Raw genomic sequence first — 57489 nt, forward strand, 5'->3', positions numbered from 1 at the left:
ATACGACTTTTCTGCCTGTCTGGTGGGCTCGGAGTTGTTTATAAGAGACAGCCGCGGCGGCGCGCCTCCGCGCCAGCTCGGTCGCCTGCCGCTGAAGGTCGTCGCCCTGAACAACCTCTCCAGACCTCTTCACGAAGGGAGAGCGCCCCATGGAGGCGTTCACCACGCACACGGGTCGGGCGGTGCCGCTGCGGCGCAGCGACGTCGACACCGACCAGATCATCCCCAGTGACTGGCTCAAGCGGATCGAGCGGACCGGCTTCGGTGCCGGCCTGTTCTCCGAGTGGCGCGCGGACCCGTCGTTCGTGCTCAACGACCCGGCGCACGCCGGCGCGACGGTCCTGCTCGCCGGGCCGAACTTCGGCTCCGGCTCCTCGCGGGAGCACGCCGTGTGGGCGCTGCAGGACTATGGCTTCCGTGCCGTCATCTCGCCGAAGTTCGCCGACATCTTCCGCGGCAACTCGCTGGGCAACGGCCTGCTGACGGTCGTCCTGCCCGCCGAGACGGTCGAGACGCTCACCGCCGCGGTGGAGGCCGACCCGACGGTGGAGATCACCGTCGACCTCGGCGCCCGCGAGGTCCGCGGCGCCGGGGTGGTCGCCTCGTTCGAGCTCGACGACTTCACCCGCTGGCGCCTCATGGAGGGCCTCGACGACGTCGGCCTGACCCTGCGGCACGCCGACGCGATCGGCGCGTTCGAGGGCGACCGGCCGTCCTGGCTGCCGACCACGGCCCAGCCGGCCTGAGTCGCCGCTGGCTGTCCGGGTGGCCGTGAGCCACCCGGGCAGCCGGCGGCCACGTCGGCCGCCAACCCAGCCGTGAGACCGGCGACGGACAGGAGCTACCCCGGTCTTCCGGACCGACCGTCGACAGGGTCCGTCGGGCGCGGAGCGTCCGACAGGCGGAGCGCCGAAGGGCGCTCCGCGCCCGGTTCCGGCGACCGCCGCACGCCGACGCGATCGGCGCGTTCGAGGGCGACCGGCCGTCCTGGCTGCCGACCACGGCCCAGCCGGCCTGAGTCGCCGCTGGCTGTCCGGGTGGCCGTGAGCCACCCGGGCCGGCTGACGGCCGCGTCCGGCCGCCAACCCGGCAACGGAACCGGTGACGGGAGCGTCGAAAGGCGCCGGTTTGCGGCGACCGGGGGCCCGCCCGGGTGGGCCGACTTCGTCGGACCTATGGCCCGCAAGGACAGGGCGATGCCACTCTGGTGACAGGGCTGTTGGTGGAGTTGCCCCTGCTGCCGGTGCCTCGCGCTGCGCGCCCGGGGGTGGGCGAAGAACCCGCTGTCGCGGCACCGGGCAACCATATGGTGACGCAACGTCTGAAACGGTCCTGAAATCGGACCGCGGATTGCGCCGTTCGTGTCTGGTTGTGTGCTCTGCCCGGGGGATGGCGAACCGGTCGCCGATTGTCCCGAACCCGCTGACGTGCGGGTTTGTGTGACGCGACACGCTTCCGGGAATTGCCCTCGGCAGTAGAGATGCCTACGGTGCAGCGCAGTGTGATGCCCGATCTGCTCCCCACCCCGCTCCCGCGGGGGGTGTCCGGAGGTTGTTGTGAACAAGTCCCAGTTGGTTGACCGCATTGCCCAGCAGATCGAAGGTGGCCGGTCGAACGCGACCAAGGCCGTCGACGCGGTCTTCCACGCCATCCAGGAGGCCGTCTCGAACGGCGAGAAGGTGACGATCACCGGTTTCGGTGTCTTCGAGCGCGTGGAGCGTGCCGAGCGGACCGGCCGCAACCCGGCGACCGGCGAGCCGGTGCACGTCCCCGCGTCGGTCGTTCCGAAGTTCCGCCCGGGCTCGGAGTTCAAGTCGAGCGTTTCCTCGAGCAGCTGAGCCGGGGCGGGCGCGGCGAGGCCGCCCTGTTTCGCGGGGCCCCCGCCGACCTGCGCCAGTAGGTCGGCGGGAAGGCGCCTCCTTGGCTGGACCCCACGACCGCGCCGCGAGACCGCTGAGGGGGCAACCCCGACATCGAGCTTCTCGCGGCCGAGGCGGGGGTCTTGGCCACCTTTTGGCCTGCCTTCCCGCGGTCGGCTTTCCGAACCGGGGACAGGCCGCGTGGCGACGCATGCATGAAAGACGACGCCTCGCTGGCGCACGGCGGTCAGCGAGGCGTCACCGTCGTCGAGGACACCCCGGCCACGCACCTGGCCCGGGGCCACCTGGCCCGGAGCCCCGACTGGTCCGCCGTCGGGGCCGGGCAGGTCGTCGGCGGGCCCGTCAGGAACGACGGCCCAGCGCCCAGCTGGCCAGGTCACCCTGGTAGTCGGACAGCCGGGCCTCGTCGGGGCCGGTGACGCGCGGCTCCCACCGGCCGCTCGGCGTCAGCTCCCAGACCGCCACGCTGTCCGAGAAGGCGTGGTCGAGCATCGCCCGCAGGGCCGCGCGCTGGTCCGGCTGCTTCACCCGGACCAGCGCCTCGACCCGGCGGTCCAGGTTGCGGTGCATCATGTCCGCGCTGCCGAGCCAGACCTCGTCGCCCGCGGTGAACTCGAACACCCGGCTGTGCTCCAGGTAGCGGCCGAGGACCGAGCGCACCAGCACCGTCTCCGACAGGCCCTCCACCCCGGGGCGCAGCGCGCAGATGCCGCGTACCAGGCAGCGGACCGGCACGCCGGCGCGCGACGCCCGGTAGAGCGCGTCGATCAACTGCTCGTCGACGAGGCTGTTCACCTTGATCTGGATCCCGGACGGCTCGCCGGCCCGGGCGGCCGCGGCCTCCCGGTCGATCCGCTCGATGATGCCGTCGCGCATGTGCTGCGGGGCGACCAGCAGCGACCGGTAGACGCTGCGCCGGCTGTAGCCGGTGAGCACGTTGAACAGGTCGGTGAGATCCGCGCCGACGTCCGGCTCGGCGGTCAGCAGGCCCAGGTCCTCGTAGAGCCGGGCCGTCTTCGGGTTGTAGTTCCCGGTGCCGACGTGGCAGTAGCGCCGCAGCGTGTCGCCCTCCTGGCGGACGACCAGGCACGTCTTGGTGTGCGTCTTCAGCCCGATCAGGCCGTAGACGACGTGGCAGCCGGCGCGTTCCAGCTCCCGGGCCCAGCGGATGTTGGCGCTCTCGTCGAACCGGGCCTTGATCTCGACGAGGACGACCACCTCCTTGCCGGCCTCGGCCGCGGCGATCAGCGCGTCCACGATCGGCGAGTCGCCGGACGTCCGGTAGAGCGTCTGCTTGATCGCGAGCACCTGCGGGTCGGCCGCGGCCTGCTCGATGAAACGCTGCACGGAGGTCGTGAACGAGTCGTACGGGTGGTGCACCAGCACGTCGCGCCCGCGCAGCACCGCGAAGAAGTCCGCCGGCTCGCCCGCCTCGTTGAGCAGGCTCGGCTGGGTGACGGGAACCCGCGGCGGGTACTTCAGCTCCGGCCGGTCCAGGTCGTAGAGCGCCCACAGCACCGACAGGTCCAGCAGCCCGTGCACCCGGTGCACGTCCCGGGGCGAGACCTCCAGCTCGTGGCTGAGCATCCGCAGCAGGTCGTCACCGATGTCGGCCGAGACCTCGAGGCGCACCGGCGGCCCGAAGCGGCGGCGGGCGAGCTCGCGCTCCAGCGCCTGCAGCAGGTTCTCGGCCTCGTCCTCCTCGACCTCGAGGTCGGCGTTGCGGGTCACCCGGAAGGGGTGCGAGTCGACGACCTCCAGGCCAGGGAACAGCTTCGAGAGCTGGGCCTCGATCACCTGCTCCAGCGGCACGTAGGAGGCGCGGCTGTCGGCCCCGTCCGGCTCCGCGCCGTCGATGTCCTGGCCCGCCGGGTCACCGCTGGACTCGGCGCCGCCGGCGTGCTGGCCGGGGTGGTCGAGCCGGATCAGCCGCGGCACGTTCTGCGGCACCTTCACCCGCGCGAACTTCAGGGTGTCGTCGTCCGGGTCGCGCACCAGCACGGCGAGGTTCAGCGACAGCCCGCTGATGTAGGGGAACGGGTGGGCGGGGTCGAACGCCAGCGGGGTGAGCACGGGAAAGACCTGCTGGTCGAAGTAGTCCCGCAGGTACTCGCGCTGGTCGTCCGTGAGCTGGTGCCAGTACCGGATGTTGATGCCGGCGTGCGCGAGCGAGGGCGCGACCTCGTCGCTGAAACAGCGCGCGGCCCGGTCGGTGAGCTGGGCGGTCCTGGAACTGATCAGCTCGAGCTGCGCGCGGGGGGTCAGGCCGTCCGCGGAGCGGACGGTGAGCCCGGTGGCCTCCCGGCGCATGAGCCCGGCGACCCGGACCATGTAGAACTCGTCCAGGTTGCCCGCGAAGATCGCGAGGAACTTCGCCCGCTCCAGCAGTGGCGTGCTCACGTCCTCGGCCAGCGCCAGCACGCGCGCGTTGAAGTCCAGCCAGGACGTCTCGCGGTTGATGAAGCGGTCGGCGGGCAGGTCGGACGGCTCCGGCGGACGGGGCGCCTCCAAGGGCTCGAGGAGGGCGCTGCGGGGCTTGCGTTGGGGCTGCTCGGACCTCGTCACCACCAGCTCGGCCATGTCAGCGATGGTGCCAGGCAAAGGTGAACTCGGCAGCTTGTCCCGATGTCCGGCTTAGGTCGTGACCCGCCGCGCCCGAGCGATCGCCTGTCGCGTGACCGGTGGCGATAATGTCCGTTCATACGCGGGAAACACGACTGGCGGACCATCAGTTGCGGCCGTGTTACAGGCACCCGCTCCGCTCGCTGGTGAGCGGATCTAGCCTGCTTGCTGACGATGGACGGGCAGCGCCGCCCGACCGGGTGGAAGGGACCGGAGCGAGCTCGCTCACCGGGTGACCGGACAGCGGGTCCTGCTCGCCGGTCCGGGCACCGCTGCCTGCCCGGGGCCGCTCGTCAGGCCGGCCGCTCGCGCGTCCAGCCGGGGTCCCGCGCCCAGGCCCGCGATGTCGAGCTTCGCGGCGAAAGATCTCGACCTGTCCCGACGAATGATGAGGTGGGTGCGCTAGCCGTGCAGGACCTGTTGGCTCCCCCGCGCCTGGCCGCCGGGCAGGCGCTCGAGGCCGAGCCGGTCGCGGCCGGTGAGGAGGAGCTGGCGGCGGCCGAGCGGGTCACCTACCGGATCCGCCAGCGGCTGCGCTACACCTACGACGGCCCGGCCCGTGGCCTGACGCACCGGCTGGTGGTGCTGCCGCCGAACCGGCACGGCGACCAGGTCTCCCGGTACGGGGAGCTGGTGATCTCCGCGCCCGACGCCACGGTCGCGTGGGAGCGCGGGCCGGACGGGCAGCGGACCGCCACCATCACCCTCGACGAGGTGCCCGGCCTTCTCGACTTCGACGTCACCGCCGTCGTCGACCGCGGCCCCGCGGCTGGCTGGCCGGCGTTGCCGGCGTCCGCGCTGACCGGCCGGCGGCTGCTCGCGCCGACGCCGCTGACCACCCCGGACGAGTCACTCACCGCCGTCGCCCGCCGGCTCGCCGGCCCGGACCCGTTGACCACCGCGCGCCGGTGCTGCGCCTGGGTGTTCGAGAACATCGCCTACCGCCCCGGGTCGACCACGGTCGGGACGACCGCGGCGCAGGCGGCGGCGGGCGGCGCGGGGGTATGCCAGGACCAGGCCCATGTCATGATCGCTCTGTGTCGGGCCGCCGGGTTGCCGGCCCGGTACGTGCTGGGCCATCTGCTCGGCGACGGCGCGTCGCACGCCTGGGCAGAGGTGGTCCTGCCCGACGGCTGGGCACCGCCACCGCCCGGCCCGCCGGCGCGTGGCCAGGCGGGGCGAGGCTGGGCCGCCCCCGGTGGGGCCGGCGCCGTGGCGGTCGCGCTCGACCCCTGCCACAACCAGCTCGCCGACCGTCGGTACGTGACGATCGCGGCCGGCCGGGACTACCAGGACGTCATGCCGACCTCGGGCTGGTACTGCGGTAGCGGTCGCGGGGCGCTCACCACGACCCAGCGGGTCGAGGTCGTCGAGCTGGCTGGCCTCCCGCCGCGCCGCCTGGCTTCCTAGCGTCTCCTGGCTTCCGGAGCCGCCCGGCTTCCAGAGCCGGCCCGTCCCGGCTTCCAGAGTCGGCGCGCCGGGCCAACCAGGCCATACCGGACCCGGTGTCCCCCCGGCGCGACACGCTGGTCGTGTCGCGACACGCCCGGCGAGGTGGCCCGCGAGCGGAGGCCGGCGAGGGCGCTGGCGATCGGCCATGCCCGTCAGGCAAAGGCGCGCCGGCTGGCCGGCCTGATCGCCGCGCTGGCGGCTCACCGCGATTCATTTGCTGCCCGACACGAGACCTAATCACGCTCGTGGTCACGCTACAGATACGGTGCGTGTCGAATCGTGAACCGACCGGATGCACGAATGGCATGGCTGTCGCCCGGAGGATCCACTGCCCGGCTCGGCTCGCCCGTCCGGCGGCCGGCTCCGCCGGTCCGCCGGCCCCGGCGCGGCGCCGCCAGGCGGTGACGCGAGCCGCGGTGATGGCGAGGCGCGGTGAGGGCGAGGCGTGATGGTGCCTGGGCGTGGTTGCCCTGGGGCGCGGTGGCCGGCTGGTCGGCGGGGGCGAGGAGAGGGGCGGCGCGAGCCGTGACAGACATCGACGCCGCGGGCCGGTCGATGGCCGCGGCCAGTCCACGGGGCGGCGCCGTCGTGGCGGCCACCACCGCGTCGCCCCTGGCTCTGGTGGCCGCCGGGGAAGCGCCGTCGCCACCGACGATCACCAGATCGGCCGCCGTCGTGCCCCTCGTCGCGGCGTTCGTCACCGGGATGGCGCGGCTGGTCACCGACGACGGCGGCCTGCTGGTCGTCGACGCCGGCGCGGCCGGCGCCGGGTTCGCGGCGACCGGGGTGGCCGGCGCCTGGGCGTGGCGCGCGAGGGCCACCGAGCGAGCCTGGCTCGCCCGGCTGCTCCTGGTGCTCGGTGCCTGGACCCTGATCCAGGCGGTCCGGGTGGCGGTCGGCCCGGCGTCCGCGTCCGGCCCGGGGCGCGCGGCCCTCGCCGCCGGCGCGCTGGCCGCGCCGGTGCTGGCCGCGGTGGCCCTCGTGGTCCGTCCCCGGCCGGCCACGCGCCCCGCCGCGCAGCCGGTCGTGGTCCAGCCGGTCGTGGTCCAGGCCGCCGTCGCCACGGGCGGCCTGACTCCTGGCCTGGCCGGCGCCCCCGGCGCCCAGCGCCGTGCCGGGGGCCCCACGCCGGCCAGGGACGGCGCCGGGGCGGCCCTGGGCGTCCGGCTGGCGAGCGCGCTGACGACCGCCCGCCGCAAGGGCTGGGACGTGGCTGGCTTCGACGTGCACTACCAGCCGATCGTGCGGCTCAGCGACGGCGCCGTCGTCGGGCTGGAGGCGCTTGCCCGCTGGACGGAGCCCGGGCGCGGCCCGGTGCCGCCACTCACCTTCGTCACCGCCGCGGAGGCCGGCGGCCTGGTGGCGGCCCTCGACGAGTTCGTGCTCGGCCGGGCCTGCGCCGAGGTCGCGACCGTGGTGCCCGTCGTCGCCGGCGCCCCGCCGCCCCGGCTGCACGTCAACATCTCGGCGACCCGGCTCGTGGACCCGGCGCTGCCGGACGTGTTCGCCCGCGCGCTCGGCGTCAGCGGCCTGGACCCGGCCCGCCTCGTCGTCGAGGTCACCGAGACGTCCCGGATCGCCGACCTGACCGTCGCCGCGCGGGTGCTCGAGGCGGTCAGGGCGCTCGGGCCGGCCGTCGCGATGGACGACGTCGGCGCCGGCCACACCACCTTCGAGGCCCTGCATCGGCTGCCCGTGACCGTCGTGAAGCTCGACCGCGGCCTGATCGAGAACCCGCTCGGCCCTGAGCGGGCCGCGCGACTCGGGCGGTCGGTCATCACCGTCGCGCGCTCGCTTGGCGCCCAGGTCGTCGCCGAGGGCATCGAACGGCGGACCCAGCGCGCCGACCTCGCGCTGCTCGGCTGCGAGCTAGGCCAGGGCTACCTGTTCGCCCGGCCCGCGCCACTGGCCGCGCTCGGTCCGCTGCTCGCGGCCGCCTTCGCCGGGCCGGGCCCCGCCCCCGTCGCCCGGACCGCCGGCAGCAGGCCGTAGACCGTCGCCGGTGAGCCGGAGCCGGCGCGGTTGCGGGTCCCACCGACCAGCACCCACGCGCCGACGGCCGGCAGCGCGCCCAGGTTGGTCAGGTTCTCCAGCGAGATCCGCCGCTGCCCGTACAGCGCGCGGGAGACCGCGTAACTGGTGTCCAGGCCCGGGTCCGGGCCGAAGGTGTCGGTGCCGAGCGCGCCGCGCCGGCCGAGCCGGCCGGTCTCGAGCAGCCACTCGACGGCGGCCAGCGCGAACCCTGGCTGGTGGATCCGGCCGGCGGAGTCCAGGTTCGCGTACGCCGGCGTGCCCCAGCGGTCCGACCAGCCCGTCCAGGCCAGCACCGCCGCGCCGGGCGGGATCGGGCCGTGGGCGTCCTCGAACGCGGCGAGATCCGCGACCGTCACCTGGTAGTCCGGGTCGCGCGCGGCGGCCGCCCGCACGTCCAGGCGCACCGCTGGCAGGAACAGGTCGTCCGCGGTGAGCTCGTCCGCCGCCGCGCCGCCGGCCTCGAAGTGCGCCGGCGCCCCCCAGTGCGTGCCGGTGTGCTCGCCGGAGCACACCCGCCGCAGGTAGTAGCCGTCCACGTCGATCGACGCGGCCGTCGTCATCGTGAACGGCGGGTCGCCGGGGAACAGCGGCGTCGTCGCCGGGTCGTGCACGTGCGCGAGCAGCACCGGCCGCACCGGCGCCGCCGGCCACCCGGCGAGCGCCATCCCGTCGTGCGCGCCGTCGTCAGCCGGCATTCGCCGCGGCCGTCCCCAGCACCGCGCTGGTCGCCGGGCCGACGCCGAGCAGGCGCGCGGCGGCCAGGTCCGCGACGGTGTCGACGTCGCGGCGCAGGCCCGGCACGCCAGCCCCGAGCGCGCCGGTCAGGTCGACCGCGCCGGACCGCAGGTGCCGCGCGTGGCTGTCGACGCCGAACCGGGGCGCCAGCTCGCTGCCCGGCGCGGCGCACAGCAGCACGGTGCCGGTACCGGCCGCGTCGGCGAGCACCGCGCGGCCGCTTCGCGGGGCGGCGAGCAGCGCGGCGCGCAGCTCGCCCGGCCGCAGCGCGGCCAGGTCGGCGGACATCGCGGCGACGCCATGGCCCGGCCAGCGCCCCGCGGCGAGCCGGGCGCCGTGGCGCAGCGCCGGGTTCAGGCCCCGGTCGGGCAGGTCGGGCACGGCCAGCACCGGCGCCCCGCCGTGCGCGCCCGCGCCGGCCTCGACCGCCGCGCTGGCCGCCGGGTCGTTGGTGACCACCAGCACGCCGGCGACGACGTCGGTGCCCGCCGCCGCGACGGCCGTCGCGGTGTCGGTCGCCATCGCCAGTGCCAGCAACGCGCGGTCGGCATGCTCGAGCCGGCTCTTCGCCGCGCCCAGCCGCTTTAACGGCAGCAGCACGATCCACCGTTGAGGTAGCCTGCCCGCCACGTCCCGACCATAGGACACGGGCCGGCTCTCAGGAGACGGCCCGGTGCCGAGGGGCCTCGTCCGTGGCTGTCCGTCGACCCCCTCCTGGGTGACGTGACACACCCGGCCACGGTGGCGATGAGGATCTCCGGACCAGGCTGGCATAGCGTCGGCCGAGACAGATGGCACGGCCGAGGTGGTCGACGAGCAGGTTGCGAGTGGATGAGACTTCGGCATCATGACGACGAACGGCGCTGAACACGATGGGCCGCCGCGGGTGGCCGCGGTGCTCACCGCCGGCTCGTGGGGCACGGTGTTCGGGAAGGTCCTGGCCGACGCCGGGCGGCGGGTGACCCTGCTTACCCGAGACGGCGCGTTGGCCGAGAGGATCAACAAGGAGCATCACAATCCTCGCTACCTGCCCGCCGTCCGGTTACCGGACCTGGTCCGGGCCACCTGCGAGCCGGCCGAGGCGCTGGCCGGCGCCGGCCTGGTCGTGCTCGCCGTGCCGTCGCAGGCGCTGCGCGCGGCGCTCGCGGCGTGGGCGCCGCTGGTCGAGCCGACGGCGGTCTACGTCAGCCTGATGAAGGGCGTCGAGAACGGCAGCTGCCAGCGGATGAGCGAGGTGATCAGCGAGGTCGCCGGGGTGGGGCCGGAGCGGGTCGCCGTCGTCAGCGGGCCGAACCTGGCGGCGGAGATAGCGGCCGGTGAACCGGCGGCGACCGTGGTCGCCAGCGCCTCGCCCGCGACCGCCGCGGCCGTGCAGGCCGCCTGCTGGACCTCGTACCTGCGGCCCTACACGAACGCCGACGTCGTCGGCTGCGAGCTCGGCGGCGCGGCCAAGAACGTGATCGCGCTCGCCGCCGGGATGCTCGAAGGGCTCGGCTTCGGGGCGAACACCCTGGCGTCGCTGATGACCCGAGGACTCGCCGAGGTCGCGCGCCTCGGCACCGCGCTGGGCGCCGACCCGATGACCTTCGCCGGGCTCGCCGGGCTCGGTGACCTCGTCGCCACCTGTGCCTCGCCGCTGTCACGCAACCGCGCCTTCGGCGAGAAGCTCGGCCAGGGGATGACGATGGAGGCGGTGCTGGACGAGCAGCGGCAGGTCGCCGAGGGTGTGCGCTCGTGCCGGCCGCTGCTCGCGCTCGCCGACCGGCTCGGAGTCCACATGCCGATCAGCCGGCAGGTGGAGCGGGTGCTCTACGAGGGTCTGTCGCCGCTGGAGGCCGTGAAGGACCTGATGAGCCGTGAGCCGGGCGCCGAGTACCGGGAGCCCATGGTCCCGGAGGCGCGGGCGGCGGGGTAGGGGGCCCGGCCCGGGCCCCCTACCCGGTTCATCGCGCCGCGGCGGCCGACTGGGTGGGCACCGCCGGCGGCAGGATCTCGATGAGGGCGCCGATCGAGCGGAGCTTGCCGACCGGGTCCTCGTAGCCGCGCTCCAGGAAACGGGTGCCCGAGATGGTGCTGGTGCCGTTCGCGACCAGCGCGGCCATCACGTAGGCGAAGCCGGCGCGCAGGTCGGGGATCTCCAGGTCGCCGCCGGTCAGCGGCGTCGGCCCGGACACCACGGCCGAGTGCTCGAAGTCCCGGGCGGCGAACCGGCAGCCCTTGCCCCCGAGGCAGCTCGTCGACAGCGCGATGTTCGCGCCCATCTCGTTGAGCTGGCGGGTGTAGCCGAACCGGTCCTCGTAGATCGTCTCGTGCACCACCGAGACGCCCTGGGCCTGGGTGAGCAGGACGACCAGCGGCTGCTGCCAGTCGGTCATGTAGCCGGGGTGCACATCGGTCTGCACGTGGGTCGCGGTGAGCGGGCGGTTCCGGTAGAAGGTGATCCCGTCGTCGGTGACCTTGAACTCGCCGCCGAGCCGGCGCAGGTGGTTCAGGAACGTCGCGGCGTGCTCCTGGCGGGCGCCTCGGACGTCCACCCGCCCGTTGGTCGCCACCGCCGCGGCGGCGAACGAGGCGACCTCGATCCGGTCCGGGATCGCGGTGTGGTCCGCGCCGTGCAGCCGGTCCACGCCCTGCACGACGATCGTGCGGTCGACCTCCACGTCGACCAGCGCGCCCATCTGCTGCAGGAACAGGATGAGGTCGATGACCTCGGGCTCCACCGCGGCGTTGGAGATCACCGTCGTGCCCTTCGCGCGGACCGCGGCGAGCAGCAGGTTCTCGGTCGCGCCGACGCTCGGGAACGGCAGCGCGACGTGCGCGCCGCGCAGGCCCAGCGTCTTGACCTGCACCGACCGGAGGTGCTCGACGATCTCCGCGCCCATCGCCCGCAGCCCGGCCAGGTGGAAGTCGACCGGGCGCTTGCCGATCCGGCAGCCGCCGGGCAGCGGCACGACCGCCTCGCCGACCCGGTGCAGCAGCGGGCCCATCATCAGGATCGGGATCCGGTTCACGCCCGAGTACGCCTCGGACAGCGACGGGTCGCTGATCCGCGGCGTGGCGATGCGCACCTCGTGGTCGCCCAGCCATTCCACCTGGGCGCCGAGCTCGGCGAGCATGCCGAGCACGACGTCGACCTCGGCGATCCGCGGCACCCGTGACAGGGTGCACGGCTCGTCCGTCAGGAGAGTGGCGACCAGCAGCTTGGTGACCGAGTTCTTGGCCCCGGAGACCTCGACCGAGCCGATCAGCGGCTGCCCGCCGGCGATGCGGTAGCGGTGGCGCTCGGCCGTGGGCACGCCGACGGAGGTGTCGAGGGCCGCCGTGTCCACCCGTTGGGACGCGACGATGGCGTCCGGCGCGGCGGGAGTTCCAGCCGGTTCCGCCGGATCGGCGAGGCCTGGGGCTCCCGCCGGATCCGGGGCGCCTGCCCGATCGCCGACGGGGTCCCCGCCGGGTCGGCGAGGCCGATCCGGCGAGCCGGCGATCGGGGAGGTCTGCTGGGAGGTCTGGGGCACGGGTCGGCCTCCTCGCGGTCTTGGCATCTGTATGTCCCGGGGTCGTTCCCGGACGAGATGTGGCGAACCACCGGAAGGCCACCTTTGGGGCGGCAAGCGCGAGTGTTCGCCTCGGTCGGGCAGGGCCAGGAGAGGCGCGGTCTGAGTTGTCTGTCACGCCCTGGCGGCCCAAGGCTGCGGGCCGAGCACGATCGGCCCCGGGAATTCAACCAGACCGTCGGGGCCAGTTAGCGCGGCGCCACCCCGTAAGGGATCGACATTACGTCGCGTTCCCGATCCGCGACACACCCTTGTTACTTTCCGTTGAAAGGTTCGTTACCGAGCGCCCCGGGGTGTGGCCGCCGCCGGCCCAGGGGCGCCTCGGCAGGCGGACCCGGTGACGGGGACGCGGCGCCGGCGACGCGCGTGCGGACACCCGTGTTCACCCAGGCGCAATCGGCGATCCGCTACTGTCCCGGCATGGCTGGCTTCGCGCGCAGGCACCGGTTGGCGATCGTCTTCGGCGGGCGCAGTACCGAGCACGAGATCTCGTGTGTGTCCGCGCGCGGAGTCCTGGCGGCGGTGGACCGCGAACGCTACGAGGTGGTCCCGGTCGGCATCACGCCCGAGGGGCGCTGGCTGGTGCTGCCGGACGACCCGTCGGCGCTGGCCACCGCCGACGGCCGCCAGCTGCCCACGGTGCGCCCGGACGCCGGCCAGGACGTCATCCTGCCGCCCGACCCGAACGGGGCCGCCCTCGTCCCTCTGGGCCCCCAGCGCGCCTCCCGGACCGACGTCCGGACCTCCCCGGCCGGTGAGGCCGACCGGGCGGAGGCGCCGGGCCCGGCCGGAACCCCGGCGGCGGTCGAGCCGGCGGTGCCCGGCGCGGCCGGGATCGGCGACCTGGACGTCGACGTGGTCTTCCCGCTGCTGCACGGCCCGTACGGCGAGGACGGCACCATCCAGGGCCTGTTCGAGATGGCGGGGCTGCCCTACGTCGGCTCCGGGGTGTTCGCCAGCGCCGCGGCGATGGACAAGCAGCACATGAAGACGCTGCTGGCGGCCGCGGGCCTGCCGGTCGGCCCGTACGCGGTGCTGCGCGCCGGGGAGAGCCTGTCCGAGGCGGAGAAGGAACGCCTGGGACTGCCGGTCTTCGTCAAGCCGGCGCGGGGCGGCTCGAGCATCGGGATCAGCCGGGTCGACGCCTGGGCGGACCTCGACACCGCGGTCAAGACCGCGCGGGTCTCCGACCCGAAGGTCCTCGTCGAGGCGGCGATCATCGGCCGCGAGATCGAGTGCGGCGTGCTCGACGCGCTTGACGGCGGCCAGCCGGAGACGAGCGTGCCCGCGGAGATCGTCGTCGACTCGTCCGCCGGCTTCTACGACTTCGAGGCCAAGTACTCCTCGTCGGCCACCCGGCTGGACGTGCCGGCCGACCTGCCCGCCGGGACCGCCGACCGGGTGCGCGCCGCCGCGGCCGCCGCGTTCCGCGCGCTCGACTGCGCCGGGCTCGCCCGGGTCGACGTGTTCCTCACGCCGGCCGGCGAGGTGATCCTCAACGAGGTGAACACCATGCCCGGCTTCACCCCGACGTCGCTGTTCCCGCGGATGTGGGCGGCCGCCGGGCTGGACTACCCAGCCCTGGTGGACCGCCTCATCCAGCTCGCGCTGCGCCGCGGCAGCGGGCTGCGCTAGCCGCCCGCGGTCGGACGCCCGGGGCGGCGCTGCCCAAGGCGGCGGCGCGGCCGTCGCCCGAGGCGTCCGGGCGCGAGGCTCGCGCGACCGGCTACGGGACCGTGACGACCGTGTCGGCCAGGATGGCCGGCGCCAGGGTCTGCAGCACCTCGAACGGCTGCACGCCGGCGGGGAACGTCAGCGTCACCTGGGGGCGCCTGGTCGGTGTGGACCACCGGGACTGCTCTCCCGCGGTCTCGACGAACCAGCCGACACCCGCGTTGTCCCGGAGGTCGGAGTCCGGCTGGTAGCCGGCGGCCACTCCCTCGGCCCCGCAGGTGAGCAGGACGGGCCCCTTGCCATAGGCGGCCGCGGACACCCCCTCCGGGGTGACCTCGCGCCGGTCCAGCCCGTCGCCCAGCGAGTCCGGGAGCGATTCCAGCAGCGCTCGGCACTGGTCCGCCGCCTCGCCGGCGGGTGCCGGCGCCCCCGACACCGCGACCGGCCCGGATCCGCCGCCACAACCCGCGGCGGCGAGCCCCAGCGTGACCACGAGCAGGGCATTCCACCCCAGCGCCCAGCCGCGCCTTCTCACGTCGTGCTCCTCCGCGTCCGAGGCCCCGGGGCGCTTCGCCGAGAATGCGCCGTACCTCGAGACCTCAGCCTGCCAGGCTGGAACCGTCAGCGTGCCAGCAGGCCCCGCGGGTACTCCCGCGGGGCACGGCGCGGCCGGGATCGCCGGCCGCGCCATCGCGGTCAGAAATGGACGACCGGGCAGGTCAGCGTGCGGGTGATGCCATCCACCGCCTGCACGCGGGACATGACCAGCTTGCCCAGGTCGTCAACGGAGCTCGCCTCGGCGCGCACGATCACGTCGTATGGGCCGGTGACATCTTCCGCCTGGGTGACGCCAGGGATCTGCTCGATCTCCTTCGCCACCGACGCGGACTTGCCGACCTCGGTTTGGATAAGGATGTACGCGTGGACCACAGACGCTCCCTCGTCGGACGTCGAGAGCCCGTCGAGCAGAAGTACGGGCCGACAGACGGTAACAGGCAATCGGCCTCCGTGAGAGGCTCCCAGCCGAAGGAACTGCTGTGAACGCGCGAGTCTCCGTGACGCCGGACGGCTCAACCTGGCTCCGGCCGGGGCGCTTCCGCCACTACCGAAGCACAATCGGGCCCCCGAACTGTGATTGATACCACCGTGTGTATGCCAAGCCAAGGCCAGACGTGGGTCGCTGTGGGTAAAAGTGACCTCGTGACCCCGGGTGAGCGGCGAAGAGGCTGTGGTCAGGGCGGCGAACGGGCCCGCGGCCAGGGAGACGGTGTGACCAGCGCGACATTCGGGATGGCCTTCTTGGTGGCCTTCGAAGCCGCGGCGAGCGTGGTCGTCGCGGCGGCGCCCGGCATGGTTGGCGCCTCGGTACCCAGGACGGCGTCGATGCCCAGCGTGGTGCCGATGCCCAGCGTGGTGCCGGCGGCCGGAGCGGCGTCGGTGGGCGGAGCGGCGTCGTGGCGCTGACCGGGCCGGCCATGGCCCTTCGGGCGGAAGGGGCCGCGCCGCCGCGGGTGCTCGCGATCGCCGGCTCCGACTCCGGCGGTGGCGCCGGCATCCAGGCCGATCTGAAGACGGCCACGGCCTTCGGTGTCCACGGGATGACCGCGGTGACGGCCGTGACGGCGCAGAACTCGGTCGGCGTCCAGGGCGTGTGGGAGCTGCCGGTGGCGGCGGTGCGGGCGCAGATCGCCTCGGTGGTCGACGACATCGGGGTCGACGCGGTCAAGACCGGCATGCTGGCGACGCCCGAGCTGGTCCGGGCCGTGGCCGAGGAGCTGACCGGGCTTGCGGCGCCGCTCGTGGTCGACCCGGTGGGGGTGTCCAAGCACGGCCACCGGCTGTTGGAGCCGGCGGCGGTGTCGGTGCTGCGCGAGCTGTTGCTCCCGTTGGCCACGGTCACCACCCCGAATCTCGACGAGGTGGCCCTGTTGACCGGCGTCGAGGTTCGCGACGAGGCGGGGCTGTGGCGCGCGGCCCGGGCGATGCTCGACCTCGGTCCCCGCTGGGTGCTGGTAAAGGGTGGGCATCTGCCGGGTGAGGCCGTCGACCTGCTCACCGACGGCGCTACCGAGGTCGTGCTGCGGGCCGCCAGGGCCGACAACCGGCACACCCACGGAACTGGCTGCACGCTCGCCTCGGCGCTCGCCTCCGGCCTCGCGACGGGGCTCGACGTGCCGTCGGCGACCCGCGCGGCCAAGGACTACGTGACCGGCGCGCTGGGCGCCGGCTACGCGCTGGGTGCCGGGATCGGACCGGTCGACCACGGCTGGCGCTGGCGGACCTAGGACCTCTCACCGGCTCCCGGCCCTCCGGTCGCCGACCTTCCGGACCGGCCACCGGAGCTCCCAGCTTGTCGAGCCGGCAGGCCCCTGCCGACGCGGGCGAGGCCGTCAGGCGGTCGGGATGTCGAACCAGCTCATCACCTTGCCGCCGAAGATCATGTCGCCGCCGATCTTCAGCTTGCGGGTCAGGAACATCTTGGTCGGGTCGGCCTTGCCGCTGATCAGCTTGATGAACCGGACGCCGTCCAGGGTGACCGTCACCCGGGCGCTCTCGGCGACGTGCCGGCTCACGGTGCAGGCGCCGTCACGGATGACCATCTCGTAGTGGTCGACCCCGCCATCCGGCCGCTCGGTGATGTGGAAATGCACCACCGCGTCCTGGTTCTTGATCTTACTCGGATCGGCCTGTCGAGCCATCCGATCGAAGTACTCGTCGAGCAGAACAGACCGCTCCGGGCCGCTCATCAGCGCGGCAAGCGCGTCATCCGAGAGCCCGCTGGTGTAAGCGACCAGTTCTTCGAGGCTGAAGGCGGTGAGGTCCGGCAAGGTCTGGGACATGCGATAGCTCCGGTGCGACGAGGGCCGAGAATCCGATCCCTCTCATATCAGCACGTCTCGCCCAGACGGACGCGCGGGGTCCTCGTCAAGCGCCAGCCGGTGGCATCCCGTTGTCTCCTGGCTGGCCGGGTGCCCCCGGCTGTTCGCGAGCACGAAAAAGAGGCGCCACCAGTCACGGTGACGCCTCTTCAAGGGCTTTTCAGCGCGACAGGCCCGTCAGATGACGAGCCGGTCGCGCGCCCGCGCCTCAGGCGCGGGTCACCTTCCCCGCCTTGATGCAGGAGGTGCACACGTTCAGCCGCTTGGGGGTGCGGCCGACGAGCGCGTGCACGGTCTGGATGTTGGGGTTCCAGCGCCGCCGCGTGCGCCGGTGGGAATGGGAGACCGACATGCCGAAGCCCGGTCCCTTGCCGCAGACGTCGCACACCGAAGACACGAGGAACACTCCGCCAAGAAGTCGCTGATTGATCGGCGGCCGGGGCTTCCGGCCATGCTGACCCGCCGCTGGCGCGGCTACACCGGGCGTCAGGACGGTGTCTCCCGCCGTTCAGGGCATGGCGACGCCGGACGCGGCGGTGCTCACTGAAGGCTACCGCAGCGCTGGCGGAAGTGGGGCTTGGGCCCCGGTCGGGTTCCAGCCGGCGTCCGTGGGGATCTCCGGCCCGGCTGGGCGGCCGCGTCGGGCCGGGTCGGGCCGGGTCGGGCCGGGTCGGGCCGGAGAATCCTCGCGCGCCGCGCCAGAGTGTCGCTGGTTGGGTGCAGTATCGGGTTTGTGATCGAGCTGGACACACCGCTGACCCGTGTGGTCGGGGCGAGGGACGCCAAGCGGCTGGCAGACGGCGCGCTCGGCCTGGTCACCGTCGCCGACCTGCTTGACCACCTGCCCCGTCGTTACCACCAGCGCGGCGAGCTGACCGTCCTCGCCGACCTCGTCGAGGGCGAGGTGGCGACCGTGCACGCGAAGGTCGTCAAGCACGAGCAGAAGCGGGACCGTTCCGGCAGGCCGCGCGTCAGCCTGACCGTGACCGACGGCACCGCGCAGATGGTCATCACCTACTTCAACCCCAGCCGGTCGCCCGCGCGCCGACTGTCAGCGGGCGTGGTGGCGGTCTTCTCGGGCAAGGTCGGCCGCTTCCGGGAACGCCTCCAGATGGTCAACCCGGAGACCCATCCGCTGGAGGACGAGGAGGCCCCCGGCGACGACGCGGACGCGTGGGCGCGGGCGCTGGTACCCGTCTACGCGGCCACGGAACAGGTCGCCTCGCCAGTGATCGGCCGTTGCATCCTGGTGCTGCTCGACGCGCTCACGGAGATCCCCGACCCGCTGCCCGGCGACCTGCGTGCCCGCCACCGGCTCGTCGACCTGCGCACGGCCTACGAGCTGGCGCACCGACCCGACTCGCGGGGCGACGTCGAGCGCGCCCACAGGCGGCTGAAGTGGGACGAGGCGCTCACGCTGCAGGTGATCCTGGCGCGGCGGCGCCGGGAGATCCAGGCGATGGCGACGACGGCGCGCGTGCCACGGCGAGACGGCATCCTCGCGGCCTTCGACCGCCAGCTGCCGTTCGCGCTCACCGACGGCCAGCGCGACGTCGGGGCCACGGTCCAGGCGGAGCTGGCCGAGCCGGTCCCGATGCACCGGCTGCTGCAGGGGGAGGTCGGGTCCGGCAAGACCGTCGTCGCGCTGCGCGCGATGCTCACCGTCGTCGACGCGGGTGGCCAGGCGGCGCTGCTCGCCCCGACCGAGACGCTCGCGACGCAGCACTACCGCGGCATCCGGGAGCTGCTCGGCGGGCTCGGCCGCGCCGGCGAGCTGGACGAGACCCCGCCGGCGACCAGGATCGCGCTGCTCACCGGCTCGGTCGGCGCCCGCGCGCGGCGGGAGGCGCTGGCGGCCGCGGCCGACGGGCGCGCGGGGCTGGTGATCGGCACGCACGCGCTGCTGCATGAGGGAGTCGCGTTCCGCGACCTGGGGCTCGTCGTGGTGGACGAGCAACACCGCTTCGGTGTCGAGCAGCGCGACGCCCTGCGGGCCCGGGCCAGCCAGCCCCCCCACGTGCTGGTGATGACGGCGACGCCGATCCCGCGGACGGTCGCGATGACCGTGTTCGGTGACCTGGAGGTCTCCACCCTCACCCAGCTGCCCGCGGGCCGGCAGCCGATCTCCACCTTCGTCGTGGACGCGGCCACCCATCCGACCTGGCGGGACAGGATCTGGGGCCGCATCCGGGACGAGGTGGCGGCCGGGCACCAGGCCTACGTCGTCTGCCCACGGATCAGCTCGGTCGCGGTCGGCCAGGGGGACGACGAGGAGGTCGCGGGCGACGACGAGGCGGCCGACGGCGCGGCCCGCCGGCGGGGCGCGGCCGGGGCTGGGGCCGCCACGGGCCAGACCGTCACGATCCCGGCTGAGGACGGGAGCCTGGCCGGGGCCGGGGTCGAGGAGCTGACGCCCTGGCTCGCCGAGGGGCCGTTGGCCGGGCTGCGGCTGGCCGCGCTGCACGGCCGGCTGGCGGCGGACGTCAAGGACTCGGTGATGACCAGGTTCGCGGCCGGCGAGCTCGACGTGCTGGTCGCGACGACCGTGATCGAGGTGGGCGTCGACGTGCCCAACGCGACCGTGATCGCCATCATGGACGCGGACAGGTTCGGCGTCTCCCAGCTGCACCAGCTGCGCGGGCGGGTCGGGCGCGGCCAGGCCGCGGGGGTCTGCCTGCTGCATACCGAGGTCGACGGCGACACCCCGGCCACCCAGCGGCTGGCGAACGTCGCGGCGACCACCGACGGCGCCGAGCTGGCGCGCCTGGACCTGGGGCAGCGCCGCGAGGGGGACGTGCTGGGTGCCAGCCAGTCGGGCCGCGCCCGCGGCGTGCGGCTGCTGGAGCTGCTCAGGGACGAGCGCCTGATTCTCGACGCGCGCGAGGAGGCCGGCCGCCTGGTCGCCGCCGACCCGGATCTGGCCGGCCACCCCGCGCTGCGCCGCCGGATCGAGCTGGCCCTCGACGACCGCCCGGTCGAGTTCCTCGAGAAGGGGTGAGGACCGTGGTGGCTCGCCCCGCCAGCGCCGGGGACTCCCGTTCCCCGGTCGGCCGTTCCCCGGTCCGTCCAGGTCGGCGTTCGCTCGGCTCCGCGGAGGTCGGCCTCCGGTCGGCTCCGCGCGGGCCGGCCTCCGGTCGACGCGGAGGGCCGGGCGACGGCGGCCTCCGACGGACCGCGCCGAGGACACGGCGGATGGCCGGGAACGAGCGATGACCAGGATCGTCGGCGGCGTCGCCGGGGGGCGGCGACTGGCCGTGCCGCCGGGGCAGGGGACGAGGCCGACCTCGGACCGGGCCCGCGAGGGGCTGTTCAACTCGCTCGCGACGCTGGTGGACCTGTCCGGCGCCCGGGTCGCGGACCTGTACGCGGGCAGCGGGGCGGTCGGGCTCGAGGCGCTCTCGCGCGGCGCCGCGCACGCGCTGCTCGTCGAGCGCGACCCCGCCGCCGCCCGGGTGGCCAGGCGTAACGCCGCCGAGCTGGGCCTGCCCGGCGCCGAGGTGGTGGTCGGCGCGGTCGAACGTGTGGTGGTCGCCACTCCCGGGCAGCCCTACGACGTGGTGTTCCTCGACCCTCCGTACGCGCTCGATGACGACCGGCTCGGTGAGGTGCTCGGGTTGCTGGTTGATCGATGCTGGCTGGATAAGGACGGTGTCTGTGTGGTCGAGCGGGCCCGCCGGTCCGCTCCGCCGGGCTGGCCGGAGGGCCTCGTCGGCGTTCGTTCGAGGGGGTACGGGGAGGCCGTCCTCTGGTACGGTTCTCGATCATGAGGAGGGCTGTCTGTCCTGGTTCCTTTGACCCGATCACGAACGGCCATCTCGACATCATCATGCGAGCTAGCAAGCTCTTCGACGAGGTCGTCGTCGCCGTTCTGATCAATAAGACGAAGTCCACCCTGTTCACGGTCGACGAACGGATGGACCTCATCCGAGAAGCGGTCCGTGACCATCCGCAGGCGGCGACCAACATCGTCGTCGAGTCGTCCTACGGCCTGTTGGTCGACTTCTGCAAGTCCCGTGGCATCCAGTCGATCGTCAAGGGGCTGCGGGCGGTGAGTGACTTCGACTACGAGCTGCAGATGGCGCAGATGAACAACCGGCTGGCCGGGGTGGAGACGCTCTTCATGAGCACCAATCCGCAGTACGCGTTTCTGTCCTCCAGCCTGGTCAAGGAAGTCGCCCGCTACGGCGGTGATGTCACTGGCCTGATCCCGGACATCGTCCTCAAACACCTCCGCGAGCGACTGAGCCAGGACACCTGACGGCTCATCGGCTTCGTCGGGGCGGGGCGCTCGGTACGGCGTCCCGCCCGTTCGCCCGGCTGGGCGTGGGGGAGTGGCCGGCGATCGGATAGGGTAGACCTCCGTGCCGTAAGCCCGGTAGCTTGCGGCACCCCGCTGGAACCCACTACTTCAACGAGATCTCGTGACTTCCGCCGCCATGACCGGACATCGTCTACGCCGCCAGACCCCGCGCGGCCCGTTCGTGCTCGACATCCGCGAGCTCGGCCGCCGGCCCGGGGCGATGCGGCCTGTCCGGGTGCAGGTACCGGCACCCGAGGGCCTGGGCACGCCGATGCTGCGGGTGCCCGTCGGCTCTCCGGTGGACCTCGACGCGCGGATGGAGTCCGTGCACGAGGGTGTGCTGATCAGCGGGACGGCGACCGCCCACCTGGTGGGTGAGTGCTCACGCTGCCTCGACGAGGTTCGTGACCAGGTCACGGTCGATCTCCAGGAGCTGTTCTACTACCCTGACCGCGCCGCTGAGATCGACGAGGACGACGAGGACGTGCTCGCCGTCGTGGACGATCATGTCGACCTCGCGCCGGTCGTGCGGGACGCGCTGGTGCTCGACCTGCCGCTCTCGCCGCTGTGCCGCCCGGACTGCGCCGGCCTGTGCGTCGAGTGCGGCGCCCGGCTGGACGAGGCCGGCCCCGACCACTCCCACGACAGCCCCGATCCTCGGTGGGCGGCGCTGTCGGGATTCACCGAAGCTGGAGCCGCCGGCGACGTCGCCGGGCGGGAAACGAAGGAGAAGGACTAGTGGCTGTCCCGAAGCGCCGGATGTCGCGCAGCAACACCCGGTCCCGGCGCGCGCAGTGGAAGGCGGCGCTTCCGGCCCTGTCTCGCTGCTCGCGTGGGCACGTCATCCGGCAGCACCACGCCTGCCCGACCTGCGGCCGGTACAACGACCGACAGGTGCTTGACGTCTGATCCAGACGTGACCCACGTCGCAGTAGATCTTCTCGGGGAGGGCGTCCAGCCGGCATCGGTACTGGACGCCCTCCCCGCCGCGCTGGACGCGGACCCGGAGCTCGTGGTGACGCTCGTCGTCCCGCCGGACTCCACCACCGCGGATCTGGCCGGCCGCGGCATCGTGACCGGTGACCGCGTCCACCTGGTGACGGCCCGCCGTGGCATTCCCGCCGGACCGGAAGCGATCCGAGACGTGCGGGCCCGCCGCGACAGCGGGGTGCGGGTGGCTGCCCGGCTGGTCCGCGACGGCAAGGCCGACGCGATGGTCTCGGTCGCGCCGCTGGAGGCGGTCGCGGCGGCGGCGCAGTTCACCTTCGGCCTGCTGCCGGGCGCGACCAGGGGCTCGCTGGCCGCGGTCGTCGACACCGGCGGCGAGGCGACGCCGGGCGGGGTCGTGCTGTGCGACGCCGGCGCGTCCGTCGACGTCACCTCGGACGACCTCGCCCAGTTCGCGCTCGCCGGCGCCGCCTACGCCCGGGTGCGGGCGGGCGCCGGACAGCCGCGGGTCGCGCTGCTGGCCGCCCGCCCGGCGCTGCCGGACACGGTCCGCCGGGCCGCGCACGAGCTGCTCGGCTCGCTCGGCGTCGACTACGTCGGCCAGGTCGACGCCGGCGTGCTGGTCGCCGGCGGCCACGGCCAGCGGCCGGACGTCGTGGTGACCGACGGTTTCACCGGTGACGTGGTGCTGGCCTGCCTGCGCGCGGTCCGGGCGGCGGTTCCGGGGGCCAGGCCACAGATGCCGGAGGGGCTCGACCCGGCCTGGCGCAGCCCGGCTGGACCTGATCTGCAGGGGGGGACGATCGTGCTCGCAGTGGACGGCGTCGCGGTGCGGGCGGGCGACCCCGTCGGCGGGCCCGACGATCTTTCCACCGGCATCCCGGCGGCGCTCGCGACGGCGGCCACGGTGTGGCGTGGCGGGCTCGTCGACCAGATCCGCGCCGAGCTCGCGCGGCTGGTCGCGCGGCGCAGGTCCCTGGCGGGGCTGTCACCGTGAGCGCAGGCGCAAGCGAGCGGAGGCCGCGGCCGACGGAGGAGGCCGGGGCCGAGCAGGGGTCCCTGGCCACTCGCGGAGCGATGGCCGGAGGGGCGACGAGTGCGGCGCTGGAGCGAGCCCGTGGGACCGTGAGCCGCGGCGTGTCGTTTCCCCAGGCGCGCGCGGGCCTGCTGGAAGCCCTGGACCTGCGTATCGCGCCCGAGCTGCTCGACCAGGCGCTGACCCACCGGTCCTACTCGTACGAGAACGGCAATCTGCCGACGAACGAGCGACTGGAGTTCCTGGGCGACGCCGTCCTCCAGCTGGTCATCACCAACGCGCTCTACCGGCGCCATCCGACGTTGGCCGAGGGAGCCCTCGCCAAGCAGCGCGCCTCGGTGGTGAACATGCGGGCGCTGGCCGCCGTCGCCCGCGGCATCGGCCCCGTCGGGATCGGCCCCTACCTGCTGCTCGGCAAGGGCGAGGAGACCACCGGCGGGCGGGACAAGCCGAGCATCCTGGCCGACACCCTCGAGGCGCTCATCGGCGCGGTCTACCTGGAGCTGGGGCTCGAGGTGGCGTCGGCCTTCGTGCACCGCCACTTCGACCCGTTGCTCGACGACGCGGCCCGGCGCGGCGCCGGTCTCGACTGGAAGACCTCGCTCCAGGAACGCACCGCCGTGCTGAACATGGGCCCGCCGGACTACGTGGTCAGCGACTCCGGCCCGGACCACGCCAAGCGGTTCACCGCCAGGGCCCGGATCTCGGACCGGATCTACGGCGAGGGTGAGGGCGGCAGCAAGAAGGAGGCGGAGCAACGGGCGGCCGAGCGGGCCTTCCTGGCGCTCGAGGGCCTCACCGGCGCCACCGTGACCGCCGAGCCGGCAGGCGGCCCGGCCGGGCCGACCGCGGACGGCGTCGGCGGGGCCGCCGGTGGTGGCGCCGGCGTGGTCGACGGGCTCGGGCAGGTTCCCGGCGCCGCGCCGAGCGACGCCGCGGCCGTGGGCCTGGGACCGGCCCGCGCCCCGGAGGCGGGCTGAGCCGTGCCCGAGCTGCCCGAGGTCGAGGTCGTCCGGCGGGGCCTGGAACGCGGCGTGGTCGGTCGCTCGATCGCCACCGTGCGCGTCCTGCACCCGCGTGCCGTGCGTCGGCACGCCGCCGGCGCGGCCGACTTCGAGGCCGCGCTGGCCGGCCAGACGATCACCGCCGCCCGTCGCCGCGGCAAGTACCTGTGGCTGGCGCTCGCCTCCCCGGAAGGCCTGGACGGCCCGGACGCGCCGGCTCATGGCGACGCCCTGCTCGGGCACCTCGGTATGAGCGGCCAGCTGCTCGTCGTGCCGCCGACCTCGCCCGACCAGACCCATCTGCGCGTCCGGTTCACCTTCACGGACGGCGGCCGGGAGCTCCGGTTCGTCGATCAGCGCACCTTCGGGGGGATGGCGATCGCGGTGGGCGGCGCGTCGCTGCCGGCCCCGATCGAGCACATCGCCCGTGACCCGCTCGACCCGCTGTTCGACGACGACGCCTTCGTCGCGGGCCTCGCGGCCCGCCGCACCGGCCTCAAACGCGCACTGCTCGACCAGCGGCTGGTCAGTGGCATAGGCAACATCTACGCCGACGAGGCGCTGTGGGCGGCGGGGCTGCACTATGACCAGGCCACCGAGACGCTGGGCCCGGCCGACGCCCATCGGCTGCTCGCCGAGGTGCGCGCCGTGCTGACCGCCGCGCTGGCGGCGGGCGGCACGTCGTTCGACCGGCTCTACGTCTCGACGGAAGGCGTCAGCGGGCTGTTCGAGCGGGAGCTCGCGGCCTACGGCCGGGGTGGCCAGCCGTGCCGGCGCTGCGAGACCCCCATCCGCCGGGACGCGTTCATGAACCGGTCGAGCTTCACCTGCCCCACCTGCCAGCCCCACCCGCGCCAGGGCGGTCGGCTCGAGGTCGCTGGCGCGACCATCCAGACCTCCTGAATCGCTTACCTCCCAGCAGACCTGCCGGATCGCTTCGCGATCCGGCAGGGACCCCGGCCACCGTCGTCGGGGCGCTCGGTGCCTGGTCGACGCGATCCCGGGCTGGTGGACAGGCTCGATGGGGCGCGGGGATCGGGGGGACAACCCCCTGACCTCCTGGTCTCGGCACCCGCGCGAAACTGGGCGCGGCTGGGATTCGTGCTCGGGGGAGGTCGGCTCGCGGGCGAACGCGCTGGCTCGTCGCCTGGTCCACGGCGGCGGGCGACGTCGCCTGGCCCACGGCGCGGACGACATGGCCCGGCCGACAGCGACCACTCACGAGGCCGCGGGCGGGCCCGAAAGGCTCGGGCCGGCCAGGCAAAGGCCGATCTCTCGTGATCTCGGGCGACGAAGGAGACGACCCATGAACTCGGATGCGTTGCTCGGGCGGGTACGCAAGCTGCTCGCGATGGCCGAGGCGGAAGGGCTGAGCGAGGCCGCCCGGGAGACCTACAACGCGAAGGCCGCCGAGCTGATCGCCCAGTACGGCATCGACCGGGCACTGGTCGAGGAGGCCGGCCCGACCAGGGTCGCCGCCGCGGACCTGGTCCTCGACGTCCACCCGCCGTACGCGCGTGACAAGATCACGCTGTTGGCGAGCATCGTCACCCCGCTGGGCTGCCGACTGGTGCACCGCACCCAGCGACAGAGCGGGAGCACGGGCCATTCCGCCCATCTGTTCGGGATGGAGGCCGACCTCACCCGGGCGCAGCTGCTGTTCACGTCGTTGCTCGTGCAGCAGGCCCACGGGCTGGCGGTCGCCGTGGCGCCGCCGTGGGAGGACCCGCGCGCGTTTCGCCGGTCCTGGATGTCCGGGTTCGCGGTCGCCGTGCAGCAGCGGCTGACGGCGGCCGAGCAGGCCGCCCGGGCCGCGGCCGAACCGGCGAGGACGGGCGCCGGTACCTCGGTCGCGCTGGTGCTGGCGCACCGTTCGGCCCGGGTGGACGAGCGGCTGGCGAGCGTCTACCCCCGGCTGCGCGCGGCCCGTGGCCGCCAGTTGTCCGGGTCGGGCGGCCGCGCCGGGTACGACGCCGGCCAGCGTGCCGACCTCGGCACCGAGGCCCGGGTCGAGCCCGCGGCGCCCCGCCGCGCGATCGGATAGCCGTCGGGCGGCGGCGTGCCCGGCTGATGCGCGACCCGCCAGCCACCTGGTGATCGGATCCCGACGTGGCCTGACGACGTGGCCTGACCTGGGCGCCTTTACGGCGGCTCAGGGGCCTCCAGCCCAGGACGCCTTAGAGCTTGCCGCCGGGGAGGTTCGGGACGGCGGTCTGGGTTGGGCCGGCCGTGCGCGGGGGAGCGTAGCCGTCAGCGGGCACGGACACGGCGCCTGGGTTGCCGACCGGCGTCGAGCTGGGGCCGCCCTCGATGGTCGCCCGCGGCACGGGCACCACGCCGCCTTCCTGCTCGAAGTTCTGCCCGCAGCCGGCGAGAAGCAGCACGGAGCTGAGGGCACCGACCGTGACGGCCGCCACGGCGGCGCGTCGTCCCGGCCGGGCGGGCCGAGCGGCGCGCCGGACCAGGCTGCTGAGGAGGAAAGATGTCGTGTTCACGATGGCTCAGTACCCTACCGTGTCGATGAATGACCTTCCTCAGAACCGGCCGGCGGCGGAGCCGGGCGCCTCGGCGATCGTGAACGGTGACCGCTCTCCGGAGCGGGCCGCGCCCGTTCGGCTGACCGCCACGGTGTTCGGCCTGGTCCAGGGGGTCGGGTTCCGCGACTACGTGCGCACGAAGGGCCGCCGGCTCGGCCTGGCGGGCTCGGCGACGAACCGCCCGGACGGTGGCGTGGACGTGGTGGCCGAGGGCCCGCCCGGTGCCTGCCAGGCGCTGCTGGAACTTCTGGTCACCGGGCACACCCCTGGCCGGACGGATCGCGTGGAACACGCGTTCGCCCCCGCTGTGGGGGGCATGGTCGGCTTTGTGCGCCGCTGATCCGCTCTGGCCCTGGTTGGGCTGGCCAAACAGGCCTGACGGCCCGCCCGGATCGGGGCCGAAGCTTCCCGTGTTCCCGGGACCGAGAGCCTGCCATGTGGCATGCTCTTGACTTTCGGTGACGGGGTGTGAGAGCCTTAGGTCATTCTTTGGGGCGCACTCCGCCCATGTGCGCGGCGTGATCGTGCGCATCGGTCGGAGAGACCAGCGGTTGGAGCAAGACCGATGGTTGGGTGGGACGGGTTCACTGAGATTCGTCCCGGTCTTGGCGCGCCCAGCATCCCGCAAGGTCACTCATCGTGGAGGACCATCACCATGGCGAAGGCCCTTTTCGGCCACGTCGGTTCCGGCAACGACCTCCGGCTCTCGTACGAGGTACGTCGGCTGCGCGCCCGCGTGGCCGAGCTCGAGGCTGAGCTTGCCCGCACGCGTGCCGTCAATGACGCGCTCGTCGGCGTCGACGTTCCGGAGGACGTCCGCGAGCTGGACGTCGAGCCCGCCCTCACCTGAGCCGTCCCGCTCGCCGTTTCGAGCGGGTTCGTTGGGTTTAGTTCGCTGTTCCCCAGGGCTTCAGGTCCTGGAGCCCCGACGTAGAGCCTCGCTCGATCGGCCGGCTCACCGTCGCTAGCACCCCGGTGAGTCGATATCGGCTGCCCACCGTGTGAGATCACGGGTCGTTCGGCGACGAGCCGATCCGCGATCCCATCCGGGACCGGCTGGTCGTGCCCCAGCGGCCCGTTCGGGTTCGGTTCCGTGGACGGGTGCCCGGTTCGGGTGCCCACCCGCTGAGCCTGTCCGGCCGGGCTGGCCTCCGGCGTTCAGGACCGGCCGTCGCCAGCATCGGCTGGGGACGTCGGTCCAGGGCGTTCCCCGCGGTGTCGGACGTCACCCGTTTCGGTGGTCGGACCGCTCCAGAGTCAGCTTGGCGCGCCCGGCGACGTCTGTACGTGGTCTCGTCGTTGCCTCCTGTGCGCCTTGTCCGGTGCCGGCTCCCGCGCGTTCGCGGGTGTCGTGCCGGATGGCCGACGTGGGCGAAGCCGCCCGGTGCCGGCGACCCGCCGCGCCGGGCCTTGCCAGGAGCCCGCCCCGCGGAAGGGCTCCTACCTGGTGCTCGTCGACCCCACACTCATGATTTCCACAACTCTGGCCGGCCTGGTCGAGGGGTACTCGGACCGGACGGCACCGGGCTGACGTCCCGGCGCGTTCCCCCGTTGGCCAGCTGGCGTTTTCTTTGGTGCGCCCCTGGGGTTCGGAGGGGTGTGATCGGTGGTTTGCGGGGGCCCGCCGTGAGTGTGGTGACCTCGCGCACACTATCGTCTTCTGTCCACACCGTGCGCCCAGCGGCGTGTCCTGTTCGTGACAGTGAGTTCGCGGATATTGTGGGCTGGCGGCCTGGAAACGGGCCGTCGGCGACGCCGGCCCGTGGTGACGTGATCCCCGATCACCGGAAGGCCGTGCCGATGGGGCGAGTTCCCCCAGGCCCCGCTGGTCCGCGCCGGCGGCTCGATGGGAGATGCCCCGCCCGGCCTCCCGGGAGCCGCGACGCCTGACCACGACCGTCCCCACAGCCGCGGAGACCGGTGTACCTCAAGAGCCTGACACTGCGGGGCTTCAAGTCCTTCGCCAGCTCGACCACGCTGCGCCTCGAGCCGGGGATCACCTGTGTCGTCGGGCCCAACGGCTCCGGTAAGAGCAACGTCGTCGACGCGATGGCCTGGGTGCTCGGCGAGCAGGGCGCGAAGGCGCTGCGCGGCGGCACGATGTCCGACGTGATCTTCGCCGGTACCCCCTCGCGGCCGGCGCTCGGCCGCGCCGAGGTGCTGCTCACGATCGACAACTCCGACGGCGCGCTGCCGATCGAGTACAGCGAGGTCACCGTCGGGCGGCTGATGTTCCGCAGCGGCCAGAGCGAGTACACGATCAACGGCACGTCCTGCCGCCTCCTGGACATCCAGGAGCTCATGAGCGACTCCGGCATCGGCCGCGAGCTGCACGTGATCGTCGGTCAGGGCCAGCTCGACGCCGTCCTGCACGCGAGCCCCGAGGAGCGCCGCGCCTTCATCGAGGAGGCGGCCGGCGTCCTCAAGCACCGCAAGCGCAAGGAGAAGGCGCTTCGCAAGCTGGAGGCGATGGCGGCCAACCTGACCCGGCTGACCGACCTGTCCGCCGAGCTGCGCCGCCAGCTCGGCCCGCTCGGCCGGCAGGCCGAGATCGCGCGCAAGGCCGGCGTCATCCAGGCCACCCTGCGCGACGCGCGGCTGCGGCTGCTCGCCGACGACCTGGTCCGGGCGCGCGCCGAGCTCGCCGCCGACCTCGCCGACGAGGAGACGGTCCGGGCCAAGCTCGCCGAGACCGAGGCCGCCCACGCCGCCGCGGCCGACCGGGAGCAGGCCCTGGAGGCCGAGCTCGCCCGCGTGGTCCCGCGCGCCGCGTCCGCCCAGGAGACCTGGTACGCCCTGTCCTCGGTCCGTGAGCGGCTGCGGGGCACCGGCCAGCTGGCCACCGAGCGCGCCCGGCTGCTGCGCGCCGGCGCCCAGGTCACCCGGGGCGGGCGCGACCCGGACGAGCTGGAGCAGGAGGCCGCGGCCATCCGCGAGCGGGAGGCCGCCCTCTTGGCCCGGCTCGACCGTGACCGGGACACGCTGGCCGAGGTGGTCGGCCGGCGCGCCGAGCTGGAGGGCGCGCTCGCCGCCGAGGAGCAGGCGCTGCTCGCCGCGAGCCGCGCCGCCGCCGCCCGGCGCGAGGGCCTCGCCCGGCTCGCCGGCAAGGTAGAGGCGGCCCGCTCCCGGGCCACGTCGGCCGAGGCGGACATCGTCCGCCTGACCGAGGCGCTCGACGCGGCGCAGGCCCGCGACGCGGAGGCGAGCGGCTCGCGGTCCGCGCTCGACACCGAGCTCGCGCGCATCGAGGGCACCCAGGACGAGCTCGCCAGCCGGCACGAGTCCGCCGTGGCGCTGCACACCGCCGCGACCGAGCGGCTGGAGGCGCTGCGGACGGCCGAACGTGGCGCCGACCGTGACCGGGCCTCGGCGGCGGCCCGCCGGGAGGCGCTGTCCCTGTCGCTGTCGCCCGCGGACGGCGCCGCCGCGCTGCTCACCGCGACCAGTGCCCCGGAGGGTGCCGGCGAGCCAGCGAGCGGCGAGCGGCCCGCGGCCCAGGGCGGGCGAGCGGACAAACGGGCCGCGAAGGGCAAGCGCGCCGAGGCGCCGCCGCCGCCGCCCGATCCGCCCGACACGCCGATCCAGGTCGTCGGCCGGCTCGCGAACATCCTCGCGGTCACGCCCGGCGCCGAGGTGGCGATCGCCGCCGCCCTCGGGCCGGCCGCCGACGCGCTCGCCGTCGGGTCCGTCGACGACGTCGTCGCCGCGCTGCGCTGGCTGCGCGGGGCCGAGGCCGGCCGGGCGGCCTTCGTGCCGGCGTTCCCGGCGCCGCCGGCCCCGGCGGCGGTGGACGCCGACGGAGGGCTGCCGGCGGGCGCCGTCGCGGCCCGGGACCTGGCGCGGGTCGTCGACGAGCGGTTCGCGCCGGCGGTGGACGCGATCCTCGGCGGGGTCGTCGTCGTCGACGATCTGGCCGCCGCGGCCAGGCTCGCCCTCGCGCGCCCGAGCCTTCGGGTCGTCACCCGCGACGGCGACCTGCTGGGCCCGCCCGCGGCCCTCGGCGGCAGCGCGCACGCGCCGTCGCTGCTGGAGCTCGCCGCCGCCGCCGACGAGGCCGCCGGCGCGATGGCCGAGGCCGGGGCGCGGGCCGAGGCGGCTCGCGGCGCGATGGAGCCGGCCCGCGAGGAGGTCACCAGGACCAGGGCCGCGATCGACGCGGCCAACGCGGAGCGGTCCGCCGCGAACGCGCGCCACCGGGCGCTGACCGAGCAACTGGCCCAGCTCGACCGGGGCCGGGGCTCCGTCACCGGTGAGATCAGCCGGCTGGAGCGCAACCGGCTCGCCGCGGAGGCGGCCCGGGACCAGGCCTACGGCGCGCTCGCCGAGTTGGAGGCCGCGTTCGCCGCGAGCTCCGAGGAACCGGACGAGGAGGACGAGCGTCCCGCCGACGAGCGTGACCGGCTCGTCGCCGCCACCGCCGCCGTGCGCGGCGAGGAGGTCGAGGCCCGGCTCGCGGTGCGCACCAGCGAGGAGCGCGCCCGCGGACTCGCCGGCCGGGCCGATGCCCTGCTGCGCCAGGCCAGCCAGGAACGGGCGGCCCGGGCCGCCGCCGCCCGCACCCGGGCCCTGCGGGAGCGCCAGGCGAAGGTCGCCGCCACGGTGGCCGCCGCGGCCGACGAGACCCTCGCCGAGTGTGAGCGGTCGCTGGCGGCGGCGGCGGCCGAACGCGAGCAGTCCGAGGCCGCCCGCCGGTCGACCGAGACCGAGCTCGCCGGGGTGCGCGACCGGGTGCGTGCCTACGCCACGGCGCTGGCCGCGCTGCGCGACGAGGCGCACCGCGACGAGCTCGCCCGCGAGGCCAAACGGCTGCGGGTCGAGACACTCGCGGCCAAGACGCTGGAGGAGCACGGCATCGCCGCCGACGACCTGGTCGCCGAGTACGGCCCGGCGCTGCCCGTGCCGCCGGACGAGGAGGGTGGCGAGCCACGGCCCTTCGACCGCGGCGAACAGGCCGCGCGGCTGGCCACCGCCGAGAAGCAGCTCACCCGGCTCGGCAAGATCAACCCGTTGGCGCTGGAGGAGTTCGCCGCCCTGCAGGAGCGGGCCGCGTTTCTTTCCTCGCAGCTCGACGACATCAAGAACACTCGTCGTGACCTGCTGCTGGTCGTCGAGGAGGTGGACTCGCGGGTCCGTGAGGTGTTCGCCGCCGCGTTCCGCGACACCGCCCAGGAGTTCGAGATCGTCTTCCAGACGCTGTTCCCCGGCGGTGAGGGCCGGCTGGTGCTCACCGACCCGGAGGACATGCTCGCCACCGGGATCGAGGTCGAGGCGCGCCCGCCGGGCAAGAAGGTCAAGCGGCTGTCGCTGCTGTCCGGTGGCGAACGCTCGCTGACCGCGCTCGCCCTGCTGTTGGCGATCTTCCGGGCCCGGCCGTCGCCGTTCTACGTCCTCGACGAGGTCGAGGCAGCGCTGGACGACCGCAACCTCGGCCGGCTGCTCAACGCGATCGAGGGGCTCCGGCAGAAGTCGCAGCTGATCATCATCACCCACCAGAAGCGGACCATGGAGATCGCCGACGCGCTGTACGGGGTGTCGATGCGGGGCGACGGGGTGACCACGGTGATCAGCCAGCGGCTGCGCGAGCGGGCGTCCGCCTAGGCGGTCCGCTCGAAGACGCGCCGGGCGCGCCTTCGGGCTCGCGCCGGGCTCCCGCCGGACGCCGCGCGCCCGACGGGCCTGGTTCTGGGGCCGGTGGGCCCGGCCGGTCGTGCCCCGGCTCGGCGCGGTGGTCCGGTGCCGCTTCGAAGGCGCGCCGAGCGTGGTGCGCCCCGGCGGGACGGCGCCGGCCGAGGCTGGAAGGATCGAGGCGTGGAGTACCTCTACATCATCATCGTGCTCGCCGTCGTCCTGGTGATCGGCGCCGGCGCGCTGGTCGCGAACGTGGCGCGCCGACGTCCTCGGCTCCCGCGCGCCCGGTCTGGTGCCGGCACGCTGACCGGTGGCCAGCCAGCCGAGGGCGAGCGGGAGGACGCCGGGGGCGGCGTCGGCACGCTGGAGGCGCCGCCCGTGCCCCGGCCCGCCGCCCCGGAGGCCGAGGTGACGGTCGAGGAGGAGGCCGGCGCGCCTTCCCTGCTCGAGGTGCCCGCGCCCGCGGCGGGCCGGCTCGTCCGGTTGCGTGCCCGGCTCGCCCGCTCGCAGTCCTCGCTCGGCCGCGGCCTGCTCTCGCTGCTGTCCGGCGACGATCTGTCCGAGGAGGACTGGGAGGACGTCGAGTCGACGCTGCTGCTCGCCGACGTCGGCGTGGCCGGGACCAGCGAGCTCGTCGCCGCGCTGAAGGAACGCACCACGGTGCTCGGCGCCCGTACCTTCGCCGACGCGCGGGAGATGCTGCGCGACGAGCTGCTCGCCCAGGTGGGCACCACCCTGGACCGGTCGATGCGCACCGCGGCGGACGACCGGCCGGCGGTCGTGCTCGTCGTCGGGGTCAACGGCACCGGCAAGACCACCACCTGCGGGAAGATCGCCCGGCTGCTGGTCGCGGACGGACGGTCCGTGGTGCTCGGCGCCGCCGACACGTTCCGCGCCGCCGCGGCCGACCAGCTGGAGACCTGGGGGAGCCGGGTCGGCGCGGTCACCGTGCGCGGGCCGGAGGGCGGCGACCCCGCCTCGGTGGCCTTCGACGCGGTGAAGCGGGGCATCGCGGAGGGCGCCGACACCGTCGTCATCGACACCGCTGGTCGGTTGCACACCAAAGTGGGCCTGATGGATGAGCTTTCCAAGATCAAGAGGGTGGTTGCCAAGCAGAGCCCGGTGGACGAGGTGATCCTCGTGCTCGACGCGACCACCGGCCAGAACGCTCTCGCGCAGGCTCGGGTGTTCGCGGAGGCCGTCGACCTCACCGGTGTCGCCCTCACCAAGCTCGACGGCACCGCCAAGGGCGGCATCGTGATCGCCGTCCAGCGTGAGCTGGGCGTGCCGGTCAAGCTGGTCGGGCTGGGCGAGGGGCCCGACGACCTGGCTCCCTTCGAGCCGGAAGGCTTCGTCGACGCCCTGCTCGGCGACCCCGTCAGGTAGCGGGTGCGCGGCGATCCCCGCGGGCCCGCCGGCTCGCGGCCGCGGATGTCGGGAAGGTCGGATGTGAGCTGGAACACGCCAAGTTCGCCGACGGTCTTCCCCAAGACGGCCGCGCGATCTAGCATTTTCCGGCGGTCTTCTTTGGCCCCGCGGCCGCGAACGCACTTCCGCCAGGATCTCTGCCCGGTGTCGAGTCGGGTGGGGACACCAGCGTCCGGCGAGGTGTCTCGCCCTCCTCAACGAAGAGGGCGGACCCGGCTGGCGACCATCGCCATGCCCAGGTTCGTGCGATATACCTCGCCGGACCGTGTGCCCATGCCTGTCCGCTGATCCAGCGATCTGCCGCCGGCTTGCCAGGAGCGCCGGCGGCGGTCGCCGTGTCCGGGTCGTTTGGGTTGACTAGCGGGGCGAGGCCCCGCGTGGGTGCGTACCCTAGGACTGTCCGTTCCGATGTTGCCCAGGGTTCTGCCCGTGGGTGGCAAACAGGCCGCGGGCTCGTTGGGAGGCCGGTCGGTGGCCGCATGGACAGGACCTCGGTAACCCAACGCAACTCGTCGCAGGCCAGCGATCCCGGAGTGTGTGCGCGTGTTCGACACCCTGTCCAGCCGGCTCGACACGGTCTTCAAGTCGTTGCGCGGTCGGGGCCGGCTGTCCGATGCCGACATCGACGCCACCGCGCGCGAGATCCGGATCGCGCTGCTCGAGGCCGACGTCGCCCTGCCGGTCGTCCGCTCGTTCGTGGCGGCGATCAAGGAGCGGGCTCGCGGGATCGCCGTCAGCCAGGCTCTGAACCCCGCCCAGCAGGTCATCAAGATCGTCAATGAGGAGCTCATCGGCATCCTCGGTGGCGACACCAAGACGCTGCGGCTGGCCAAGACCCCACCGACGGTCATCCTGCTCGCGGGTCTACAGGGAACCGGTAAGACGACGCTTGCTGGCAAGCTCGGCGTTTGGCTGAAGAAGCAGGGGCATTCGCCGCTGCTCGTGGCCGCCGACCTCCAGCGTCCCAACGCCGTGAACCAGCTTCAGGTGGTCGGGTCCAGAGCCGGGGTCGAGGTGTTCGCGCCGGAGCCGGGTAACGGCGTCGGTGACCCGGTGGCGGTGGCCCGTGACGCCATCGCCCACGCCCGCCGCCACGTGTTCGACGTCGTGGTCGTCGACACCGCCGGCCGTCTGGGCGTCGACGAGGAGATGATGCGGCAGGCCGCCGACATCCGCGACGCGGTCAGCCCGGACGAGATCCTCTTCGTCCTCGACGCGATGGTCGGCCAGGACGCCGTCAACACGGCGACGGCCTTCCTCGACGGCGTCGGCTTCAGCGGCGTCGTGCTGACCAAGCTCGACGGCGACGCCCGCGGTGGCGCGGCGCTGTCGGTCGCGCACATCACCGGCCGGCCGATCATGTTCGCCTCCACCGGCGAGGCGCTCGCCGACTTCGACGTCTTCCACCCCGAGCGGATGGCGTCGCGCATCCTGGGCATGGGCGACGTCCTCACCCTGATCGAGCAGGCCGAGCAGGCCTTCGATCAGGAAGAAGCCGAGCAGATGGCGCGGAAGATGGCCGCGTCGGAGTTCACCCTCGAGGACTTCCTCAACCAGATGCTGGCGGTCCGTCGGCTCGGCCCGATCGGCAACCTGCTCGGAATGCTGCCCGGCATGGGCCAGATGAAGGACCAGATCGCACAGATCGACGATCGGGACGTGGACCGGGTCGTGGCCATCATCCGGTCGATGACGCCAGGCGAACGGCATGACCCGGGCATTCTTCAGAAGAGCCGCAAGGAACGGATCGCCCGGGGCTCTGGGGTGACCGTCACCGAGGTCAACCAGCTGCTGGACCGGTTTGGCGAGGCCCGCAAGATGATGCGTCAGCTAGCCGGCGGTGCCGGCCTGCCGGGCATGATGGGCCGAGGGAAGGCCGCCCAGGCCCGCAAGGCGCCGAAGAAGGGTAAGGGCGCGAGCAAGAAGGGCAACCCGGCGGCGCGGGCCGCGCAGGCCGAGCAGGCCAAGAACAAGCAGGCCGGTCGCGTCGGCGGGCAGCTGGGCCCCGGCCTCGATGGCCCGGGCGGGATGCCGCCCGGCGGCCTCGGCGATGTGGACCTCTCCGCGCTGCTCAAGCCGGGCGCCTTCAACCAGCCGGGCCGCCGCGGCCGGTAGCACGCCGGTCGGTGGAGCGCCGGGCGCTCGTCCCGGCGGCGACCAGGCTGGCCGGGCGGGCCGCGTCGTTCGCCTTCCCTGGGAGGCCTGCCCGGAGCCGCGACGCCTGCCCGGTGTGCCGCCCTTGGACACCGTCGTCCGCGGGCTTCCCACCGATCCGCTCGCGGATCGTGGGAGGGGTTCGTCCGGCCGCGCGGCGGCTCGGCCGGAGCCGGCGGCGCGATGCGTCGACGATCTGGCAGACTGTAGGGGCAAGCTGACTGCAATAGGTTCAGCTGTGCCAGCATCTGGCTGACCAGCATTTGGCTGATCTAGCATCTGGCTGACCTAGGGTCAGCTCCCGGAGGTCGTTGAGGTCTGCCCGGGGGACGACCCCCGGAATCCCCGGCGCCGCGTCTCGCGCGGCCCCCAAGCAATGGAGCTTTTCAACAACCGTGGCAACCAAGATCAAGCTGCAGCGGCTCGGCAAGATGCGCGAGCCGCACTACCGCATCGTCGTCGCCGACGCCCGCACCAAGCGGGACGGCCGGGTCATCGAGGCCATCGGCCAGTACCACCCCAAGGACGAGCCCAGCACCATCCTCGTGAACGGGGACCGGGTCGCCCACTGGCTGTCCGTCGGCGCCCAGCCGACCGACCCGGTGCTCGCGATCCTCAAGGTCACCGGTGACTGGCAGAAGTTCAAGGGCCTGCCGGCACCCGAGCCGATGAAGGTCGCGGCCCCCAAGGCCGACCGGCGCGAGGTCTTCCAGGCCGCGGCGCGGGAGGCGGCCGGTCTCGCGGAGAAGCCGGCCACCACCCCGAAGAAGAAGAGCAAGCCGGCGTCCGCTGAGGGCGACGAGACGCCGGCCTCGGAGCAGTAAGTGCTGGAGGCGGCGCTCGAACACCTGGTTCGAGGCATCGTCGACCACCCGGACGACGTCCGAGTGGACCTGCTCGCCAACCGTCGCGGTCGCACTCTCGAGGTCCGGGTACACCCCGACGACCTCGGGAAGGTGATCGGCCGGCGGGGCCGGACGGCCCGGGCGCTCCGTACGGTCATGGCCGGCGTGGGCGGCCGTGGCCTGCGGGTCGACGTCGTCGACGTGGACCGCTAGCTGCCTGGGTGGAGTGTGCTCGGTGGCCCCTGGCCGCCTTCGCCGGAGGCAGCTAGCTCGATGTCTGCTCCGGGGGGCGACCCCCGGACCCCCGGTTGTCGAGCTTCGCTCGACGGGCGGTTCGGGTGGCTGGTTGCGGGTCGAGGGCGCGGGTTCTAGGGCTGTTGGCTGGCTTCGCCGGAGTGGCTAGGTCGATGTCTGCTTCGGGGCGACGCTCGGGCTCCCGGTGTCGGGCTTCGCTCGACGGGGGTGGTTCGGGTGGCTGGTTGCGGGCGGAGGACGCGGGTTGGTGGCCCTTGGCCACCTTCGCCGTGGCCTGCTCGCTGGATGTCTGACGCGGGGACGCCTTCGGGTCCCCGGTGTCGGGCTTTGCCCGACGGGGTGGTTGGGCTGGGTGGTCGTGGGCGGAGGGCGTGGCCTGGTGGGCTCGGGTCACCCTGCCCAACGCCCCTGGCCCGACGTCCCGACGGCCCGGATGTCTGGCTCGGGTCGACTCGACCTGGCGGATCGAAACGATGGCCAACAGTGATCGTCGGAGTGCGGGTGGGCGATGGGTGAGGCGATCGTGGTCGGGCGGATCGGGAAGGCGCATGGCGTTCGCGGCGACGTGACCGTCGACGTCCGGACCGACGTGCCCGAGCGGCGGTTCGCGTCGGGGGAGCGGCTTGCCCGGTCCGGTGGCGGTCCGGAGCTGGTCGTCGCCGACGCGCGGTGGCATTCCGGTCGGCTGCTCGTTCGCTTCGAGGGCATCGCCGACCGGAACGCGGCCGAGTCGCTGCGCGGGGTGGTGCTCACCATCGACGCGGACCGGGCCGGCGACCCCGCGGATCCCGACGAGCCGGACGCCGACGGCGAACTCTGGTGGGACCGGGACCTGATCGGCCTGCGCGCGCTCACCCCGGACGGCCAGCTGCTCGGTGAGGTGGCCGACGTGGTGCACACGGCGGCCGGCGAGCTGCTGGCGATCCGGAAGCCCGCCGGGGGTGAGCACCTCGTGCCCTTCGTCCGGGACATCGTGCCGACCGTCGACCCGCCTGGCGGCCGGGTGGTCGTCGACGCCCCACCCGGCCTCCTCGACCTCGACTGAGGTGGCGCGGACCAGGGCGGCGGGACGGAAGGCGACGGCATGCGGGTAGACGTGATCACGATCTTCCCGGACTACCTGGAGCCACTGCGGCTGTCGTTGCTCGGCAAGGCCCGCGACCGCGGCATGCTGCGGGTCCACGGCCATGACCTGCGTGACTGGACCACCGACCGGCACCGCACCGTCGACGACACCCCCTATGGCGGCGGTCCCGGCATGGTCATGCGCCCGGAGCCGTGGGACGCGGCGCTGCGCGCGGTAGCCGGCTCGGACGGCCCTGCGCCGCGGCCGCGGGTGATCGTGCCCACCCCGGCGGGACGCCCCTTCACCCAGGCCTACGCGGCCGAGCTGGCCGCCGAGCCCTGGCTGGTGTTCTGCTGCGGGCGTTACGAGGGGATCGACGGACGCGTCGTCGAGGCCTGGGCCGACGACGAGATCTCCATTGGTGACTACGTGCTCTCCGGCGGCGAGGTCGCCACGCTGGTCATGCTCGAAGCGATCACGAGGCTGCTCCCGGGCGCGGTCGGCAACGCCGAGTCGATCAGCGACGACTCGTTCGCGCACGGCCTGCTCGAAGGCCCGGTCTACACCCGGCCGCCGGAATGGGACGGGCGTCGCGTCCCCGACGTGCTGCTGTCCGGCGACCATGGGGCGATCGCCCGGTTCCGCCGCGACCAGGCGCTGCGCCGGACCGCGCGGCGCCGGCCCGAGCTGCTTGCCGCGCTCGACCTGGACGACCGGGACCAGCGGGTCGTCGCCGAGGCCGGCACCGAAGCCGAGCCGGGTGGCGGAGGGCCCGGCCGGGCGTGGCCCGCGCCGGCGGACGAGGACCGCGCGAAGGACGAGGACACGGCCGCGCCGGCGGGATGAACGCCGCCCACGCCCGCCCGTAGGGAGGCGACCGGCTGGCCGTGTGGCACAGTAGGATGCAGTGTCCGCCGGTCCGTGGCCGGCTGGGCCGGGGCTCGTGGATGCCTCGCGCGGGTACCCTACGTGCGGGTGTCATGGCGCGGGTACCACCGTCTGGATAGCCGAGCTGGTCTCGTGGGCAGAGCGCCTGCCCGAGATGCCGGTTCGGCGCGCGGTAGCCTGACGCGTTAGGTTTCCGGACGTGTCGGGTTCTCGGCTCCGCGACCCCACGCCGATCGTTGTGGGTGCTGGCCGTCCCCACGGCCCGATGCCAGGAACCCGTTCCTGATCCGGGCTCGCGCGGTCGACCAGCCGTCACCGCCACGGACCATGCGGTACCCAGACCTACTGTCACCACTGAGGAAGCGACTGCCATGCAAACCCTGGACAGCCTCGACGCCGAGTCGCTGAGGACCGACGTGCCCGAGTTCTGGCCGGGCGACACCCTCAAGGTCCACGTCCGCGTGGTCGAGGGGAACCGCCAGCGCATCCAGGTCTTCCAGGGCGTCGTGATCCGCCGGCAGGGCGACGGCCTGCGGGAGACGTTCTCCGTCCGCAAGGTCAGCTTCGGCGTCGGAGTGGAGCGGACCTTCCCGGTGCACAGCCCGATCGTGCAGAAGATCGAGGTCGTGACCCGCGGCGACGTCCGGCGGGCCAAGCTCTACTACCTGCGCGAGCTGCGCGGCAAGGCCGCCAAGATCAAGGAAAAGCGCTAAGGCGGTCGGCTCAAGGTCGCCTAGGGGCGACCATCCGGACCTCCCAGATCGGCTTCGCCGATCCGGCAGGACCCCGGCTCCGCCGTCGGGGCGCTGGGCGCCCCGACCAGCCTGGTGCCGGGTCGGACCTGTAGGACTGGGGTCGGTCGCGGTCGTTGGTCGGGATCGTGGGTGGGTTGCGTCGATGGTTCCTTGCGGGGCCGGTCGTCTAGGTCGCTTCCCGTGGATCATGTTCCGCGGTCCCGCTCGGCCGCCGATCCGCGCACACAACCAGCGATCATCCGCTCATCCCGGCCCGGTCTCCCTGGTAGATCGCTAGGTCTGTGCGCGATTCGGGACAAAGCGGACAGAAATTGCCGGTCGGCGCACACATCTGGTGATCAAGAAAGCCGCTGGTACCCCTGCGAGCTGGTGATCATCGGATGTGCGCGCGGATCGGCGGCCGAGCGGCTTCGCAAGATCCACGGGAGCGGCCTTAGGCCGGCCTTGCTGATCTGGCGAGGCCTTGGCCGCTGACGTCAAGGTGTCTTGCGCCGCTGAGAGCGTTGGGTGGCCTGACCGACTGGACTTGGGGACAGAGCCCAATCGGTCGGAGTCTGGTTGTGGCTGAGTGTCGCGGGCGGCCCGGAACCTCTGGCGGGTCTGCCCGGATCCGCCGTGCCGATCCAGGTGGGAACCCCGGTGGGCCCTGGGCGAGGTCGGGGGGCCGGTGCCGGCCCCGACAAGGCCGGGATCTTGGTGAAGCTCATGGGCATGGCGCCAGCCTCCGACGGCTACTGCCGCGACCGCCAACGTCGATCATTCCTGGCATCGAGACAGGGCGAACCTTGGCGGGGCGCGGCTCCGAGGGCCGGGCTGTTGGCCTGGTTCGGGGCATCCCTTCCTGGAAACTCCCTGAGTGTCCGCGCCCGGTCCGCTCGGTCGGGGCCCATTGGCCCCGGGCCGGCCCGACGCGTCGGTGGACCGGGAGACTCGACGAAACCCGGCCAACCTCCCGTCCCGCCGCCGGGAGCTGGCCCGGTCATACTGGTGTTCCCCGGCTCGGGTTCGGTCGGGCGCGTCAGCGCCACTCACGAAACCCAGCCACGATCCCGACCTCGAACCGGGACTGGGCTCGGTCTCCCAGGTCCTGCTCGGTATCAGGTCGGTGGGGGGGGGGCGCCCCCCCCCCCGGGGGGGGGGGGGGGGCCCCGCGGGGGGGGGGGGGCGGGGGGGGGGGGGGGGCCCCCCGCCCCCCCACGGCGGAGCGGCGATGGTCGCGCAAGCGACCTTGAGTCGACCGCCATACGGCGCGATCGCGTGAGGTGGCGTAGTGAGCTCGTCCGAGCAGGGCACACCGGACCCGGCCGACCTCGGCGGGCTGCCCGCCGGAGCGGGCCGGTCGGCCGGGTGGTCATCGGCCAGCGGGCCGCGTCACGCGGGTGGGCAGGCCCCCACGCCAGGCCACGGCCCCTGGGACGACGATGCCGATCCGCTCGGTCGTGACGTCACCGACGACGGAGACCGGGCCGACGGGGACACCGAGCCCACCGGTGTGGTCGGGCGCCGGATCGGCGGCCGTCGAGCCCGAAAAGGGCAGGGAGGTGACGGGCGGGGCTCGTTCCTACGCGAACTGCCCGTGCTGGTCCTGATCGCGTTCGTCTTGGCGCTGCTCATCAAGGCGCTGCTGGTGCAGGCGTTCTGGATCCCGTCCGAGTCGATGGAGCGCACGTTGCTCATCAACGACCGGGTGCTCGTGAACAAGGTCATTTATCACTTCCGGGACGTCCACCGCGGCGACATCGTCGTGTTCAACGGCGACGGCACTGGCTTCCAGAGCCACGAGTCGGCGATCGAACCGCCGAGCAACGGGTTCAGCCGGTTCATTCGTGGCGTCCAGAACCTGCTCGGCCTCGGGGCGCCCAGCGACAAGGACTTCATCAAGCGGGTGATCGGCGTCGGTGGCGACACGGTGAGTTGTTGCGACGACGCCGGCCGGGTGATCGTCAACGGCAAATCGCTGGACGAGACCTACCTCTTCGAGAACGACAGTCAGCCCTTCGATCCGGTCAAGGTGCCCGAAGGTCAACTGTGGGTGATGGGCGATCATCGCAGCGCATCCTCGGACTCGAGGGCCAACGGGACGATCCCGACGAGTGCCGTCGTGGGCCGCGCGTTCGTCAAGGTCTGGCCACTCAGCAGGTTCGGGTTCCTCAGCACCCCAGACACGTTCGACGGCATCCCGGCGGCGAGCGGGACCGCGCCGGTGGGTGGCGCGCCGGCGCCGGCCGGCGGCGGGGACCCGGTCTTGCCGGCGGGCACGCCCGCCTCGGCTCCTTTGGCCGGGGTGCTCGCATTGACACTGCGTTCGCGTGGCGTGGGCGGGTCGCGGCCGGGCGGGGCCGGGTTCCTCTCGGATCGACGGCGGGGCTCCCGTCGGATCCGGGATTCGTTCCCGATCGACCAGGCCGAGCGGGAAGGTCCGGAAGCTGGCCCGAAAGGTCGGCGATCTGGCGGACCACGGACAGGTCGGGCATGGCGGCGACGTTCCCGATGAGGCCGTCGGGCGTGGTCATCCGGCGTGACAGCGGCCTGTTCGGCTACGAGCGCGCCCTGGCGCGCCGCGGTCTCGGCCCGGTGGCCGGGGTGGACGAGGCCGGCCGGGGTGCCTGCGCCGGCCCCCTGGTGGTGGCCGCGGTGGTGCTCGACCCGCGCCGGGTCGGCCGGCTCGGCTCGCTCGCCGACTCGAAGCTGCTGACCGAGCGGACGCGGGAACGGGTGTACGACGAGATCGTGGCGGTGGCCTCCGCGTGGTCCGTAGTGATCATCCCGGCCGTCGACGTCGATCGATACGGCCTGCACGTCATGAACATCGCGGGCATGCGGCGCGCCGTCGCGCGGCTCGCGACGCGGCCGGGGTATGTGCTTGTCGACGGGTTTCCGGTGCCGGGAATCGAGGCGCCGTCGCTGGCCGTGCGCAAGGGTGACCGGGTCGCCGGCTGCGTCGCCGCCGCGTCGGTCATCGCCAAGGTCACCCGGGACCGGATCATGTATCGGCTGGACGAGCGCTTCGGCGAGTACGATTTCGCGCAGCACAAGGGATACGTCACCGCGGCCCACGCCGCGGCACTGGCGAGACACGGGCCGTGCGAGGAGCACCGCCTTTCGTATGCCAATGTCCAGTCCCTGATCGCACAGGGTGGGGACGAACGATCGGTGCGGCTGGAGGAGACGGTGGCAATGGCCGGCCGGCAGGGCGCGGCGGAGACCGCATGAGCGCCGAGGACCTCGAGAAGTACGAGACCGAGATGGAGCTTCAGCTCTATCGCGAGTACCGGGACGTGGTCGGGCTCTTCTCGTACGTCATCGAGACCGAACGCCGCTTCTACCTCGCCAACGAGTACAAGATCGACGTCCGGAACACGACCGACGGCGAGGTCTTCTTCGAGCTGACGTTGCGCGATGCCTGGGTGTGGGACATGTTCCGGCCCGCGAGGTTCGTGAAGAACGTTCGGGTCGTCACGTTCAAGGACATCAACGTGGAAGAGCTGACCAAGGCCGAGCTCTAGCGGACCGGCGTCGGCCCGCCGGCCCCCGCGCCCGCGCTCACACCCCTGTGGACGGCCGGCGGTCGTCCACAGCGGCGCCGGTCGGCCTCGACGGAAACCGGTCGTGCTCGCACGCTGATCCCGCCGGCGGCTCCCGCCGCCGGGACGGTCGTCGCCGAGCGGCGCCGTCTGGGCGACGCCGGACCCGGGCGGGCCGGCGCGACGCGGGAGGTCCGATGCGGGCCAAGGACGCGCTCGGCAGGTTCGGTGAGGAACTGGCCGCGAGCCACCTCGTCGACGCCGGCCTCGAGATCCTCGACCGCAACTGGCGCTGCGGCGAGGGTGAGCTCGACATCGTCGCCCGCGACGCGGGCACCCTGGTGTTCTGCGAGGTCAAGACCCGCACCGGTACGCGGTTCGGCACGCCGGCGGAGGCGGTCGCTGGCCGCAAGGCTGCCCGGGTCCGCCGGCTCGCGACGCGCTGGCTCGCCGCGCATCCCCAGCTGCGCGGGCCGGTGCGGTTCGACCTGCTGGCGGTGTCGCGGGATGTGGCGCCTGGCCAGGTGGGGTCCGTGCGGGTCGAGCACCGGCGCGGGGCGTTCTGATGGCGCTGGCCCGCACCCTGGCCGTCGGCGTGATCGGCGTCGACGGCCACCTGGTCGAGGTCGAGGCGCACCTGGCCGGCGGGCTGCCCGGTCTTGCCCTGATCGGGCTGCCCGACGCCGCGCTGGCCGAGGCCCGGGACAGGATCCGCGCCGCTGTCCTCAACTCCGGGCAGAAGTGGCCCGACGAGCGGATCACCGTCGGGCTGTTTCCCGCCACCCTGCCCAAGTCGGGCAGCGGGTTCGACCTCGCGATGGCGCTCGCGATCCTCGCCGCGGCCGGGGCCGTGCCCGTGCCCGAGCCGCGCCACCGGGTGCTGCTCGGCGAACTGGCGCTGGACGGCCGGGTCCGCCCGGTGCGCGGCGTGCTGCCGGCCGTGCTCGCCGCCGTCGACGCGGGCGTGACCCGGGTCGTCGTTCCGACGCGGAACGCCGCCGAGGCGGCGCTCGTCCCGGGCGCGCAAGTCGAGCCGGTACCGGACCTGCGCAGCGCGATTGGCCTGCTGCGCGGGGAGTACGAGCCCGAACCGGTGCCCGCCCGCTACCCGGCCGACGGCGGGCGCGCCGGCGTGGACGCGCTCGACCTCGCGGACGTCGCCGGGCAGAGCCGCGGCCGGCTCGCCGTCGAGGTGGCAGCGGCCGGCGGCCACCATCTGTACCTGCAGGGCCCGCCGGGCGGCGGCAAGACGATGCTGGCCGACCGGCTGCCCGGGCTGCTGCCGGACCTGGACCTGGCCGCGGCGATCGAGGTGACCGCGGTGCATTCGGTGGCCGGCGTGCTGCCCGCCGACACCCCGCTGGTCAGCCGGCCGCCCTACCGCAGCCCGCACCACAGCGCGACGCCGGCCGCGCTGGTCGGCGCGGGCACGACCACGATCCGTCCGGGACTCGCCTGCCAGGCCCACAGAGGCGTCCTGTTCTTGGACGAGGCCGCGGAATTTTCGCGCACCGCGCTCGACGCCCTGCGTCAGCCGCTGGAGAGCGGAACCATCGAGATCGCCCGGGCCCGGATGACCACCCGCTTCCCCGCGAGGTTCCTGCTGGTGCTCGCCGCCAACCCGTGCCCGTGTGCCCGTGCCCGCGCCGCCGGCGCGAACGCGTGCGAGTGCCCCAGCGCGGTCCGCCGTCGCTACCAGGCACGGCTGTCCGGCCCGCTGCTGGACCGGATCGACCTCCAGATCGAGGTCGGCGCGCCGAGCCGGGCGGAGCTGCGCGCGGACAGCGGCACCGCCGAGTCGAGCGCCGTGGTGGCCCAGAGGGTCGCCGCCGCCAGGACCGCGATGAGGTCCCGGCTGCGCGGCACACCCTGGCGGACGAACGCGGAGGTGCCGGGCGCCGTGCTGCGCCGGAACTGGCCGCTGCCGCCGGAGGTGACCTCCGCGGCCGACCGCGCGTACGAGACCGGCTCGCTGACGGCCCGTGGCCTGGACCGGGTGCTGCGGGTCGCCTGGACGTTGGCCGACCTGGAAGGTGCCGGCCGGCCAGGCCCCGCGCAGCTGGGCCTCGCGCTCGACCTGCGGATCCCCGGGCGGTCCCGGTGAACGCCGTCGCCGTCCCCGGCCAGCCGGACCGCCCGGGCCAGGCCGCGCCGGCCGTGGAAACTCCCGCGGACGAGTCGCCGGAACGGCTCGCCCGAGCCGCGTTGTCGCACCTAGTCGGGTACGGCAACACACGGCTTGCCCAGCTGCTGCGCACCCATGGCCCGGCGGAGGCCTGGGACCGGGTGCGCGCCGACCACCCCGACATCGAGCCGCGCCGTGACCTCGACCGCCTCCATCAGGCCGGCGGATGGCTGCTGTGCCCCGGGGACCCGGGCTGGCCGCCCGGGCTCGACGGGCTGGCCCGGGCGGCTGAGGCGGCCGAGCCCGAGTACGGCGCGCCGCTGGCGCTGTGGATCCGTGGCGACGCCGACCTCACCGACGGCCACCGATGGGGCGTGGCGGTCGTCGGCAGCCGGGCGGCCACCGCCTACGGACTGCACGTCGCCGGCGAGCTGGGCTGCTCCCTCGCCGAGCGGGACTGGACCGTCGTCTCCGGCGCGGCGTTCGGGATCGACGCCGCCGCGCACCGTGGCGCGCTGGCCGGCGGCGGGCGGACGGTGGCGGTCCTCGCCTGCGGCGTCGACGTGCCCTACCCGGTGGCGCACGCCCGGCTGCTCGACGATATCCGTGACCACGGGCTGCTGGTCAGCGAGGTGCCGCCCGGGAGCCCGCCGCTGCGGCGGCGTTTCCTGATCCGGAACCGGCTGATCGCCGCGCTGACCAGGGGCACCGTGCTCGTCGAGGCGGGCCCGCGCAGCGGCGCGCTCAGCACGGCCCGCCACGCCCGCCGGCTCGGGCGCGCGCTGATGGTCGTGCCCGGACCGGTGACCAGCGCGATGTCCGCCGGCTGCCACCGGCTGCTGCGCGACCACCGGGAGGAATGCGCCCTGGTCACCGACGCCCTCGATGTCGAGGAGGAGATCGGGCCGGTCGGCCGGGCGGTGCGCCCCGCGACGGGCCAGCCCGCGGGGCCGCGCGACGACCTGCCCGCCGTGGTACGTGCGCTGCTGGACGCGATGCCGGCGCGCGGCACCGTCGGCGTCGCCGTGCTCGCCGCGCGGATCGGCCAGCGGCCGCGAGACGTGCTGGCCCTGCTCGGCCCGCTCGCGGGGGAGGGCCTCGTCGAGGCCCGTCCGGACGGATACCGGCTGACCGCGCTGGGCCGGCAGCCCGCCAGGCGGCCCACGCCCCCGAAACGCGCCGGCGAACCAAATGGCCAGGAAGACGGATTGTTCCCGGCGCGGGAGGTGCGCCCATGATCTCGAGTGTCGAGCTGGCTCCCCTGCGGGCCGCGCTGCGGCTGGTCCAGCGAGACCTCGACGCCGGCTCGCCGAGCGGTCCCGGCCTCGACGCCGAGCCGGGCGCCGAAGGCCTGGACGCGGGTGGCGAGGCCGTCGTCGCGGGCACCGGTCGTTTCCGGCTGGTCGCCACCGAGCAGGGCGTCTTCGTCGCCCTGCCAGACGGGCGGTTCTGGGTGGGCGGAGCCGGGGCGCTGCCGCTGGCCGATCCGCGCGGCGAGCACGCCGACAGCGCCGCCGCGACCGTCGCGGTCGCCATGGGCGCGCAGGAGTGCCTCTCCGAGCTGCTCTGGCACCGCTGGCCACGCTGCCCGGAGCACGGCGCGACCCTGCGGGCCGAGACCGCCGACGGCGAGGCGGTCTGGTGCTGCGGCGTTGGCCACCGGGTGGCCGCGGTCGGCGGGCTCGCCCGGGCGATGACGCGCCCGCCCGCCTCCCCGGGCACCGGCGTGCCCGCCGCGGTCCAGGACGAGCGGCCCGGCCCGGACGCCGCGGGCGCGGCGGGCGTGGACGCGGACGGCGCGAACGGGACGGAGCCGGAGGTTGTCTGACGGCGCCCGGGCGGGTGAAGTAGCGGCATGGCGCGAGGTGGGGCGGAGCAGGCGCAAGGTCTGGCGGGGCAGGCGCGGGGCGGGACGGGGCGGGACGGCGGCGGCGGCGACCCTGGCTGGGACCGCGCGGTGGCCGCGTTCGTGGACTACCTGGCCGCGGAGCTGAACAGGTCACCGCGGACGGTGCGCGCCTACCGAGCCGATCTCGCCAGCCTGCGTGCGCACGCCATCCGGCTGGGGCGGCCCGAGCTTGCCGCGTTGGACCTGGCCGTGCTGCGTGACTGGCTGGCCAGCCAACGCGCGGCGGGCGCGGCGCCGGCCACGCTCGCGCGCCGCTCGTCCGTCGCCCGCGTCTTCTGCGCCTTCGCCGCGCGCCGGGGCCACCTGGCCACCGACGTCGCGGCCCGGCTCGCCGGCGTGCGCGCCCCCCGGCGGATCCCACGGGTGCTCACCGCGGCGCAGGCACGCGTCCTGCTGGCCGGTCCGCCCGCGGACCAGGCACCAGGCCCGGAGGGCGGCACCGCGGCGGGCCAGCCGGATGACGGCCAGCCGGGTGACGACCCGGCGGGGCAGAGCCGCCGTGGCGCCGGTCGTGGGCCGCTGGCCACCGCCATGCGGCTGCGCGACGACGCCGTGCTCGAGCTGCTCTACGCGACCGGCGCGCGGGTGTCGGAGCTGTGCGGTCTCGACCTGGATGACATCGACCATGAGCGACGGCTGCTGCGGGTGACCGGGAAAGGCGACCGGCAACGCGCGGTGCCGTACGGCGTCCCGGCTGGGCGGGCACTCGCGTCCTGGCTGCGCGCCGGCCGCCCCGAGCTCGTCACCGCGGCGTCCGGGCGCGCGCTGCTGCTCGGCGCCCGCGGCGGCCGGCTGGACCCACGGGCCGTCAGGCGGATCCTGGCCGACCGGCTCGCGGCGACCGGAAGCCCCGACGGGGTGACCCCGCACGGCCTGCGGCACAGCGCGGCCACCCACCTGCTCGACGGCGGCGCGGATCTGCGCGCGGTGCAGGAACTGCTCGGCCACGCGAGCCTCGCGACCACCCAGATCTACACCCACGTCACCCCGGAACGGCTGCGCTCCGCCTTCGAGCGGGCGCATCCGCGTGCCTGATCCCCCAAGCCCAGCGGCGGCCGGCCGGCATCCCCACGCGCCGGGCGCGCCGCCGCCACGCCGGTCCCGGGCCGGGCCTGGAGGGGGAGAAGGCGGGGAGGCAAGGGCAGCAGGAGGGCCAGCGGGCTGAGGTAGTCCGCGCCGCGTCGCAAGCCCCAGTGCAGGCACGGCGCCGGCGCGCAGCCCTGGTGGCCTGGCGCCAGCCGCCCGAGCGGCGTCCCGGCCGTCACCCGCTGGCCGGCGGTGACCAGCACCGTCAGCGGCTCGTACGTGGTGCGCAGCGGTCCATGAGTGACCGCGACGACGCCTCGGCCGGCGAGCACCCCCGCGTAGCTCACGACACCGTCGCCCGCGGCGCGCACCAGCGCGCCGACCGGAGCGGCCAAGTCCACGCCCCGGTGCCCCGCGCCATAGGGCGCCCGCGGCGGCTGGAACGGGCGTCGCGCCAGCAGCGGCCCGTCGAGCGGCGCCCGCCACCGGGCCGGGTCGGCGGCCGGATCGTCACCCGGACCAGCCTCGGCGGCCGCCAGCCCAGCCGTGGCGCCGGCTCGCGCGTCACCGCCAGGCCCCTGCTCGCCGGTCGGCGCCACGACCGGTGAGGCCGTGGCGGTGGGCGGGAGCGTGGCGGTGGGCGGCGTAGGGGGTGACGGCATGGCGGGTGGGGAGGCGGTCATGGTCAAGCCGCTGGCCACGCCGTCCGTCGGCGCGGCCGCGGGCCGTTCGCCGGCCGTCGCCGTCGCCGTCGCCGTCGGCGGTGGGGCGGGCGGGGCCCCGGGCCCCCCCCGGGGAATGGGGCCCCCCCCCCCCCCCCGGGGGGGGGGGGGGGGGGGGGGGGGGCCGGGGGCGGGGGGGGCGGGGGCGGGGGGGGGGGGGCCGGGGCCGGGCGCCGCGGACACCCGCGGCGAATGGGGCCAGCCGAACGCCAGCAGGGTGGTCAGCAGGGCCGCCGCGACGAGCGGTCGAGGGTCGGGCAAGGGGGCCATCGGGACTCCAGGACGGGCCGCTGGGATCGCGACCGGGGACGGGCGGCGAAGGTTGGAGGACCTGCCCGTCCCCGGTCGCGGCCGCCGGCCCGGGGGCTGTGACCGGCGCGGCACACGATGCGGGCGGCGGGCCGGCCGCGCCAGGCTCCGGCCGCCAGCTGTGGACGACGCCGCCCCTGTGGACATCCGCCTCGCTCGTCCGTTCGACGGCGCGGCGGCCGCCGGTCCGCCGGAGTGGCCGCCGGCGCCGGGCCGGCCGGGCCACGGCGCCGCGTGCCCGGCGGCGAGCCGGTGACGCCGAGCGGCGAAGGCGCGCCGTGGCCGAGTATCATCAGCTGCGGAGCTCCGCGAGGAGCTCACTTCGCACGCCCGCTCCCGGCGGGCGCGACGGCCCGGTGCCTCTCAGAGGTCACCAGCGGCCCGCGCGCTCCGTCGCCGCCCGGCTCATCGCCGATGTGGCAGGGAGGGCTCCCTCGGTCCGTCGCTTCGCGGCGGTAGGAGCTGACCGGGCGTCAGGGGCCCGGCATGAGCCGCGGCCGACAACCGAGGCGATCCGGCTGCGCGCCGGACAGGAAGGAGCGGCGGTCATGGCCGTCGTAACGATGAAGCAGCTGCTGGAGAGCGGCGTCCACTTCGGGCACCAGACCAAGCGCTGGAACCCGAAGATGAAGCGCTACATCCTCACCGAGCGCAACGGCATCTACATCATCGACCTGCAGCAGACCCTGTCGTACATCGACCGCGCCTACGACTTCGTCAAGGAGACCGTCGCGCACGGTGGCACGGTGCTGTTCATCGGCACCAAGAAGCAGGCTCAGGAAGCGGTCGAGGAGCAGGCCCGCAGGGTCGGGATGCCCTACGTCAAGGAGCGTTGGCTCGGCGGCATGCTGACCAACTTCTCCACGGTCTACAAGCGCCTGCAGCGGCTCAAGGAGCTCGAGGAGATCGAGCTGACCGGTGGCACCGAGGTCCGTACCAAGAAGGAGCAGCTCGTCCTCTCTCGGGAGAAGGCGAAGCTCGAGCGGACTCTTGGCGGTATTCGCGACATGTCCCGCGTGCCCAGCGCGGTGTGGGTCGTCGACACCAAGAAGGAGCACATCGCGGTCGGTGAGGCCCGCAAGCTCAACATCCCGGTCGTCGCGATCCTGGACACCAACTGCGACCCGGACGAGGTCGACTACCCGATCCCCGGCAACGACGACGCGATCCGCAGCGCCGCGCTGCTCACCCGGGTCGTGGCGGACGCGGTCGCGGCGGGCCTGATGTCCCGCGCCGGCGCGAGCGCCAGCGACGTCAAGCCCGAGCAGCTCGCCACTGACGAGCCGCTGGCCGAGTGGGAGCAGGAAGTCCTGCGCCGTGACGCCGAGGCGGTTCCCGCCGAGGCCGTCACTCCGGACCCGGTCGGCTCGTCGGTCTGAGCAGAGGACCTTGGGCGGGGCCACCTGTTCGTCCCGGGTGGCCTCCGGTGGCCCCGCCCGCCTGTCTTCTGAAGACTCCCACCCCGATGTCGGGCCTCGCCTGACGAACTGGCTCGGGCCGGCCCGCGGCCGACGCCTGCTGGGCCCGCGTCCGTCCACCTTGTCCACTCGGGAACGACGCGGGCCTTGCCGTTGCCCGGCCGGGAACCTCGGAACTGGATAGCCGGCTGGCCGGCGGTCAGCCTTTCAGAGCCGGGACGCGCCCTACCCGGGCGCCTTGGCCCGCGATGACGACACCCACCGCGGCCCGTGGGGCCGGCGGCGGACGTCAGACGCCGTACGTCCGCGCCGGGTGACCGGCGCTATCCAACGACCGCACCCAGAACGGGATGAACGAAGATGGCACAGATCACCGCGGCGGACATCCGGAAGCTCCGTGAGGTAACCGGCGCCGGGATGAGCGACGTCAAGAAGGCCCTCGTCGATCACGACGGCGACTTCGAGAAGGCGAAGGCCTGGCTGCGCGAGAAGGGTCTCGCCGGCGTCGCCAAGCGGTCCGGCCGGTCCACCGTGAACGGCCTCGTGGACTCCTACCTGCACCGCACCGACCCGCAGCTGCCGCCGACCATCGGCGTCCTGATCGAGCTGCGCTGCGAGACCGACTTCGTCGCCAAGACCGACCAGTTCAAGCAGCTGGCCCGCGACGTCGCCCAGCACATCGCGGCCGCCGACCCGCTGTACGTGACCGCGGACGCGATCCCGAACGAGGTCCTCGAGCAGGAGAAGCGGATCTACGAGGCCGCCGCCCGCGAGGAGGGCAAGCCGGAGCCCGCGATCGCCAAGATCGTCGAGGGCAAGCTGAACGGCTACCGCAAGAGCGTCGCCCTGCTTGACCAGCCGTGGGTGAAGGACAACAAGGTCACCATCGCCGCGCTCGTCGAGGAGGCTGGCGCGTCGCTCGGAGAGAAGATCGAGGTGGGTCGCTTCGCCCGCTTCAACATCCGCCAGGCTTAGCGCCTCCGGGCCGGGCTACCGGTGTCGCCGCCAGCGCGCGGTGGCCGGTGGCCCGGCCCGACCCGTCTGTCGCCGAAAGGGCCCTCCGGCCCGACCCGCGGTCGGGGTGGGGAGCGGTCGCCGGGCTTCCGGCTGGATGCGGCAGACTGCAGTCAGCGAGGACCTCCGGCCGACCCGCGGGGCCGCCGGCGCCGCCAAGGAGGCGCAGTCATGATGATTGAGCCCGCCTCCGAAACCTCTGTGGGGAGTGGCCACCCGTGACCGATCATGTCGAGGTGGCCACCGGGGCTGAGAACACCGAGCCCAGGTGGTCGCGCGTCCTGCTCAAGCTCTCGGGCGAGGCGTTCGCCGGCGGGGACGCCTTGGGTATCGACCCCGTCACCGTTTCGGCCATCGCGCGCCAGGTGGCACAGGTCGCCCGAACCGGCATCGAGGTGGCGATCGTCGTCGGCGGGGGCAACATGTTCCGCGGCCAGGCGCTCGCCGAGCGTGGCATGGACCGCGCGCGCGCCGACTACATGGGCATGCTCGGCACCGTGATCAACTCTCTGGCCCTGGCGGACTTCCTCGAGCGGGAGGGCACCGTCACCCGGGTGCAGACCGCGATCGCGATGGGCCAGGTCGCCGAGCCCTACCTGCCGCTGCGCGCCATCCGGCACCTGGAGAAGGGGCGGGTGGTCATCTTCGGCGCCGGTCTGGGCGCGCCCTTCTTCTCGACGGACACCACGGCCGCGCAGCGTGCCCTGGAGGTCAAGGCCCAGGCGGTGCTGAAGGCGACCAAGGTAGACGGTGTCTACGATTCCGACCCGCACACCAACCCGGCGGCTGTACGTTTCGACACGCTCACCTATGGTGAGGTACTCGCTCGTGGGCTGAAGGTCATGGATGCCACGGCGATCAGCCTGTGCATGGACAACGCGATGCCGATCGTCGTCTTCGACCTACTGACCGAGGGAAACATCTCCCGCGCCGTTCGAGGTGAGAAGATCGGGACTCTGGTCAGTGTCGACGCCTACGGAACGGAAGGACAGCGGTGATCGACGACACACTCCTCGAGGCCGAGGAGAAGATGGACAAGGCCGTCTCGGTTGCCAAGGAAGACTTCGCCAACATCCGGACGGGCCGTATCACGCCCGCCGTGTTCTCGAAGATCCTCGTCGACTACTACGGCGCTCCCACTCCGGTGCAGCAGCTGGCATCGTTCCACATCCCCGAACCCCGCATGGTCATCATCACGCCCTATGACAAATCGTCACTGGGTGCCGTGGAGAAGGCCATCCGCGACTCTGACCTCGGTGTCAACCCCGGTAACGACGGTTCGATCATCCGGGTCGTCTTCCCCGAGCTGTCCGAGCAGCGCCGCCGCGACCTCGTCAAGGTGGCCCGGACCAAGGCCGAGGAGGCCCGGGTCAGCATCCGCAACGTGCGTCGGCACGCCAAGGAGGCGCTGGACCGGATCGTGCGTGACGGTGAGGCCGGCGAGGACGACGGGCGCCGGGCGGAGAAGGACCTCGACGAGGCGACCCACCGTTACGTCGCCCAGGTCGACGAACTGCTCAAGACCAAGGAGTCGGACCTGCTCTCGGTCTGAGCGGCGAGCGGGGAAGATCACGTTGTCCGCCGTGTCCAGGTCGGATTGGCTGTAGGCGGACGGCGGGAGGCCCGGCGCTGGTCCCCGCGTCGCGTCGAGGCGGCCGCGCGGGAGACTGGCCGCGCGGCCAGTGACGCGCGGTGCACACTTCGCGAACCCGGAGCCTCGCGTGCCGGAGTGACGAGCCGACCGACGCGCGAGTGGCCCACGACGTCGGGTTGGGAGACGATCCCCGGACCGACAGTGACGTGACCGAAGGGACGAGGTGAGCGAAGGTCTGCGCGCCAGCGCGCCCGGAGTCTCCGCCGAATCCGGGGTCCCTGCCCGAGCCGGGGTTCCTGGCGTATCGGCGGAGCCGATCGGTGAGGTCCGGGAGCTGGCCGGGGAGGTTCGGGAACCCGGAGTTCCCGCTGGATCCGGGATCCCTGCCCGATCCGGGGTTCCTGCCCGATCCGGGGTTCCTGGCGTATCGGCGGAGCCGTTCGGTGAGGTCCGGGAGTCGATCGGTGAGGTCCGGGAGCCAGCCGGTGAGATCCGGGAGCCGACCCAGCGGGCCTACCGGGAGGTTCGCGGCGAGCAGGCAGGCGAGCGGGCACCGGAATCCGTGCGCGTCCACGCGGACGCGGCCGTGGGGGAGGAACCCGGCGAGTCGGCCGTCGCCGCGTCAGGGGCCGTTGCCATGAGCTCACCCGCGACAGCCAAGCCGCCGCCTTCCCGCCCGGGCCGGCGGCGGATCCGCGCCGGGCGTAACCTGCCGGCCGCCATCGCGGTCGGCGTCGTGCTCGGTGCCCTGATCCTGGTCCCCCTGTTCACCCTCAAGGCGGGATTCGTCGGCGTCGTCAGCGTGGCGGTGGCGATAGGCACCTTCGAGGTGGTCCGCGCCCTGCGGCTGGCGGGTCTGCGCCCCTCCCTGCCTCCGCTGGTCGCCGGCGCCGTGGCGATGCCGGTCGCCGCCTACCTGGGCGGCCCGGGCGCGCTGGTCGGCGCGCTGGCGGTCACCGTGCTCGCCGCGGCGGCGGCGCGCGCCGTCGGCGAACCGGCGGGCCTGCTGGAGGACCTGGCGGCCACGGTCTTCGCCGCCGTCTACGTCGGCTTCGCCGCCGGGTTCGCCATGCTGCTCACCGCGCAGGCCGATGGCCACTGGCGGGTGGTCGCCTTCCTCGGCACGGTCGTCGCGAGCGACATCGGCGGCTACACCGCCGGAGTGCTCTCCGGTGGGCGCCACAAGCTCGCGCCCACCGTGTCGCCCGGCAAGTCCTGGGAGGGCTTCGCGGGCTCGGCGCTGGCCTGTGTGCTGGTCGCGAGCGTCGTGGTCGCCTGGCCGCTGGGCGGCCATGTCTGGCAGGGGGTGCTGCTGGGGCTCGCGGTGGTCTGCACCGCGACCGTCGGTGACCTCGGCGAGTCGCTGCTCAAGCGCGACATCGGCATCAAGGACATGGGCAACCTGCTGCCCGGCCACGGTGGGATCATGGATCGGCTCGACTCCCTGTTGTGCACGGCTCCCGTCGCCTGGCTACTGATCACAGCTTTCCTGCCGCCGAGCTGACGGAACGTACCGCGCGTTCGTGCGCAGTGTGTTGCTCGCCCGCCGACGTGGACACCTGCCCGCGCGTCCGGTTTGGCACACTGGATGGGCCATGACAGCCACCAGCGCCGAGACCGGCGATGCCGCCGGGACCGAAGGCGCCGCCAGGATCGAAGGCACCGCCCACCCGGACGGCGCCCGGCCGGTCGACGGCCCGGCCGGACGGGCTTCGGCGCCCCCCACTTCGCAGCCCCGCGCTTCGGCGCCTCCTACCTCGGCGCCCCTCAGCCTGACGCCGCGCCGGGTCAGGCCGCCGAGGCACCTCGCCGACCTGTCCCGCGAGGAGCGGCGGGCGCTGGCCGTGGAGCTCGGCCAGCCGGCCTTCCGGGCCGACCAGGTCGCGAGGCACTACTTCGCCCGGCTCGCCGCTCCTGGGGACACGGCGGGCATGACCGACCTGCCGGCCGCCGCCCGCGGCCCGCTGGCCGACGCCCTGCTGCCCCGGCTGCTGACCGCCGCGAGAACGCTGACCTGTGACGACGGCGCCACCCGCAAGACGGCGTGGCGCACCGTCGACGGCGCGATGATCGAGTCGGTGCTGATGCGCTACCCGGACCGGGCGACCGTCTGCGTGTCCAGCCAGGCCGGCTGCGGCATGGGCTGCCCGTTCTGCGCGACCGGTCAGGGCGGGCTCATCCGCAACCTGACGGTCGCCGAGATCGTCGAACAGGTCGTGGACGCCGCCCGGGTGCTGCGCCGCGGTGAACTGCCCGGTGGCGGCGCCCGTGGCCAGGAGGAGCGCGACGACGCGTCCGGGGCCCGCGGCCCGAGCGCTCAGACGAGCCTGTCCAACGTTGTGTTCATGGGGATGGGCGAGCCACTCGCCAACTACCGGGCGCTGGTCACGGCGCTGCGCCGCCTCACCCAGCCGCCGCCGGACGGGCTCGGCCTGTCCGCCCGGTCGCTCACGGTCTCGACGGTGGGGCTGGTGCCGGCGATCGGCCGGCTGGCGCGCGAGGGGCTGCCGGTGCGGCTCGCGGTCTCGCTGCACGCCCCGGACGACGAGCTGCGCGACACCCTGGTGCCGGTCAACACCCGCTGGAAGGTGGCCGAGGTGCTTGACGCCGCCTGGGAGTACGCGGCGCTGACCGGCCGGCGGGTCAGCATCGAGTACGCGCTCATCGACGACGTCAACGACCAGCCGGAGCGGGCCGACCTGCTCGCCCGGCTGCTCGCCGGCCGGCTGGCGCACGTCAACCTGATCCCGCTGAACCCGACCCGCGGGGTGGACTGGCGCGCGAGCGCCGCGACGCGGGAACGCGAGTTCGTCGCCCGGCTGCGCGCCCGCGGGATCACGACCACCGTCCGCGACACCCGGGGCCGGGAGATCGAGGCCGCCTGCGGCCAGCTCGCCGCGGACGGCACCGCCGGCGGGAGCCTCGGGGCCCGTCGGCGAGGCGGCGGCGCCGTGCCCACCGGTCCGGCCGATCTCGGCGACCTCGCCGATCTGGACCTTGCCGATCTGGACCTCCCCGGCCTGGAGGGCGCTGGGCTGGACGGCGCCGTCGGCTCCGGCGAAGCGGACGTGGCCCGTGGCCGTCGATAATCCTTCCTCCCGCGGCACCCCCGTGGGCCGTGGCATATCCGGCTCGACTGGCCGGGGACCGGTCCGGACGGGTGAAGCTCGTGGTTCCGCCCGGGCCGGTGAGGCCGATTCGGGCGGCCCAGGCGTCTCGGCCCGGCGGGTCTCCGCCGGCTCCGCCACCGGCCGGCCGGTGGCCGGCCGCGCCGGCGCGCGGGGGCGCCGGGCGGGCTCCCGCCGCGCGGGCGGCTCCGCCGGTGGCCGGGCCTCGGCGCCGAACAGGACCACCACCGTCTGGCTGCCCATCGCCGCCGCGCTCGTGGTGGTCGCCCTGCTGCTCGGGTACGCGTTCGTGAGCGACCCAGGCGACGAGCCGACGGCCGGCGGAGACGGCCTCGCGGCGGCCGCCGCGAGAGCCGGGTACCCCGAGGACGCCAGCGAGCCGGGAGACGAAGGCGGCGACGGCGGCGGCTCAGGGGCCGATGACGGCGCCTCCGTCATCGTTCCCGTTGGCCCGAGCGGCTGCGAGACCGGCAAGACCCTGCCCGCGGGCGTGACGACCGAGACGGTCACCGTTGGCAAGTCCAAGCGGAGCTTCCTGCTCGCCGTCCCGGCGGACACGCCGGCCGGCGAGCCGCGCCCGCTGATCCTGAACTTCCACGCGGCCGGCCAGCCACCGACCGACCTGGAGGCCTACACCGGCCTCGCTGGGGAAGCGACGAAGCAGGGGTATGTCGTCGTCGACCCGGCCGGTGTGGACAACCGGTGGAACTTCGCCTCCTCGGGCGGAGGCCAGCCGGACGACATCGCGTTCGTCGCCGCGTTGCTGGCCGACCTGCGTACCCGCGGCTGCCTGGCGGACGGACGAGTCTTCGCCACCGGGTTCGGGGACGGCGCCGACATGGCGGTCGCCGCCAGCTGCGCGCTGCCCGGCCGGATCGCGGCGATCGTCTCCGTTGCCGGCAGCGTCGTCCCGGCCGACTGCGAGAAGCCGATCACGAACCTGTTCGAGATCCACGGGGCCGAGGACCCGGTCGCGCCCTGGGACGGCGGCGGCGCGCCGCGGGCCACGCCATCCGGCGAGGTCACCGCGCAGCCGGTGACCGAGC

The 57489-nt window shown here is 74.0% G+C and carries 52 protein-coding genes (1 of these 52 only partly in view); 42 read left to right on the top strand and 10 right to left on the bottom strand.

The features are described from left to right. Positions 1 to 149 precede the first annotated feature (149 nt). Positions 150 to 746, top strand: coding sequence for a 3-isopropylmalate dehydratase small subunit (gene leuD, locus I6A81_RS12175; protein ID WP_203002135.1), 597 nt, complete (start codon positions 150 to 152; stop codon positions 744 to 746). A gap of 810 nt (positions 747 to 1556) precedes the next feature. Continuing rightward, complete coding sequence (locus I6A81_RS12180) at positions 1557 to 1838, top strand: HU family DNA-binding protein (RefSeq protein WP_203002134.1); 282 nt, start codon at positions 1557 to 1559, stop codon at positions 1836 to 1838. A 384-nt stretch (positions 1839 to 2222) separates the two neighbouring features. Here I6A81_RS12180 and I6A81_RS12185 read toward each other — a convergent pair whose 3' ends face one another. Next, complete coding sequence (locus I6A81_RS12185; RefSeq protein ID WP_203002133.1) at positions 2223 to 4460, bottom strand: RNA degradosome polyphosphate kinase; 2238 nt, start codon at positions 4458 to 4460, stop codon at positions 2223 to 2225. A 435-nt stretch (positions 4461 to 4895) separates the two neighbouring features. Here I6A81_RS12185 and I6A81_RS12190 point away from each other — a divergent pair, with 435 nt between their 5' ends. Beyond that, on the top strand, positions 4896 to 5912 hold the full coding sequence (locus tag I6A81_RS12190; RefSeq protein ID WP_203002132.1) for a transglutaminase family protein: 1017 nt from the start codon (positions 4896 to 4898) through the stop codon (positions 5910 to 5912). A 567-nt stretch (positions 5913 to 6479) separates the two neighbouring features. Then, positions 6480 to 7946 carry an EAL domain-containing protein gene (locus tag I6A81_RS12195; RefSeq protein WP_307874618.1) on the top strand — a complete coding sequence of 489 codons (1467 nt, stop codon included), beginning with the start codon at positions 6480 to 6482 and terminating at the stop codon, positions 7944 to 7946. On the opposite strand, the gene I6A81_RS12200 is transcribed toward I6A81_RS12195, so the two are convergent. Continuing rightward, positions 7835 to 8653 (bottom strand): cyclase family protein, encoded by an 819-nt coding sequence (locus I6A81_RS12200; RefSeq protein WP_203002144.1) that lies wholly within the window; start codon positions 8651 to 8653, stop codon positions 7835 to 7837. The genes I6A81_RS12195 and I6A81_RS12200 overlap by 112 nt on opposite strands. A gap of 19 nt (positions 8654 to 8672) precedes the next feature. Continuing rightward, entirely contained in the window at positions 8673 to 9323 is a 651-nt protein-coding gene (cofC, locus tag I6A81_RS12205; RefSeq protein ID WP_307874619.1) for a 2-phospho-L-lactate guanylyltransferase, read from the bottom strand. 247 nt (positions 9324 to 9570) lie between these two features. Here cofC and I6A81_RS12210 point away from each other — a divergent pair, with 247 nt between their 5' ends. After that, positions 9571 to 10638, top strand: coding sequence for an NAD(P)H-dependent glycerol-3-phosphate dehydrogenase (locus tag I6A81_RS12210; RefSeq protein WP_203002131.1), 1068 nt, complete (start codon positions 9571 to 9573; stop codon positions 10636 to 10638). Between the two features lie 28 nt (positions 10639 to 10666). Here the strand turns inward: I6A81_RS12210 and murA are convergent, their stop codons facing one another. Further along, on the bottom strand, positions 10667 to 12052 hold the full coding sequence (gene murA, locus I6A81_RS12215; protein ID WP_407661291.1) for a UDP-N-acetylglucosamine 1-carboxyvinyltransferase: 1386 nt from the start codon (positions 12050 to 12052) through the stop codon (positions 10667 to 10669). A 645-nt stretch (positions 12053 to 12697) separates the two neighbouring features. Between murA and I6A81_RS12220 the strand changes: the two genes are divergently transcribed. Then, entirely contained in the window at positions 12698 to 13912 is a 1215-nt protein-coding gene (locus I6A81_RS12220) for a D-alanine--D-alanine ligase family protein (protein ID WP_203002130.1), read from the top strand. 91 nt (positions 13913 to 14003) lie between these two features. Here the strand turns inward: I6A81_RS12220 and I6A81_RS12225 are convergent, their stop codons facing one another. Both I6A81_RS12225 and I6A81_RS12230 read right to left on the bottom strand, forming a co-directional pair. After that, positions 14004 to 14486, bottom strand: coding sequence for a DUF3515 family protein (locus I6A81_RS12225; RefSeq protein ID WP_307874620.1), 483 nt, complete (start codon positions 14484 to 14486; stop codon positions 14004 to 14006). Between the two features lie 161 nt (positions 14487 to 14647). Further along, on the bottom strand, positions 14648 to 14881 hold the full coding sequence (locus I6A81_RS12230; protein ID WP_203002128.1) for an Lrp/AsnC family transcriptional regulator: 234 nt from the start codon (positions 14879 to 14881) through the stop codon (positions 14648 to 14650). Positions 14882 to 15220: 339 nt separating this feature from the next. Here I6A81_RS12230 and I6A81_RS12235 point away from each other — a divergent pair, with 339 nt between their 5' ends. Further along, positions 15221 to 15415, top strand: coding sequence for a hypothetical protein (locus tag I6A81_RS12235; protein ID WP_203002127.1), 195 nt, complete (start codon positions 15221 to 15223; stop codon positions 15413 to 15415). A gap of 11 nt (positions 15416 to 15426) precedes the next feature. Then, complete coding sequence (thiD, locus tag I6A81_RS12240; RefSeq protein WP_203002141.1) at positions 15427 to 16236, top strand: bifunctional hydroxymethylpyrimidine kinase/phosphomethylpyrimidine kinase; 810 nt, start codon at positions 15427 to 15429, stop codon at positions 16234 to 16236. Between the two features lie 105 nt (positions 16237 to 16341). Here thiD and I6A81_RS12245 read toward each other — a convergent pair whose 3' ends face one another. Together I6A81_RS12245 and rpmB are read right to left on the bottom strand one after the other, a co-directional pair. Next, the gene (locus I6A81_RS12245; protein ID WP_203002126.1) at positions 16342 to 16791 is read right to left on the bottom strand and encodes an SCP2 sterol-binding domain-containing protein; all 450 of its coding nucleotides are present in this window, start codon (positions 16789 to 16791) and stop codon (positions 16342 to 16344) included. A gap of 247 nt (positions 16792 to 17038) precedes the next feature. Beyond that, positions 17039 to 17227 carry a 50S ribosomal protein L28 gene (rpmB, locus tag I6A81_RS12250; protein ID WP_007516655.1) on the bottom strand — a complete coding sequence of 63 codons (189 nt, stop codon included), beginning with the start codon at positions 17225 to 17227 and terminating at the stop codon, positions 17039 to 17041. Positions 17228 to 17563: 336 nt separating this feature from the next. Between rpmB and I6A81_RS12255 the strand changes: the two genes are divergently transcribed. The 9 genes from I6A81_RS12255 (at position 17564) to I6A81_RS12295 (ending at position 26162) form a co-directional block, all read left to right on the top strand. Next, positions 17564 to 19828, top strand: coding sequence for an ATP-dependent DNA helicase RecG (locus I6A81_RS12255; RefSeq protein ID WP_203002125.1), 2265 nt, complete (start codon positions 17564 to 17566; stop codon positions 19826 to 19828). Between the two features lie 211 nt (positions 19829 to 20039). Then, positions 20040 to 20597, top strand: a complete 558-nt coding sequence (gene rsmD / locus I6A81_RS12260) for a 16S rRNA (guanine(966)-N(2))-methyltransferase RsmD (protein WP_203002124.1) — start codon at positions 20040 to 20042, stop codon at positions 20595 to 20597. Next, positions 20594 to 21088 (top strand): pantetheine-phosphate adenylyltransferase, encoded by a 495-nt coding sequence (gene coaD, locus I6A81_RS12265; RefSeq protein WP_203002123.1) that lies wholly within the window; start codon positions 20594 to 20596, stop codon positions 21086 to 21088. Before rsmD ends, coaD begins: the two co-directional genes overlap by 4 nt. Before the next feature lie 178 nt (positions 21089 to 21266). After that, positions 21267 to 21869, top strand: a complete 603-nt coding sequence (locus tag I6A81_RS12270; protein ID WP_203002122.1) for a YceD family protein — start codon at positions 21267 to 21269, stop codon at positions 21867 to 21869. Continuing rightward, positions 21869 to 22039 (top strand): 50S ribosomal protein L32, encoded by a 171-nt coding sequence (gene rpmF, locus I6A81_RS12275; protein ID WP_203002121.1) that lies wholly within the window; start codon positions 21869 to 21871, stop codon positions 22037 to 22039. The genes I6A81_RS12270 and rpmF overlap by 1 nt, the downstream gene beginning before the upstream one ends. 7 nt (positions 22040 to 22046) lie before the next feature. Continuing rightward, entirely contained in the window at positions 22047 to 23075 is a 1029-nt protein-coding gene (locus tag I6A81_RS12280) for a phosphate starvation-inducible protein PhoH (protein ID WP_203002120.1), read from the top strand. 128 nt (positions 23076 to 23203) lie between these two features. Continuing rightward, positions 23204 to 24094, top strand: coding sequence for a ribonuclease III (rnc, locus tag I6A81_RS12285; RefSeq protein WP_203002119.1), 891 nt, complete (start codon positions 23204 to 23206; stop codon positions 24092 to 24094). 3 nt (positions 24095 to 24097) lie between these two features. Then, complete coding sequence (gene mutM / locus I6A81_RS12290; protein ID WP_203002118.1) at positions 24098 to 25021, top strand: bifunctional DNA-formamidopyrimidine glycosylase/DNA-(apurinic or apyrimidinic site) lyase; 924 nt, start codon at positions 24098 to 24100, stop codon at positions 25019 to 25021. A gap of 403 nt (positions 25022 to 25424) precedes the next feature. Continuing rightward, on the top strand, positions 25425 to 26162 hold the full coding sequence (locus I6A81_RS12295; protein WP_203002117.1) for a DUF2786 domain-containing protein: 738 nt from the start codon (positions 25425 to 25427) through the stop codon (positions 26160 to 26162). 133 nt (positions 26163 to 26295) lie between these two features. Here I6A81_RS12295 and I6A81_RS12300 read toward each other — a convergent pair whose 3' ends face one another. Beyond that, positions 26296 to 26613 (bottom strand): hypothetical protein, encoded by a 318-nt coding sequence (locus I6A81_RS12300; protein WP_307874621.1) that lies wholly within the window; start codon positions 26611 to 26613, stop codon positions 26296 to 26298. Between the two features lie 25 nt (positions 26614 to 26638). Between I6A81_RS12300 and I6A81_RS12305 the strand changes: the two genes are divergently transcribed. The 18 genes from I6A81_RS12305 to I6A81_RS12390 all read left to right on the top strand — a co-directional run bounded on the left by I6A81_RS12305 (position 26639) and on the right by I6A81_RS12390 (position 48267). Beyond that, positions 26639 to 26995: an acylphosphatase gene (locus tag I6A81_RS12305; protein ID WP_203002116.1), complete on the top strand. Its 357-nt coding sequence runs from the start codon at positions 26639 to 26641 to the stop codon at positions 26993 to 26995. A gap of 315 nt (positions 26996 to 27310) precedes the next feature. Further along, positions 27311 to 27505 carry a hypothetical protein gene (locus I6A81_RS12310; protein WP_203002115.1) on the top strand — a complete coding sequence of 65 codons (195 nt, stop codon included), beginning with the start codon at positions 27311 to 27313 and terminating at the stop codon, positions 27503 to 27505. A 1070-nt stretch (positions 27506 to 28575) separates the two neighbouring features. Beyond that, positions 28576 to 32253, top strand: coding sequence for an AAA family ATPase (locus tag I6A81_RS12315; RefSeq protein WP_203002114.1), 3678 nt, complete (start codon positions 28576 to 28578; stop codon positions 32251 to 32253). Between the two features lie 210 nt (positions 32254 to 32463). Next, the gene (ftsY, locus tag I6A81_RS12320) at positions 32464 to 33669 is read left to right on the top strand and encodes a signal recognition particle-docking protein FtsY (protein WP_203002113.1); all 1206 of its coding nucleotides are present in this window, start codon (positions 32464 to 32466) and stop codon (positions 33667 to 33669) included. A gap of 585 nt (positions 33670 to 34254) precedes the next feature. Continuing rightward, entirely contained in the window at positions 34255 to 35826 is a 1572-nt protein-coding gene (gene ffh / locus I6A81_RS12325; RefSeq protein ID WP_203002112.1) for a signal recognition particle protein, read from the top strand. A 434-nt stretch (positions 35827 to 36260) separates the two neighbouring features. Beyond that, positions 36261 to 36689 (top strand): 30S ribosomal protein S16, encoded by a 429-nt coding sequence (rpsP, locus tag I6A81_RS12330; RefSeq protein WP_203002111.1) that lies wholly within the window; start codon positions 36261 to 36263, stop codon positions 36687 to 36689. Then, the gene (locus I6A81_RS12335) at positions 36690 to 36923 is read left to right on the top strand and encodes an RNA-binding protein (RefSeq protein WP_203002110.1); all 234 of its coding nucleotides are present in this window, start codon (positions 36690 to 36692) and stop codon (positions 36921 to 36923) included. Positions 36924 to 37473: 550 nt separating this feature from the next. After that, on the top strand, positions 37474 to 38010 hold the full coding sequence (gene rimM / locus I6A81_RS12340) for a ribosome maturation factor RimM (RefSeq protein WP_203002109.1): 537 nt from the start codon (positions 37474 to 37476) through the stop codon (positions 38008 to 38010). A gap of 39 nt (positions 38011 to 38049) precedes the next feature. After that, the gene (trmD, locus tag I6A81_RS12345; protein ID WP_203002108.1) at positions 38050 to 38877 is read left to right on the top strand and encodes a tRNA (guanosine(37)-N1)-methyltransferase TrmD; all 828 of its coding nucleotides are present in this window, start codon (positions 38050 to 38052) and stop codon (positions 38875 to 38877) included. Positions 38878 to 39290: 413 nt separating this feature from the next. Continuing rightward, positions 39291 to 39632: a 50S ribosomal protein L19 gene (gene rplS / locus I6A81_RS12350; RefSeq protein ID WP_203002107.1), complete on the top strand. Its 342-nt coding sequence runs from the start codon at positions 39291 to 39293 to the stop codon at positions 39630 to 39632. A 1312-nt stretch (positions 39633 to 40944) separates the two neighbouring features. Beyond that, a complete protein-coding gene (gene lepB, locus I6A81_RS12355) occupies positions 40945 to 42168 on the top strand; it encodes a signal peptidase I (protein WP_203002106.1) in 1224 nt (407 codons plus the stop codon). Continuing rightward, positions 42165 to 42887, top strand: coding sequence for a ribonuclease HII (locus I6A81_RS12360; protein ID WP_203002139.1), 723 nt, complete (start codon positions 42165 to 42167; stop codon positions 42885 to 42887). Before lepB ends, I6A81_RS12360 begins: the two co-directional genes overlap by 4 nt. Next, a complete protein-coding gene (locus tag I6A81_RS12365) occupies positions 42884 to 43180 on the top strand; it encodes a DUF2469 domain-containing protein (RefSeq protein WP_203002105.1) in 297 nt (98 codons plus the stop codon). The genes I6A81_RS12360 and I6A81_RS12365 overlap by 4 nt, the downstream gene beginning before the upstream one ends. A gap of 215 nt (positions 43181 to 43395) precedes the next feature. Continuing rightward, positions 43396 to 43764, top strand: a complete 369-nt coding sequence (locus I6A81_RS12370) for a YraN family protein (RefSeq protein ID WP_203002104.1) — start codon at positions 43396 to 43398, stop codon at positions 43762 to 43764. Then, on the top strand, positions 43764 to 45302 hold the full coding sequence (locus I6A81_RS12375) for a YifB family Mg chelatase-like AAA ATPase (RefSeq protein ID WP_203002103.1): 1539 nt from the start codon (positions 43764 to 43766) through the stop codon (positions 45300 to 45302). Before I6A81_RS12370 ends, I6A81_RS12375 begins: the two co-directional genes overlap by 1 nt. After that, positions 45299 to 46561 carry a DNA-processing protein DprA gene (dprA, locus tag I6A81_RS12380; RefSeq protein ID WP_203002102.1) on the top strand — a complete coding sequence of 421 codons (1263 nt, stop codon included), beginning with the start codon at positions 45299 to 45301 and terminating at the stop codon, positions 46559 to 46561. Before I6A81_RS12375 ends, dprA begins: the two co-directional genes overlap by 4 nt. Continuing rightward, positions 46558 to 47151 carry a hypothetical protein gene (locus I6A81_RS12385; protein WP_203002101.1) on the top strand — a complete coding sequence of 198 codons (594 nt, stop codon included), beginning with the start codon at positions 46558 to 46560 and terminating at the stop codon, positions 47149 to 47151. Before dprA ends, I6A81_RS12385 begins: the two co-directional genes overlap by 4 nt. Before the next feature lie 27 nt (positions 47152 to 47178). Next, a complete protein-coding gene (locus I6A81_RS12390; protein WP_203002100.1) occupies positions 47179 to 48267 on the top strand; it encodes a tyrosine recombinase XerC in 1089 nt (362 codons plus the stop codon). On the opposite strand, the gene I6A81_RS12395 is transcribed toward I6A81_RS12390, so the two are convergent. Continuing rightward, positions 48204 to 48920, bottom strand: coding sequence for a murein hydrolase activator EnvC family protein (locus I6A81_RS12395; protein WP_203010181.1), 717 nt, complete (start codon positions 48918 to 48920; stop codon positions 48204 to 48206). The genes I6A81_RS12390 and I6A81_RS12395 overlap by 64 nt on opposite strands. A gap of 917 nt (positions 48921 to 49837) precedes the next feature. Between I6A81_RS12395 and rpsB the strand changes: the two genes are divergently transcribed. From rpsB to I6A81_RS12430, 7 genes are all read left to right on the top strand, one after another. After that, positions 49838 to 50668 carry a 30S ribosomal protein S2 gene (rpsB, locus tag I6A81_RS12400; RefSeq protein WP_203005816.1) on the top strand — a complete coding sequence of 277 codons (831 nt, stop codon included), beginning with the start codon at positions 49838 to 49840 and terminating at the stop codon, positions 50666 to 50668. A 399-nt stretch (positions 50669 to 51067) separates the two neighbouring features. Continuing rightward, positions 51068 to 51682, top strand: coding sequence for a translation elongation factor Ts (locus I6A81_RS12405; RefSeq protein ID WP_203005817.1), 615 nt, complete (start codon positions 51068 to 51070; stop codon positions 51680 to 51682). A gap of 257 nt (positions 51683 to 51939) precedes the next feature. Further along, the gene (gene pyrH, locus I6A81_RS12410; RefSeq protein ID WP_203005818.1) at positions 51940 to 52719 is read left to right on the top strand and encodes a UMP kinase; all 780 of its coding nucleotides are present in this window, start codon (positions 51940 to 51942) and stop codon (positions 52717 to 52719) included. Then, positions 52716 to 53273 (top strand): ribosome recycling factor, encoded by a 558-nt coding sequence (gene frr, locus I6A81_RS12415; RefSeq protein WP_203005819.1) that lies wholly within the window; start codon positions 52716 to 52718, stop codon positions 53271 to 53273. Before pyrH ends, frr begins: the two co-directional genes overlap by 4 nt. Before the next feature lie 679 nt (positions 53274 to 53952). After that, positions 53953 to 54819: a phosphatidate cytidylyltransferase gene (locus I6A81_RS12420; RefSeq protein WP_203005820.1), complete on the top strand. Its 867-nt coding sequence runs from the start codon at positions 53953 to 53955 to the stop codon at positions 54817 to 54819. Between the two features lie 91 nt (positions 54820 to 54910). Further along, the gene (gene rlmN / locus I6A81_RS12425; protein WP_238430223.1) at positions 54911 to 56404 is read left to right on the top strand and encodes a 23S rRNA (adenine(2503)-C(2))-methyltransferase RlmN; all 1494 of its coding nucleotides are present in this window, start codon (positions 54911 to 54913) and stop codon (positions 56402 to 56404) included. 169 nt (positions 56405 to 56573) lie between these two features. Then, a protein-coding gene (locus tag I6A81_RS12430) for an alpha/beta hydrolase family esterase (protein WP_203005821.1) crosses the window boundary here: on the top strand, positions 56574 to 57489 show its 5' portion. Its footprint extends 311 nt past the window's final position; the window shows 916 of its 1227 coding nt (coding positions 1-916); the start codon lies at positions 56574 to 56576; its stop codon lies off the right edge, out of view.

This window comes from Frankia nepalensis, assembly GCF_016786325.1.
Taxonomy (GTDB): domain Bacteria; phylum Actinomycetota; class Actinomycetes; order Frankiales; family Frankiaceae; genus Pseudofrankia; species Pseudofrankia nepalensis.

Coding starts and splice junctions, on each gene's coding strand:
- I6A81_RS12270 (WP_203002122.1), top strand. CDS start 21,267: ATGACCGGACATCGTCTACGCCGCCAGACCCCGCGCGGCCCGTTCGTG.
- leuD (WP_203002135.1), top strand. CDS start 150: ATGGAGGCGTTCACCACGCACACGGGTCGGGCGGTGCCGCTGCGGCGC.
- I6A81_RS12245 (WP_203002126.1), bottom strand. CDS start 16,791: ATGTCCCAGACCTTGCCGGACCTCACCGCCTTCAGCCTCGAAGAACTG.
- coaD (WP_203002123.1), top strand. CDS start 20,594: ATGAGGAGGGCTGTCTGTCCTGGTTCCTTTGACCCGATCACGAACGGC.
- I6A81_RS12295 (WP_203002117.1), top strand. CDS start 25,425: ATGAACTCGGATGCGTTGCTCGGGCGGGTACGCAAGCTGCTCGCGATG.
- rlmN (WP_238430223.1), top strand. CDS start 54,911: ATGACAGCCACCAGCGCCGAGACCGGCGATGCCGCCGGGACCGAAGGC.
- I6A81_RS12200 (WP_203002144.1), bottom strand. CDS start 8,653: ATGGCGCTCGCCGGGTGGCCGGCGGCGCCGGTGCGGCCGGTGCTGCTC.
- I6A81_RS12310 (WP_203002115.1), top strand. CDS start 27,311: ATGGCGAAGGCCCTTTTCGGCCACGTCGGTTCCGGCAACGACCTCCGG.
- I6A81_RS12420 (WP_203005820.1), top strand. CDS start 53,953: ATGAGCTCACCCGCGACAGCCAAGCCGCCGCCTTCCCGCCCGGGCCGG.
- I6A81_RS12370 (WP_203002104.1), top strand. CDS start 43,396: ATGCGGGCCAAGGACGCGCTCGGCAGGTTCGGTGAGGAACTGGCCGCG.
- I6A81_RS12385 (WP_203002101.1), top strand. CDS start 46,558: ATGATCTCGAGTGTCGAGCTGGCTCCCCTGCGGGCCGCGCTGCGGCTG.
- I6A81_RS12185 (WP_203002133.1), bottom strand. CDS start 4,460: ATGGCCGAGCTGGTGGTGACGAGGTCCGAGCAGCCCCAACGCAAGCCC.
- I6A81_RS12395 (WP_203010181.1), bottom strand. CDS start 48,920: ATGCCGTCACCCCCTACGCCGCCCACCGCCACGCTCCCGCCCACCGCC.
- I6A81_RS12365 (WP_203002105.1), top strand. CDS start 42,884: ATGAGCGCCGAGGACCTCGAGAAGTACGAGACCGAGATGGAGCTTCAG.
- I6A81_RS12375 (WP_203002103.1), top strand. CDS start 43,764: ATGGCGCTGGCCCGCACCCTGGCCGTCGGCGTGATCGGCGTCGACGGC.
- rplS (WP_203002107.1), top strand. CDS start 39,291: ATGCAAACCCTGGACAGCCTCGACGCCGAGTCGCTGAGGACCGACGTG.
- I6A81_RS12210 (WP_203002131.1), top strand. CDS start 9,571: ATGACGACGAACGGCGCTGAACACGATGGGCCGCCGCGGGTGGCCGCG.
- trmD (WP_203002108.1), top strand. CDS start 38,050: ATGCGGGTAGACGTGATCACGATCTTCCCGGACTACCTGGAGCCACTG.
- I6A81_RS12305 (WP_203002116.1), top strand. CDS start 26,639: ATGAATGACCTTCCTCAGAACCGGCCGGCGGCGGAGCCGGGCGCCTCG.
- I6A81_RS12405 (WP_203005817.1), top strand. CDS start 51,068: ATGGCACAGATCACCGCGGCGGACATCCGGAAGCTCCGTGAGGTAACC.
- rimM (WP_203002109.1), top strand. CDS start 37,474: ATGGGTGAGGCGATCGTGGTCGGGCGGATCGGGAAGGCGCATGGCGTT.
- I6A81_RS12360 (WP_203002139.1), top strand. CDS start 42,165: ATGAGGCCGTCGGGCGTGGTCATCCGGCGTGACAGCGGCCTGTTCGGC.
- I6A81_RS12390 (WP_203002100.1), top strand. CDS start 47,179: ATGGCGCGAGGTGGGGCGGAGCAGGCGCAAGGTCTGGCGGGGCAGGCG.
- I6A81_RS12220 (WP_203002130.1), top strand. CDS start 12,698: ATGGCTGGCTTCGCGCGCAGGCACCGGTTGGCGATCGTCTTCGGCGGG.
- rsmD (WP_203002124.1), top strand. CDS start 20,040: ATGACCAGGATCGTCGGCGGCGTCGCCGGGGGGCGGCGACTGGCCGTG.
- rpsB (WP_203005816.1), top strand. CDS start 49,838: ATGGCCGTCGTAACGATGAAGCAGCTGCTGGAGAGCGGCGTCCACTTC.
- thiD (WP_203002141.1), top strand. CDS start 15,427: ATGGCCCTTCGGGCGGAAGGGGCCGCGCCGCCGCGGGTGCTCGCGATC.